Source organism: Peterkaempfera bronchialis (genome assembly GCF_003258605.2).
In the GTDB taxonomy this organism is placed as follows: Bacteria; Actinomycetota; Actinomycetes; order Streptomycetales; family Streptomycetaceae; genus Peterkaempfera; species Peterkaempfera bronchialis.
Map to the genome: position 1 here is coordinate 5,123,443 of NZ_CP031264.1, position 57,283 is coordinate 5,180,725.

The following is a 57,283-nucleotide window of genomic DNA, read 5'->3' on the forward strand; positions in this document are numbered from 1 at the left end:
CGCGGCCGACCTCGAAGACGCCCGCGCCTTCTTCTCCACCTACTACGCGCCCAACAACGCGGTGCTCTCGGTGGTCGGCGACATCGACCCCGAGGAGACACTGCGCTGGGTCGAGAAGTACTTCGGCACCATCCCCGCGCACGACGGCAAGCCCGAGCCGCGCGACGGCTCGCTGCCGCCCGTCATGGGGGAGGAGCTGCGGCTCACCGTCCGCGAGGAGGTCCCCTCCCGGGCCCTGATGGCCGCCTACCGGCTGCCCAACGACGGCACCCGCGAGGCCGACGCCGCCGACCTGGCGCTCACCGTGCTCGGCTCCGGCGAGTCCAGCCGCCTCTACAACCGGCTGGTGCGCCGCGACCGTACCGCCGTCGCCGCCGGCTTCGGCCTGCTGCGGCTGGCCGGGGCGCCCTCGCTCGGCTGGCTCGACGTCAAGACCTCCGGCGATGCCACCGTCGAGTCCATCGAGGCGGCCGTGGACGAGGAGTTGGCCCGCTTCGCCGCCGAGGGGCCCACCCCGGAGGAGCTGGAGCGGGCCCAGGCCCAGATCGAGCGCGAGTGGCTGGACCGGCTCCAGACCGTCTCCGGCCGCGCCGACGAGCTGTGCCGCTTCGCCGTCCTGTTCGGCGACCCCGGCCGGGCCAACACCGCGCTCTCCCGGGTCCTGGACGTCACCGCCGAGGAGGTCCGCGCCGTCGCCGCGCAGCGGCTGCGGCCCGACAACCGGGCCGTCCTGGTCTACGAACCCGTCCACCCCGAAACCACCGAAGCCGCGCCGGAGACTCCGGACGCATCCGAGATCTCCGCCGACTCCGCTGGTTCTTCCAACGCCTCCAACGCCTCCGACGCCACCGAGGGAGGCGCCGCATGACCGGCATCACGCCCACCATGACCTTCCACCCCCGCCCCGAGGCGGGCACCCCCACCCCGTGGGCGTTCCCCGCCCCCGACCGCTCCACGCTGGAGAACGGCCTCACCGTGCTCCAGTGCCACCGGCCCGGCCAGCAACTGGTCGCCGTAGAGGTGCTGCTCGACGCGCCGCTCGCCGCCGAGCCGCAGGGCCTGGACGGCGTGGCCACCATCCTCGCCCGGGCCTTCAGCGAGGGCACCGACACCCTCACCGCCGAGGAGTTCGCCGCCGAGCTGGAGCGGGCGGGCGCCACCATGGACGCCCACGCCGACCACCCCTGCGTACGGGTCTCCCTGGAGGTCCCCGCCTCCCGCCTGGAGCGCGGCCTCACCCTGCTCGCCGACGCGCTGCGCGCCCCCGCCCTGCCCCAGCACGAGATCGAGCGGCTGGTCGCCAACCGCCTGGACGAGATCGTCCACGAGCTGGCCAACCCCGCCCGCCGCGCCGCCTTCGCCCTCTACGGCGACCTCTTCGACGACGCCGACCGGCTGTCCCGGCCCCGGGCCGGTTCCGCCGAGACCGTCCAGGGCATCGACCGGGCCGCCGTACGGGACTTCTACACCGCACACGTCCGCCCGGCCACCGCCACCGCCGTCATCGTCGGTGACCTCGACGGCGTCGACCTGCCCGGCATCCTCGGCCGCACCCTGGGCGCCTGGACCGGCGACAAGGCCGAACCCAGCACCACCGCCCCGGTCACCGCCGACGACCACGCCCGCGTGATCATCGTGGACCGGCCGGGCTCGGTGCAGACCCAGCTGCTCATCGGCCGCGTCGGACCCGACCGCCACGACGACGTCTGGGCCGCCCAGGTGCTCGGCACCTACTGCCTCGGCGGCACCCTCACCTCCCGGCTGGACCGGGTGCTCCGCGAGGAGAAGGGCTACACCTACGGCGTCCGCGCCCTCAGCCAGCCGCTGCGCTCCGCGCCCGACGGCTCCGGCCGGGTCCTGCTCGCCATCACCGGCTCGGTGGACACCCCCTCCACCGCCCCGGCGCTGGCCGACACCTGGACCGTGCTGCGCACCCTCGCCGCCGACGGCCTCACCGACGCCGAACGCGACGTCGCCGTGCAGAACCTGGTCGGCGTGGCACCGCTGAAGTACGAGACCTCCGCCGCCGTCGCCGGCACCCTCACCGACCAGGTCGAGCAGGGACTGCCCGACGACTACCAGGCCCAGGTCTACCGGCGGCTCGCCGAGGTCACCACCGCCGAGGCGACCGCCGCCGTGGTCGCGGCGTTCCCGCCGGAGCGGCTGGTCACCGTGCTGGTCGGGGACGCCTCGGTGATCGCCGACCCGGTCAGGGAGCTCGGCATCGGCGACGTCACCGTCGTCCTGCCCTGACCCGTCCTGCCCTGACCCGTCCTGCCCTGATCCGTCCTGCCCTGACCCGTCACGCCGCACCCGGGACCGGCGGAGCACCCTCCGCCGGTCCCCGGGCCGCCGACCGCTCCGCCGACCGTCCCTTGGCCCACCCCTCGGCCCAGTCCTCCGGGCCGACCAGGAACGGTCTGCCCGGCCGGTCCGGCCGCCAGCCGCGCCCCAAGGCCAGCCGCACCGCCGCCGCCACCGTCGACGGCAGCACACTCAGCGACGGGCACCCGAGCCGGCTGTCCGGCCGGGCCGCCCCGACGTCCACCACCAGCACCGCGCCCGCGCCCGCCGCGTCGTCGCCGCCACCGCGCTCGACCCGTTCCACCGCGAACGCCAGCGCCGACCACCCCATCTCCTGGCAGTACGTCGGCCGGGGCCGCACCCGCCAGCGGTACTCGGCCCCGTCCACCACGATCAGCCGCGCACCTCTTCGCCCCAGCGCCATCCCGCCGTCCCCCCTCACGCTCCGCCGACCACCAGCCCGGCCCGCAGCTCCGGCCGCGTGGCCGTCGCACCGTACTCCTCCGCCGCGCGCCAGCGCACGATCCACGCCTCGTCGTTCTCGCCGCGCGCCCGCACCCGGCGCAGGCACTCCTCGCGCGAGGTGTGCACCCAGACCGTCAGGTCGTACCAGCGCTCCAACTCCGGCCGCGCCGTGTACACGCCCTCCACCAGCACCACCCCGCCCGGCCGCACCTCCTCCGCCCAGCCGCCCAGCGCGCCGGTGGCCCAGTCGTACCGGCGGTAGCGCGCCGGACGCCCCGCTCGCAGCGGCTCCAGGACCTCCTGGCGCAGCCGCTCCCAGTCGAAGTAGCGCCGGTAGCCCTGCTCCGGGCTCAGCCCGGCCCGCTCCTGCTCGTCCATCGGCCGGTAGAAGTCGTCGCCGTGCACCACCGCCGTCGCCGCCGCGCCGCCCGGCAGCCGCTCCGCGACCGCCGCCGCCAGGGTCGACTTGCCCGAACCGCCCGGCCCGTCCACCGCGACCAGCCGGGTGGCCGCCGCCCCTCCCGGGGCGCCCGACGTCAGCCGGGCGACCGCCTCCACCACCCGTTCGACGGACGGTCTGCCGCCCCCGTCCCAGCCCGTCGCCGCCACCACCTCCCGCGCCACCTCGGCGACCGTCCGCCCGTCCGTCGCCACCCGCACCACCCACGGCGGCGCCTGCTCGGCCAGCCGCCGCGCCGCCCGCTCGCTGCGCTCCAGGTGCTCCGCCAGCCCCGAACCGCGTTCCCGGCCCGCCAGCCGCTCGGCGGCCGTACCGTCCTCCGCCGTCAGCAGCACCCCCAGCACTCGGCCCTGCCCGCCCATGGCGCGCAGCAGCATCCCGCTCTCCAGCACGCTCACCGTGTTGGTGTAGAGCGCGCGGCGGTAGCCCAGCGCCGCGTAGTTCCGCCACAGCGCCGCCAGATTGGCCTCCGTCAGGGCGGTACGGCGCGGATCACCCGGCGGCGCCGGATACGCCGAGTCCAGGTTGTCGCCCTCGATCACGCAGTGCGCCACCCCGGACCCTTGCAGCAGCCGCGACACCTCCCAGGCCACCGTCGACTTGCCCACCCCCGACCGCCCGCCGATCAGCAGCACCTCGAACCCCGCCATGACCCTCCCCACCCTCGCCCCAACCGCCGCGCACGCTAACCCGCCACCCCCATCGGCGCACCCGCTTTTCCACCCGCCACCCACCGCCCCCGCGTCACGCCACCGCCCACCCCCCACCACTCCCTCCGGTCCTCACCACACCCCCACCGCGCCACCACTCCCTCCGCTCCCCGTGACCCCGCGCACCCCACCCCCACCGCGTCACGCCACCGCCCACCCCCCACCACTCCCTCCGCTCCTCACCACACCCCCACAGCCCCGCGTTCTTTCTCCTCCCCATCCCGAATGACCCCCGCCGCCCGGGGCACCCGACACCGCGTGCAGACCTTCCTGCCCTACCCCGACTTCGCCGCCAGCGCGGCCGTGCTGGACACCCGGCGGCTCGGCAAGCAGCGCGTCGAGGTTCTCCAGGTGGCGCGCGCCCTGGTCTGGCCCGTGTACGGCTGGAAGAACCACCCCGCCGTCGCCATGTGGCGCGGCTTCGTCCCCGCCCTCGCCGCCTACGGCCTGGCCGTCTGCCACCGCTGGCAGCAACTCGGCCACCGCGACACCGTCGCCGACCAACTCCGCGAGTACACCGGACCCGGCGGCCCCCGCCCGCAATGCGACCTCGCCGCAGCCGGGCTGCTCCCGCCCTGGCTCGGCGACGAAGCCGTCCACCTCAGCCACCGCTCCGCCCTGCTGCGCAAGGACCCCGCCCACTACCGCGCCGTCTTCGAACCCGGCCTCCCCGACGATCTCCCGTACACCTGGCCCGACCCGGCCTTCCCACACTGGCCCGTGCGGCGCGGCCACGACCGCCCGCTCACCCTGGAGCAGGCCGTACACACGCTGGGCATCGAACCACCGGACCGCCGCACCCGCGACGCCGTGGCGGCCGTCGCCACCGGCCACGACGCCGACCTGGCCGTACGCTCCCGCACCGCCGCCGGTACCGCCGCCCTGCTGGCCGGGCTCTGCACGCCCGGCACCACCGTCTGGACCACCCCCGGCGACCCCCTCCCCACCGCCGCCCCTGCTCCCCCGAAGCCCCCTCCTCCTCCACCACCACCAGTACCAGCACCACGGCCCGCCCACCGGACGCCGCCGCCCGAGCCGCGATGCGGACCGAGCAGACCGCCGATCCCGAATTCCGTTTCCTGAAACCCCATCAGCTGGCCGCCCCGCAGACCGGCCCACCCGGCCTGCTGATCCTCGACCACGTCACCGCCGCCCGCCCCGCCATCTGGCCAACCGTCCCCGTACTCCACCTCGACTTCCCGCCGCAGTAGAGCCACCACCCCTTCACCCCTCCAACGCCGCCCGCAGCCGGTCCGCCACCTCGGCCGCCTCCTCCTCGTCGCGGTAGCGACCCCGGGGCCAGAAGAATCCACGCAACCCATCCTTGGGATTCCGGGGCACCACATGCACATGGAGATGCGGCACCGACTGGCTGATCCGGTTGTTGGCCGCCACAAACGACCCCGCCGCGCCCAGCGCCCCCTCCATCGCCGCCGCCACCCGCTGCACCACCGAGAAGTACGGCTCCAGCAGTTCGGCGGGCAGCTCAGCCAGCGTCTCCACATGCCCGTACGGCACCACCAGCGTGTGCCCGGGAAAGAGCGGCCGACGGTCCAGGAACGCCACCGTCCACTCGTCCCGGTGGACCACATGCGCCGGAACCGACCCGGCGACCACGGCGCAGAAGACGCACTCCATCCCCCGATTGCAGCGCACCCCGGCCACCCCCGCACCCCGGCAGCGCCCCCGTCAAATCCCCTTGCGGGCCACCACCCCGCCGTGGGTAGATAGGGCCGCGCCCGACACCCGGGCCCGGGTCCGGCATCAGCACCGGCCCCCGCAACACACCGAAAGGAGGCGGACGTCATGCGGGTCGAACCACGACGCAAGCGCCAGCGTGCCTGCTGTTCCCCACGACTCCGCCTCACCCGGTCGTGTCGCCCGATGCGCTCCTGGCGCTAGCCACCCCGCGCATCCCGCAGCAGCACCCGGGGCCGCCTCCCACGGGGGAGCAGGCGGTCCCGTGGTGCGCAGACTTCCCGAGCCACGCCGGACGGATGCGTGGCGAATCCCGCCTCCCGCAGTGGAGCAACGGACCAGCAACCGACCTTGGAGGTCGTACCGACCATGGCGTACACCGCGGTGCCCGGCGTCCGGGTGCCGATCCGCATGTGGACCGACCCGGCCACCGTCGAGGGCCAGGCCATGCAGCAGCTGCGCAACATCTCCTCCCTGCCGTGGATCAGCGGCCTCGCCGTGATGCCCGACGTACACCTCGGCAAGGGCGCGACGGTCGGCTCCGTCATCGCCATGCAGGGCGCCGTCTGCCCGGCGGCGGTCGGCGTGGACATCGGCTGCGGCATGAGCGCGGTCAAGACCTCCCTCACCGCCCGCGACCTGCCCGACGACCTCTCCCGGCTGCGTTCCCGTATCGAGGAGGCCATCCCGGTCGGCCGCCACGGCCATGACGACCCGGTCGACCCACGCCGCCTGCACGGCCTGCCCACCGCCGGCTGGGACGACTTCTGGCAGCGGTTCGACGGACTGGCCGAGGCCGTGAAGTTCCGCCGGGAACGGGCCCACTCCCAGATGGGTTCGCTGGGCGGCGGCAACCACTTCATCGAGGTCTGCCTGGACACCGACGGCGCGGTGTGGCTGATGCTGCACTCCGGTTCCCGCAACATCGGCAAGGAACTGGCCGAGTACCACATCGGCATCGCCCGCTACCTGCCGCACAACCAGGGCCTGGTCGACCGCGACCTGGCGGTCTTCATCGCGGACACGCCGCAGATGGCGGCGTACCGGCAGGACCTCTTCTGGGCGCAGGAGTACGCCAAGCACAACCGCTCCCTGATGATGGCGCTCCTCCAGGACACCGTCCGCCGGGAGTTCCGCCGCACCAAGGTCGCCTTCGACCAGGTGATCTCCTGCCACCACAACTACGTGGCGGAGGAGCGGTACGACGGCCAGGACATGCTGGTCACCCGCAAGGGCGCCATCCGCGCCGGCTCCGGCGAGTACGGCATCATCCCCGGCTCCATGGGCACCGGCTCGTACATCGTCCGCGGCCTCGGCAACACCGCCGCCTTCAACTCCGCCTCCCACGGCGCCGGCCGCAAAATGAGCCGCAACGCCGCCAAGAAGCGCTTCACCGCCGACGACCTCGCCGCCCAGACCAAGGGCGTGGAGTGCCGCAAGGACAGCGGCGTCGTCGACGAGATCCCCGCCGCCTACAAGCCCATCGAAAAGGTCATCGACCAGCAGCGCGACCTGGTCGAGGTCGTCGCCCAACTCAAGCAGGTCGTCTGCGTCAAGGGCTGACGTCCCGGGCGCGTCCCACCAGCGACATCTGGCGCCCAGGGCTTCCCCTGTGCGTCCTCACCGGACGGCTGGCATCCGGCCGAAGCGCCAGTCATCGACCCGCTTCCGGATGCCGGCCACCATGGGCAGTCCATCGACCTCGGCCGGTGCGAACCAGCGGACTTCGTGGGACTCCTCCGAGACGGTGATCGTGCCGCTGACGGGGCGGGCGAGCAGGCAGATGGAGAACTCCTGGCGCACCTCGCCGTCGTCGTAGGCGAAGACATGCCCCGGATTGGTGTAGGTCCCCACGATGCCCGTGATCTCGACGGTCAGGCCGGTCTCCTCCAGGGTCTCCCGGATGGCGCACTCCGCCAGGGATTCGCCCAGGTTCATGGCCCCGCCGGGCAGGGCCCACATGCCGTTGTCCGTCCGACGCTGGAGCAGGATGCGCCCCAGCTCATCCACCACGACCGCCGATGCGGCCGGTACCAGACTGTTGGGCTCGGGGGCCTCGGGGTCGTCCTCGTAGTCACGCCTGGCCATCGGTGCTCCCCCAAACGGGTCGGCCTTGCGTCCACAACTCGTCCGTGTGGGCCGCAAAGCGGTCGAACATGCCGTCATCCTGGCTTCGGCGCAGGTGCAGCATCGGCGCGTCATGGCCTATCCGATGCGTCAGCAGCGGGGTGACGATCATGTCGTCATCGAACCGGAAGACGGACAGGTGGGTGTGGCCGCTGGAGAAGCGGGCCTGGATTCCCTTGGTGTCCTTGATCTTCTCCAACTCGGCGAGTGTCACCCTGATGCGAATGGAGAGCGTGAGAGGGACGTCCTCGTCACGCTCCCGTGCCCGGGTCGTCTCGCTGTCGGGTTCACCCAAGAGAAAGCGGACCCTGCACCCTTGCTCTGCCTTGCGCCGCAAGGCTCCGCCGAGGTTCGCCTGTTCCAGCCACAGGAAGTAGTTGGTGTACCCGGCGAAGGTCAGCTCATCGCTCGCCTTGGTGATCAGGCTGCGCCACAGCGACGTGGGGGCGGCGGAGCGGTACGGGTATACGGACACGACTTCCCGGTCTGGACCAGTCTTGATCGCTGCCCGGACGGTGGATGGCCAGAGCATGGATTCGTCAACTCCCAGGGCGTCGCTTGCGGCCCATCGGTGCCGAGCGTGTGGGACGCGGCTGGCGTCAGCGAGCCACCTGCCCACCGTTTTGGCATCGACACCGCACTTCTCGGCTAACTGCCGCTCGCCCATCCTGGCATCGGCCATAGCGCGCCTGAGCGAATCGTTCAAGGCTTTCCCCGAAGTGTCCCTGGGACGTCTGGTGCACTTCTCAGCGTAGGGGCAAAGTGCGCCAGATGTCCGTAGTAGGCGGTGTGAACGGCCTTACCGGCGCCGGAAGCTGACTGTGTGATCGAGACGACACGGGCGGTGCCTCGCGAATCCCAGCACGCCGACCTCCGGATGCAGACAGCGACACCGCTCTCAGCCGCCGCGCCCTTCATGCCCGAGCTGATCTTGCAGCGCCCGACGATGTATTTGCGGTGGCTGGGCTGCTCGGCGGACGATCCGGCTGCGGGTCGTCGCGTACGGGACTTCACAGCTCTGGTGGTGGCCGGCTGGGGACTGGGTGCGCTGGTGGAGACGGTGCAACTCTGCGCGTCTGAGCTGCTGGGGAACTGCGTGCAGCACGCACGGCCCGATGCCCGGACGGAAGGGGCCTGCGGGGCGTCGCGCGCGGGTGTCGCACTGAGGGCGTGGCCTGCCTGGCTGTTTCTGGAGGTGTCGGACGACGATTCGCGCCCGCCGATACTCCCCCGCGCTGAGGGGTTCGGCCCGGATTCGGAAGGCGATCCGGAGGCGTTGCTGGCTACTTCGGGGAGGGGGCTGCTGATCGTGCGCGAGTTGGCGGACGACGTGTGGTGGCGGCCCAAGGACGGCGGCGGCAAGACGGTGTTCGCCCGGTTCGCGCTGTCCGGGGGCGGTGCGCGATGAGCGTTCGCCTGGACCCCGAGGCTCTAGCTCTGGTCGTGTCCAACCACCCTCGCCCGCCGGGACGCCGGACCCGAGCAGACCCCCGCTGCGGTTCGTGTGGCCTGCCCGGAGGAGTCCGGCGCCGCCGCTGTGCTACTGATGGCTGCCTGCGGACTGCGTGCGGAGTGGTGCCATGGAGTTGCCGCAGACCCGATACGGCTGCACGCATGGGGTGCAGACGAAGAGTGGCGAATCGGTCGCCGAACCGGCGTCCACCGCCGCCTATACGCCCCTTCTATGCATCTCCGGAGGCTCCGATCAACGAGCACGCTGAGCCGGTTCTGTGGATCCGTGGAAAGGGTTGCGCGCTGGGCGACTACCGCAGTGACCTGGTGGAACAGTACTGGCGCTGGGAGCAGGACCCCAGGTCGCTGGTCGGCTACGGCCGACAGACGCCCGAGTCTTTGGAGGCCCGTACGGAGGGGATGGCGCACCAACTGCGAGACCTGGCCGACTTGCCCCGGTTCACGGTCTACGACACCAGCAGGGACGAGGCGGAGCCGGTCGGTACCACCGCGCTGATCATCGATCACGCCGTACGGACCGCCGAGTACATCATCATGCTCGCGCCGCACACTCGCAGCCGTGGCCTGGGCGCCGAGGCCACCAGGCTGACCCTGGACTACGCGTTCCACATCACCAATGTGCGCATGGTCTGGCTGAAGGTCCTGGCCCCAAACACCGGGGCTGTCACCGCCTATGAGCGAGCGGGCTTCCGGCACGCCGGACGCCTGAGGCAGTCCGGCTACTGGCTCGGCCAGGTCTGCGACGAACTGCTTATGGACGCCCTGGCCGAGGACTTCGACGGCCCCTCCGCCATCGCCAACTGATTCCCGCAACCCCGTCGCGACGACCGTGTTCGGACCACCCCCGCCTGCGCGCGGAACACGCCACCGCGATCCGCTCGGCCGTGACGGACGGCGGACCACCCCCGCCTGCGCGGGGAACACGCGGCGCGCTGCTCGTGCCGTCGGGACTGGTGCGGACCACCCCCGCCTGCGCGGGGAACACGTTGGCGATCCGCCGCACATCCGTGATCATCGCGGACCACCCCCGCCTGCGCGGGGAACACCTGGACGCCTAGGTGCGCCGGGTCCTGGAGCACGGACCACCCCCGCCTGCGCGGGGAACACTGAGGTCGCCGTCCCAGACCGCGCCGAGAGCCGGACCACCCCCGCCTGCGCGGGGAACACGCTTGTTGACCTGGGGCGCTAGAAGGGATCTGCTGCGTCCTGGTACTCCTCGGGTCGGAAGGCGATGAGAGTGAGCCCGTCGAAGTCGACGGGGATGCGGCGGCGTTCGCCTGCGGTGTGGAGTGCGAAGCCCTGTTCGTTGGCTTCGGGGTACATGAGGACGGCGGCGCCAGTGTCGATGGAGGCGCAGACGACGGACCAGAGTTCGTCGCGGACGCGGGCGGAGAGGGTGCCGACGTAGAGGCCCGGTGTCGGCTCGAGCATCCAGCGGGTGAGGGCGCCCCGGACGTGGTCGGGGACGGCGGTGGTGGCCAGGACGGTCATGGACGGCATGGGTTTCCGCCGCTCTGAGAGGTTGGCGGGCAGGTCACTCCGAGTCCGCCTGGGTGGCGTAGTTGACGCCGGCAGGGACGGAACCCGTCGCCGGGTCCCAGAGGTTGACCATGTCCACGGCCTTCCCGTCCGGCAGGGGGTCGGCCTCTCCGGGGGCGAGGAGGCTCTGGACGTCGGAGACGATTCGCGGCAGCAGCTTGAAGAGTCGGAGCCGTTCGCGGAACCGCCGCCGGGCCTCCCCCTCCGGCTGCGGCGAGTCATGAAGGGAGAACGCCAGCGGTACCGTCAGTTCGGCCTTGTAGAGATCCGCGATGTCGTACACGAAGGCGTGCTGCGCCCCTTGGTGGACGAAGCCCAGGGCAGGTGAGCAGCCGAGGGCGACGAGTGCGGCATGGACGATCCCGTAAAGGCAGGTGTTGGCCGAGGACAGCGCGAGGTTGACCGGATCCTGGTCGTCCCAGGATGCCGGGTCGTACGCGCGGCGGAAGCGGCCGACCCGGTGCTGCTGCGCGAGCAGCTTGTACAGGGCTTTCATCCGCTGCCCTTCCATGCCGCGCAGCTGATGCAACGTACTGGAGGCCGGGACCTGCACTTCGAACCGCATGAGGTACATCTGCCTGGCCACGGCCAGGCGCCGTTCCGGATCGCTCCACTGGTGGACCTGGTGTTCCAGCCAGCGCGTTGTGAGCGAGTCTGGTGTGGTTGCGGAGTAGCAGCGGACGCCGCCGGAGCCGGTGCACACCACGGTGGTGCCGTGTCGGGCGAAGGTGGCCAGAGCGGGTTGGGTGATCGAGGTGCCGGGGCCGAGCAGGATGCAGGAGAGTGCCGAGGTTGGCAGGTAGACGCGGGTGACTTCACCGTCGGCGGAGGTGGTCTCGGCGCAGACGCCGGTGTCGTCCTGGACGATGCGTACGACATCCGCGTACAGGAAGGACAGTGAGTCACCGACGCGGGGCAGCATCGCGAGCGTCGGTGCGGCGATCCTGCGCCGTGCGGAGGTCTTGCTGTGCGGAGTGGGGGTGGCCGGCATCGGCGTCTCACGCTCCGGAACCGCCGGGCGCGAGGCTGAGCAGCCCGCAACCGTACGACTTGCTGCGGCCGATGCCGTGGAGCAGGGCGTTGCGCAGGGCGTCGGGGTCCCGCACGGTGGCGGCTCCCTCGAAGCGGGTTGCCGAGTGGGCGACCCGGATGGCTTCGCCTTGCCGCTCGCGGCCTCTGACCGGACTCTGCGGGCCGCTGCCTCCGTCGCGCTGGTGCCAGGCCGTGAGGGCGTCGGCTGGCTCGGACAGGACGGTGTGGAGGTCCAGCCCGGCTGCCGCCGCGCGGGCGGCCCACCACTGGTCGGCATCGTCCCCGTGGAGCGGGATGACCTGCTTCCACTTGCCGACCGTGCTGTTGGGACCGCAGCGCCGAACCGCGTTGCCGAGAAGGCGGTACCGGACCGGTAGCCCGGGGCGCAGCGAGGTGAGCATGGTGCGCATGTCCCGGGTCTGTGCCTGTGCGTATCCGGCGGGCAGGCGGCCGGTGTCCGGCGCGACGCGGGTCTGGATGAGGAGGACGGGCGGGCCTGCCCCGTCGGTGTCGAGCCGGAAGAGGACGCCGGCGTGGGCGCGGGGACTGTCGCCGAGCCCGTCCGGTACCAGCTTCATGATGCGGCGGTGGAGATCGGCGGCGTCGCGGATGTCGTGCTGGACCTGCCGGTTGCCCGGGTTGAGGAGGAGCCGGGTCAGCCATGCCTGCTCCGTGGCCGCGTCCGAGGGGGCGGGCGCTGTGGTGGTCATGAGGCGTTTCCTTCGGGACGCGGGGGGTGCAGGTAGGCGTCGAGCGCATCGAGGTAGTCCGTGCCGTATCCGCCGCACAGAGCCGCCGGCAGCCGCCGGCTGGTGCTGTACACAGGGCGGGCGTGGTGCACGCGGTCGCGTGCAGTGAGGCGGACGGGCTCGTCGTTGAGCATGGTGACGGCGGCCCTGCCGGAGGGCGCGGTGCCCGTGTCGGAGGGGAAGGGCATGTCCGCCGTGAAACGGACCGTGACGGTGGGGTCGGGCTGTCCGCTTCCCGCTTCGGCGGCGGTCCGGGGCTTCGGACGGGCCAGGGGCACCCGGTCGAGTTCGGAGACCGGGTCGGGAACGTCGGCTCGGAGCAGGAGCAGCGCACCGGGTGGGCAGGAGCGGCGGCCCAGGTGCAGCGGCCAGTGCGGGGCGGCCAGTGCCTGGGCGCACTCGGCGAGCAGGGTGTCCTGGCCGGGCGCGGTGACCGCGATGGTGAAGACGGCGTCGCTCAGGTAGTGGCGGCGGGAGACGATGGTCGCGGTGTCGCCACTCCGTCGGCCGCCTTTGGCGGTGGGGACGGTCCGGTGCTGGGGGTATCCGCCGCCCACGGTGTGGAAATCGCCCAGCCGGACGCCGGGGCGGTCGGTCCGCACGGTGAAGCGCAGCCTGGTGAGCCGGGCGAAGAGCGAAGCTGCCGCTTCGGGGCCGGCGTCCCCGTCGGCGATTGCTTCGGCACGCGGAATGCCCAGGGCGGAGGCGATCATCCCGATCAGGCCGGACCGTGTGGGGTGCGCCACGGTGTCGCGGTCGGTGAAGGCACTGTGCTCGCCCCAGGACTGGAGCGGGGCGCCGAGTTGGAGGAGGAAGCCGGTCACGCCTGACCGGCCCCTTCTGCCGACCAGACGGCTGCGACGGCGCCGGCGACCAACTCCGGGTAGGAGGCGACCTGCTGACCCAGTCCGTCCCATGCCTTGTCGTCCACGGAGGCGTGGGCGCTGTGGACCACCCCGCTGTCGCCGAGCAGACGCTGGATGCGGGCGGCGTAGTCGCTGAGGGCCTCACGCGACTGCTGCCCCCACCCCTCCGACCGGGCCTGCACAGGCTTCTCGAAGGCTGCGGCCAGGGAGAGCGGGCGGTCGGAGCGGACCGAGACATGCACCAGGTCGGGGACGGTGTGCGGGGCCGTGGAGGTCTTCTTCGCGGACGGCAGTGTGCTGATGAACGCGGTGGCGAACGCGGCGGCGAGGCCACGGGCAGTGGCACGGTCGGGGACGTTCTCGCTGAGGTCACGCAGATCGAGCGTGGCGTAGCGGTAGAAGACGCCGCTGCTGTACTCGCCGGTGTTCATGTGGGCGCTGCCCGCGTCCTCGGCCCACTCTCCCGCGTCGTCGACGGCCGTGAAGAAGTCCGCCTGGACGGACGTGCTGTGGGTGGTGAACGCGTGGGCGACCTGGACGGCGCCGTCCACGCCGGCACCGGGGATCTCGGCGAGCATGCGGCCGAAGAGCGCGATGGAGCCGTTGCGGGAGCGCAGGATCTTGTGGATGGCGTCCTTGGGCAGCAGCGCCTTGGACGCGGCGGCTTTGCTGCCGAGAGCCTTCTCCAGTGCCTCGCGGTGCTGCTCCGCGATGTCGGCGAGTGCGGCTGCCGCAGTGTCGGGAAGAAAGAGCAAGGAGGCGGTGGTCCGGTCACCCTTCTCCAACGCCAGCTTGGACTCGCTGGAGCGGATGATCTGCGCACCGGCAAGTTCGGCGAGGTCGGCGGGCCATCCGCGCTGCTCCACCAACTCCCCGGCGACCTGCTGAGGCAGCCGCCGGGTCCGCACGGCCTGCTCGCCGATCTGCTCCTCGACGGCGAGCCGGGTGGGCCTCTTCCACGCCTGGCTGGAGACACGGGTACGGGTGGTGCCACCGAAGGTGACCGTCTTGGGCGAACCGAGGTCGTCCCGGTTGACGTTGCTGTAGGGCAGCGTCTGGGTGATGTGGAAGTCCAGGAAACGGGGCTTGCCGGACGTCCTGTCGGCGGGGTCGGTCATCGCGCGGATCCTTTTCCGTGAGCTGAGGAGTGAAAGCGGAGGGAGTGCGGACGGCAGTGCGGCGTGTGGCTCACTCGGCGGACGGGCCGGGGTCGGAGCCCTTGTCGGTGTCTGCGGTGGGGGAGCCGCGTCGGGCTGCGGCTGCCCGCTCGCGGCGGAGGGTGCGGTAGTAGTGCTCCAACCACCGGGTCGCCACCGAATCGCGGTAGCGGTCCCATGCGGTCAGGTCGCGCAGCAGGCAGCCGTAGTCTGCGGCGATCCCGGCCGAACCCAACTGGCGCAGTACGCCGGGCAGCATGCGATGGATACCGTCCACGTCCTGGCGGACCATCAGGTGGAGCCGGGATTCCACCCCCTCCTCCTTGACGCCGTCCGGCCCTTGGCGGACCACGGCCAGAGCCAGGCTCTCCCCGAGACTCGTGCCTCCGGGTGCTCCGGCCCTGGTGGAACCGGAGCCGTCTACCGTGTCGGCGTCGGCGTCGGCGTCGGTATCGGTGCCAGTGGCTGCGTCGGCGTCGGCCAGGCGCTGGGCCCGGGGGCGCGCCGCGATCAGGGCCGCCACGGCGTAGTAGGCCCGCCTCCGGGAACCCCTCACATCGTCAGGGACCAGTCCGCCGCGCAGCAGCGCCGCGTGTGTACGGGCGGGTACCTCGTCCACCGGCTTGGCCAGTCCGCGACGCAGGGCCTGCTGGGTGCCCGGGTCGCCGCAGGCGGCGCGGACGCCGGTCACAAAGACGTCGTACGGCTCCAGGGAAGCGTGGCGGGGCCCGGGAGGGGTGCCACCGTGTGGGGGATGCTTGGTTGTCGTAGTCATACCGATGTCTTCTCCTTCTCGGTCACTTGCTGCACCGCTGCGCCGCTGCGTCGCTGAGGGGAAGCGGGGCTACGAAGTGCTCCGGTCGAGCAGGCTGCGTACCAGGCCCCGCGCGCCTTCGCGGGCCTTCGCACCGCGAGGGGTGCTCGCGACCGGCCTGGTCACCTCGTCGTAGATCTCCAGGGCAAGGCGGCCGAACGAGCTGAGTGCGTGCGTGAAGTCGCCCGAGTCCAGGGAGTCCCAGAAGCGCTCCTCCGCTGCCGGCCAGTACGCCGCCAGTGCCACGCCCGGCCACGGGCCGCCACCCTTGCCGTTCCGGCCCGGCTTGTCGTCGCTGAACGGGGTGGTGTACGAGCGCCATGCGCTGCGGAGCGCGAACTCCATGCGCTGCGCGGCCTTCTCCGCAGCCTCCCGGCCCTCCTTCACTCCCAGCGCCAGGACGTTGTCACCCGCCTCCTCCGAAGTCTCAAGCAGCGCGAAGAGCGGCGGCGTGGAGGCGCTGAAGTAGGTGCGGTCCCGGGTCTGGCCGTCCTGGTCGAAGCCGTATGCGGAGACGCGCAGCGACCGGAAGGCAGCCTCCGGAATCTGCCCGCCCACCAGGCCGTCCAGGATGAGCGGGCGTTTGCCGCTGTCGCCCCGGTTCATCAGGACGAGCGCATCCAGATCCCGCCACAGCGACCGTTCGGCTTCGGCGTCGCGTGCACGCAGCGTGCCGTCCTTGGCCTCGTCCCAGATCAGGAACGGGTCCGTGTGCGGCGGCCGGTTCTCGCGGAACGCCCAGGTGATCGTGGCGTCCACGACACTCTCCCGGTCCGGCCCGGGCTGGAGCAGGATCGCGTGCTGGTACTGCTCGGTGAGTGCCGACAGCGGGCCGACGGCGCCGGAGGGAGGGGCCAGCGGATCCGGTAGTTCCTCGCGTTCCCACGGGCATGAGTCCGCAGGGGCGGTGCCGACAGGTCCGGATCGGCCCGGCCGGGGCCATGTGCCGGGGGCGGGGATGCCGAGCAGCAGTGTCTCGAAGAGCGACCTCCCCGCCGGGTGGTACGACAGTGATCGGCGCAACGGACCGGCCACGGTGTTTCCGAACCGCTTGCCGGACACCGTGCGTGGTGTGCACTGGCCGGACGGCCCATAGTAGAGCTGCGCGATGAGATGCAGGGCGGCCTCGGCGGATGGCAGAGCCACCTGCTCGTCGTCCGTGAAGTGTCCGAAGAAGACCTGGTTGTTGCCGGCCGGCCGAGCCATGACCAGCTTGTTGACACCCGAGCGGTTGGGGGACTGGTCCACCAGTCGGGGGTCCTGGAGGAACGGCCGGATGGGGTCATGCAGGCGTAGGCGGCTGCCGTGCTCGCCGAGGTATGCGTCCACCGATGACGGATCGAAGCCCTCCGATGCCTCCAGCAGGTCGTAGCGGAGGTCCTGCCAGTCGTCGTTGTTCGACGCTGTGTGCAGAGTGGTGATCCGTGCGGCCATCGCGCACAGCACGCGCATCAGCCCCGAGGCGGCAGGCGGAAGCGCCACAGCCAGTCCGTCGATGCGGTGCGCGTCGAGGAAGAGGTCGCGCAGACCGATGCTGGATGCACCCTCCTTGGTCCTGACGGGGATCCACGGTCGGGTGCGGAGGTCGAAGTGGTCGTCAGGAGGCTCAGCAGTCATGGCGGGCGGTGCACCTCGATAGGTGAAGGAATCGTGCTACCCGGCGTACCTGACCTGCGCGGTGACGTAGCTTTGGGGGGCTCCGCGCAGGTGGAGGTGGGCCGACGCTCGGTGGTGTGAGTGGGCTCCGGAGGACACACCCCTCCCCGCGCAGGCGGGGGTCAGGGGGTGCCCCGGCTGGATGCCGGGGCACCCCGGTCCGGACGCTTCAAACCGTAGCGGGGTGCCTGGCGCCGTGTCAGGAGAATGAAAGAAGACGCTAGGTGGCGTTAGCTATGACTTCTGCGCCCTGCTGATGACCAGCCCGAGCGAGTGCGTGAGCGTCAGGGTGTAGTCGCCCAGGACCGCCCCCGCCAACCCATCGCCGGCGACGATCCGATGCGGCAGCAGGACGAGTCGGGCCAGTCGCGGCTCCCTGCGCCAGGATGCCGGGGGATCGTTCGCCTCAGCGCATGCCTGACGCCATGGGCCATGAGCGAGCGGCACCACATGGCCGAGGAGAGCGCGGATCTCGACGCGGGTGAAGCGCCCGTCGTTCCGGCTCCCGCGCTCGGGGAACGGGATCGTGCATGCTTCGTCCAGCCACCGCTTCCCCTCGCTGTCGTAGAAGACCGGCAGCAACTGGACGGTCTCGGCTCCCAACCGGGTGGCGACGAGGTCCTCGTCCGCATCGCTGGTGGTGAGCTGGTGCAGGGAGCCGACCATCGCGGGCGGGGGAAGCATGACCATCCCGGCAAGGCCGCGACGCGCCATGTCGTCGGTGAGGCGCTTGATATCCCGCTTCATCAGCGCGTCGGGGTCGGTGGAGGTGAACTCCGGGGCGTAGACCTCATCGATCAGCTGCTGTACGTCCTCCGGTACCCGCACGGGGTCGCTCTTCCTGCGCTCCATCAGTTCCAGCGTGCGCTGGAGCAGCGAAGGAGCGTACACATCGCCCCAGGCGGCCGGTACCGACAGCCGCCCGTCGTCCCCGACCGGCGCGAGGACCGCGAGTCGGGGTTCCCTGCACCACGCGGGGCGCGACGGGCCGGGTTCGGAGTGCCGCCAGACCCGGCCGGCCCGCTGCAACAGCAGCGCCATCGGCGCGAGGTCGGACACGATCAGGTCGAAATCAAGATCGAGCGATTGTTCGATTACCTGGGTGGAGACGAGCACAGTGCCACGCGGAGGCTCCGGGCGCCGTATGCCTTCCTTGTCGATCCGTCCGAACCAGCTCTCAGCCTCCGCCGTGATCGCAGCCCTGCGCCGCGCGGGGAAGCGGGCGTGGAGCAGCCGCAGCCGGGGACCGGCCTCGGCGTCCTGCCTTGCCGCGTCGTCAGTCGAACGGTCGTCCCAGCCCGCGTAGGCGGGTCCGTAGTGCTCCCGGTAGTGGTCGCGAAGTGCCTCGTACGTCCTCTGGGCCTCGGCCACGGTCGTGCAGATCACCGCAGCGCAGCCGCCCTCGGCTGTCACACCGTGGAGTTCCCTGATCAGAGCGGCCAGGCGCCCGTCAGGCGCGGTGGCGTCGTACGTGTGGGTGACCGGTAGGACATCCACGGAGAGCCTCCGTGCCCGCACGCTGCCCACCGGCTCCTCGGGCGCGGTCAGGGATCCGCTGCGTGCGTCGGCATAAAGCCAGCCCGGGTACGCAGGTGGGGGAAGTCTGTAGGACCCGGGCTCACGGCCGGCTCCGGACAGATACGCCTCAACCAGACCGGCGGCGGTCTCGCCGGTGAGCGTCGCGGAGAGCAGCACCACCGGCACACCCATCGCGCCCAGCCAGACCAGCAGTCGGAGCAGCAGCGCATGCGTGTACGCGTCGTAGGCGTGGGCCTCGTCCACCACGACCGTCTTGCCGGACAGCCCCAGATGGCGCAGGGCGTTCCGCTTCAGGGGGAGGACGCCCATCAGCGCCTGATCGACGGTTCCGACGGCGATGGGAGCCAGAATGCCGCGCCCCCGCAACCGCAGCCATCGACTGGCCACGACGGATACCTCGGCCGACTCGCGGAGGCCGCCGTCGTGGTCGGACAGCACACGAGGCTCGACCCCGTCGTCGTTCGGAGAGGGCTCGGCATAGCGCTCGTTGAGGTCCGCTGAGCCGTGCAGCAGGGTCACCTGCGCCGAATCCAGCAGATTCCTCCTGGCGAAGCCCACTACGCGGTCGTACATCTGGTTGGCCGTCGCCTGGGTCGGCAGGGCAAAGAACAGGCCGCCACTGCCGCAGGCTGCACCCATCACCGTTGCGGCATACAGAGCGGCCTCCGTCTTCCCCTCTCCGGGAGGAGCGGTCACCAGCAGTACGCCCGGCCCGGACACCGCACCTGGAAGCCCCGCTTCAATGCTCACCTGCAACGGGTGGGGCCGAGCGATCTCCGGAAACAGCCCGGCGAACCCGTGGCGGCGAAAGGACGCACGGCCCAGCCCGGCGTCCCGGACAAGCGCGGGAGCCGCCTCCGAGGCGCGCTTCGCGTGCGCGAGCAGCGACTGAGGGGTACGGAGACCGCCGATCTCATCCGCTGCTGCCTGCTGGGCCGAGACAACATGGTCCTGGCTCGCCAGCCAGTCGGAGACGATCACCACTCCCGCGACGACCACCGCCAGTTCCACCGGCATCGCCCGCGCGACGGGCGCCTCAGGCCGGCCGAGCACCCCGTGCAGAGCGGCCACATGCTCGCGCCGCTGATCCGCCCAGCCGCCGATCCCCAACTCCGGCAGGCGGCGCAGCGGATCACGCAGATCCTGCGGCTCTACGCCCAAGGGATACCGACCGTGGTGACCGCCGAGCAACTGGGCGACCTGCGTCAGCAGCAGCCGGGCAGGCCGTCCCGCCGTTGGGTACCCGAGCGCAGCCAACAACTGCGGCAGCGCCCGGCTCGTGGCGCACTCATGACGGATCTTCTCGGCCTGGCTGTCGCGCTCCCGGTCATGCGCGTACGTCTCCTCGCTGAGGAACGCGCAGTGTGCGGGCCTGTCCTGGGCAGCCATGTCCTGGAACCGGGGAAGGATCTTGCCGATGTCATGCAGGCCCGCCCAGAACATCACCAGCCGTCTCGCCTCGGCCATCGCAACACCCAGCGCCTCGGCCACCGCCGCGTGCTGCACCACCGTCAAAGCCCCATCCCACACGGCTCCGGCGACCATCGCCGTGTCCACGAGATGACCCATCAGCGGGTACGGCTTCTCAAGCCCGGCGGACTTCCCCCACAGCCGTGTATCGATCACGCCGCCCCCTCCTGAGCGCTCCCCTACTCCAGCCCCGCGTACTTCATCACACGCCTCTGACACCATGGGATGGTGATGAGAATCCGCTATGGTCAAGAAATGGCAAAGCGCCTCTGAAGCCGCAGGTCGCGAAGTGTTCTCCCCGCGCAGGCGGGGGTGGTCCGGCGGGTTTCCGCGCCGATCAGGCGATCACCGCAGTGCTCCCCGCGCAGGCGGGGGTGGTCCGGCGATCACGGCCAGGGCGGAGGCGAGGGCGACGTGCTCCCCGCGCAGGCGGGGGTGGTCCGGCCTGCGCGCCGTCCTAGCCCACCACATCATCGTGCTCCCCGCGCAGGCGGGGGTGGTCCGTTGGACTTGGCCACTCTCCGCGACTCTCGGCGGTGCTCCCCGCGCAGGCGGGGGTGGTCCGCATGGTGAGGTCGTACGGGGCGTTCATGATGAGTGCTCCCCGCGCAGGCGGGGGTGGTCCGCTGGAGGAGGGAGCCACCCAGCGAGAGCTGGCGTGCTCCCCGCGCAGGCGGGGGTGGTCCGCCACGCACGTCGGTGGATGGGACACTGACCGGGTGCTCCCCGCGCAGGCGGGGGTGGTCCGTAGGCCGCCGCCGGCGCCCGCGCCCTCGACCGGTGCTCCCCGCGCAGGCGGGGGTGGTCCGAGGTCGACGGTGGCGGGCCAGGCCCATGCTCGGTGCTCCCCGCGCAGGCGGGGGTGGTCCGCACCGATCATGGCGGGCCGCAGCTAGGGGCGGGTGCTCCCCGCGCAGGCGGGGGTGGTCCGCTGTACGCCAACATCCGGCCGCAGCTCAACGAGTGCTCCCCGCGCAGGCGGGGGTGGTCCGACCGCCAGGCCGACCGCGCCGACCGTCGTGAAGTGCTCTCCGCGCAGGCGGGGGTGGTCCGTCGGCCACCGCAGGCGACGGCGCGCCCTCCGAGTGCTCCCCGCGCAGGCGGGGGTGGTCCGCGCTGAAGCGGGCCCGCTGGCCCCTGCCGACGGTGCTCCCCGCGCAGGCGGGGGTGGTCCGACCTTCCGGTCCGGCCGCCCGTAGATCGGGTCGTGCTCCCCGCGCAGGCGGGGGTGGTCCGCTCCTCGGCGATGCCTTGAACACGCTGGGTGTGTGCTCCCCGCGCAGGCGGGGGTGGTCCGCTCGGCCCGTTGCCCATGGGCATATGGGTCCTGTGCTCCCTGCGCAGGCGGGGGTGGTCCGGCCTGGCGGCGGATGATCACCCACGTGGCCCCGTGCTCCCCGCGCAGGCGGGGGTGGTCCGCGCAGCGCGGCGCCGAGCGGGCCCGCGACCGAGTGCTCCCCGCGCAGGCGGGGGTGGTCCGGTCACCGAACGGCAGCGCCATTTCGGTGCGGCGTGCTCCCCGGGTGGGCGGGGTGGTCGGGCCCGGGGGTCAGTCGGTGGGGAGGTCTTCGAGGCCGGATTGGACGAGGTGGGCGAGGCGGTCGAGGGCGGGGGTGGCGTTGGGGGCGTCGGAGGTGAGGACGACGGGGTCGCCGCCTCGGGCGCCGAGGGAGAGGACGGCGAGCATGGAGGCGGCGTTGACCGGGGTGCCGTCGGGCTTGGCGATGGAGACGGGGATGCCGATGGCGGTGGCCGCCCGGACGAAGATCGAGGCGGGGCGGGCGTGCAGCCCTTCGGCCCATCCGACGGTGACGCGGCGCTCGGCCATGCGGGGTGCCTTCCGGGAGTGCCTCGTTGTCTAGACCAGTGTGGCATGGTCGGCCGCCCCCGTACGCGGCGCAGCCGACCTGCGGCCTCCCCGGTTAGCCTGGCCGGGTGGACGACACCCCGGCACACGGCGATCCGGAGCAGGCCGAGCGGGCTCAGCAAGCCAAGCACGCCGAGCACGCCGAGCGGGCCTACCCGCAGCACTGGGAGGCCGACGTCCTGCTGCGCGACGGCGGTACCGCCCGGATCCGCCCGATCACGCCCGACGACGCCGACCGCCTGGTGGAGTTCTACAGCGAGGTGTCCGACCAGTCGAAGTACTTCCGCTTCTTCGCCCCCTACCCCCGCCTCTCCGACCGCGACGTCCGCCGCTTCACCCACCACGACTACGTCAACCGGGTCGGCCTGGCGGCCGTGGTCCGCGACCGGTTCATCGCCACGGTCCGCTATGACCGCATCGACCCCGCCGGCCGCCCCGCCGACGCGGCGACCGGCGCCGCCGAGGCGGAGGTCGCCTTCCTGGTGCAGGACGCGCATCAGGGCCGGGGCGTGGCGTCGGCGCTGCTGGAGCACATTGCCGCGGTGGCCCGGGAGCGCGGCATCCGCCGCTTCGCCGCCGAGGTGCTGCCCGAGAACCGCAAGATGATCAAGGTGTTCACCGACGCCGGCTACACCCAGCGGCGCAGCTTCGCCGACGGTGTGGTGCACCTGGAATTCGACCTGGAGCCCACCGAGGCGTCCCTCGCCGTGATGCGCGCCCGCGAGCACCGCGCCGAGGCCCGCTCCGTTCAGCGGCTGCTCGCTCCCCGCTCGGTCGCCGTCGTCGGCGCCTCCCGCGACCCCGCCGCCGTCGGCCGCACCCTGCTGCGCGACCTGCTGGCGTCCGGCTTCCCCGGGCCGGTGTACGCGGTGAACAGCGCCGCCCCGCCCGGTACCGAGGTCGACGGGCTGCCCGTGCACCGCTCGGTGCGGGAGGTGCCCGGCCCGGTCGACCTGGCCGTGATCGCGGTCCCCGCCTCCGCCGTGCCCGACACGGTCGCCGACTGCGGCGCGCACGGGGTGCAGGGCCTGGTGGTGGTCACCGCCGGGTACGCCGAGACCGGGCTGGACGGCCGCGAGCAGCAGCGGGCGCTGGTCCGCCGGGCGCGGGCGGCCGGGATGCGGGTGGTCGGTCCCAACGCCTTCGGCCTGATCAACACCGCAGCCGAGGCGCCGCTCAACGCCTCCCTCGCCCCGCTGCTCCCCGGTGCCGGCGGCTTCGGCCTCTTCAGCCAGTCCGGCGCGATCGGCGCGGCCCTGCTGGAGAGCGTCCACCACCGCGCGATCGGCGTCTCCACCTTCGCCTCCGTCGGCAACCGCGCCGACGTCTCCGGCAACGACCTGCTCCAGTACTGGGAGGAGGACCCGGCCACCCGCATTGTGCTGCTCTACCTGGAGTCGTTCGGCAACCCGCGCAAGTTCACCCGGATCGCCCGCCGGATCGCCGCCGCCAAGCCGGTGGTGGTGATCAAGGGCGGCCGCCACACCGGCAGCGTCCCGCCCGGCCACGCGGTGCCCGCCACCGCCACGGCGCTGCGCGACGCCACCGTGGACACCCTCTTCCAACAGGCCGGCGTGGTCCGGGTGGACACCATCACCGAGCTGTTCGACACCGGCGAACTCCTGGCGTACCAGCCGCTGCCGCCCGGCGACCGGATCGCCATCATCGGCAACTCCGATTCGCTGGGCCTGCTCACCCATGACGCCTGCCTCTCCGCCGGGCTGCGCCCCCGTACGCCGGTGGACCTCACCACCGCCGCCACCGGCGACCACTTCCGGATCGCCCTGGCGACCGCCCTGGACGACCCGGCGGTGGACGCGGTGATCACCGTGGCGATCCCGCCCATCGGCACCCCCGGCTTCCCCGGTTCGACGCTCTTCGGCTCCACCGAGGGCGACCCGGAGCTGACCTCCGACGCCCCGGCCATCGCGGAGGCCCTGAGCGAGGCCACCGACCGGGCCGCCGCAGCGGGCAAGCCGCTGCTCCTGGCCCACCTGGCCCTCGCCGACCTGCCCGACCGGCTGCGCCGCCGGGACGCGGCCGGTATCGCGCAGCCCGGCACCGTCCCCGCCTACCCGGCGCCGGAGCGGGCGGTGCGCGCCCTCACGCACGCCGTTCACTACGCCGCCTGGCGCCGCGCCGCCGAGGCCGCCGAGACCTCCGCCCGGGTCCCCGAGCTGGACCGGATCGACGAGGCCGCCGCCCGCGCCCGGGTGGAGGCGGCCCTGGCCACCCGGACCGCAGCCGCTGCCCAGACCCAGTCCGGCGCCCGGATCACCCTGGACGACGACGCAGCCGCCGCGCTGCTCGCCGACTACGGCATCGACGTGGTCCGCGCGCTGCCCGCCCCCGACGAGGACACCGCCGTCCGCGCCGCCGCCGAACTCGGCTACCCGGTCGCCCTCAAGGCCACCGCCGGACATCTGCGGCACCGCCCCGACCTGGGCAGCGTCCGGCTGGACCTCACCGGCGAGGCCGAGCTGCGCCGCGCCCACCGGGAGATGGCCGCGCTGCTGGGCGGCCACGCCCAGTCCCGGCCGGTGGTGCAGCCGATGGCGGCGCGCGGCGTGGACACCGTGGTCTCCGCCAGCGTGGACCCGGCGGTCGGCGCGATCCTCTCCTTCGGCCTCTCCGGCGCCCCCGCCGAACTGCTCGGCGACGTCGCCCACCGGCTGCTGCCCGCCACCGACCGGGACGCCGCCGAACTGGTGCGGGAGGTCCGCGCCGCGCCGCTGCTCTTCGGCTGGCGCGGCGCCGACCCGGTCGACACCGACGCCCTGGAGGAGCTGCTGCTGCGGGTCTCCCGCCTGGTGGACGACCTGCCCGAGGTGGCCTCTGTGGAGCTGGAGCCGGTGGTGGTCGCCCCCCGCGGCCTGACCGTGCTGGCGGCCAGGGTCAGGGTGGCGCCGCTGCCCGCCCGCAGCGATCTGGGACCGCGTTCCATGTCCACCCTGTAACCTTCCTGGGCGGCGCACGTCGGTGCCCGCAGCCCCCGACGCCCGGACGATCCGGACCGTGCGCTCCCAGCGCGGCCCGGATCCATGCCCGGGCATGCCAGGATGGAGACATGGCGAAGACCGGTACGACCACCACGCAGGGCCTGCGCACTGCGATCGAGCGCAGCGGCTACTACCCCGCCCTCGTCTCCGAGGCCGTGGAGTCCGCGGTGGGCACCGAGCCCATCAGCTCGTACCTGGTCCACCAGGAGACCACCTTCGACGCCAACGAGGTACGGCGCCACGTGACGGTGCTGGTCCTCACCGCGGGCCGGTTCATCGTCAGCCACACCGACGAGCAGGGGGCCGACGACACCTCCCCGGTGCCGTATGCGACCACCTCCACCGAGAGCGTGCGCCTGGACCGGATCTCCTCGGTGGTGCTCAGCCGCGTGGTGGCCAACCCCGAGACGTACACCCCCGGCACGCTGCCCCGCGAGGTGGTGCTGACCATCGGCTGGGGCGCGGTGCAGCGCATCGACCTGGAGCCGGCCGGCTGCTCCGACCCCAACTGCGACGCCGACCACGGCTACACCGGCTCCGCGACCGCCGACGACCTGTCGCTGCGGGTCAGCGAGGCCGGGGACGGCCCGGAGACGGTCGCGCAGGCGCTGCTCTTCGCGCAGGCGCTGTCCGACGCCACCGTCGCCCAGGGCGCCTGAGGCCGGACCGCACCCTTCGATGACCAGTTCCCTGCCGCTGCCGCCCCCGCCCGGCCCGTACGGTTCCCATGATCCCTATGGGCCGGACGACCCCTACGCGCTGCTGGACCCCGCCGCCGCGCCCGCGCCCGCCTATGGCACCGCCGCGCTCGCCGACCTGCTGCCCTCGGTGGCGGCCGGCCTCGGCGTGCCGCCGTACGACGCCGAGGCCGCCCCGGGCCTGGTGCTGGAGCCCGCCGACCGGGTCTGCGTCTTCCTGGTGGACGGCCTGGGATGGGAGCTGCTGCGCGCCCACCCCGAGTACGCGCCCTTCCTGACCTCGCTGCTGGGCAGCTCGCTGGGCGGCACCGGCCGCCCGCTGACCGCCGGCTTCCCCGCCACCACGGCCACCAGCCTGGCCTCGGTCGGCACCGGCCTGCCGCCGGGGGTGCACGGCCTGGCCGGGTACACGGTGGCGATCCCCGGCGAGGACCAGCTGATGAACCAGCTGCGCTGGCAGCCGCCGGTCGACCCGCGGAGCTGGCAGCCGTACCCGACGGTCTTCCAGCGGGTCCAGGCCGCCGGGGTGGAGACCTGCCAGGTGAGCTCGCCGCTCTTTGCGCAGACCCCGCTCACGCAGGTGGCGCTCTCCGGCGGGACCTTCTTCGGCCGGTTCACCGGCGAGGAGCGGATGGACCTGGCCGCCGAACGGCTCGGCGACTCCGACCGGGCGCTGGTCTACACCTATGTCAGCGAGCTGGACTCGATGGGGCACCGGCACGGCGTCGACTCCGACGAGTGGCGGATGATGCTCAACACCGTCGACCGGCTGGTGCAGCGGCTCGCCGAGCGGCTGCCGCCGCGCTCCGCGCTCTATGTCACCGCCGACCACGGCATGATCGACATCGCCCCGGAGGACCGGATCGACTTCGACGAGGACTGGGAGCTCGGCGCCGGAGTCGCCCTGCTGGGCGGCGAGGGCCGGGCCCGGCACGTCTACGCGGTGCCCGGCGCCGCAGCGGATGTGCACGCGGTCTGGAGCGAGGTGCTGGGCGACCGGATGTGGGTCGCCACCCGGGACCAGGCGATCGAGGCGGGCTGGTTCGGCCCGGTGGTCGAGGAGCGGGTGTACCGGCGGATCGGCGATGTGGTGGCCGCCGCCTGTGCCGATGTCGCGGTGACCGCCTCGCGCGGCGAGCCGCACGAGTCGGCGATGGTCGGCCTGCATGGATCGATGACGCCGGTCGAGCAGTTCGTCCCGCTCATCGAGGTCCGTGGCTGAGCCCCGCCCCTGCCTGGGCTGCCCCCCATGGGCCGCCCCTTCACGACGAAAGGTTTCCGCACCGCCGATGGCCGAGCTGGTGTTCTTCTCGGGGACGATGGACTGCGGCAAGTCGACCCTTGCCCTCCAGATGGACCACAACCACGCGGCCCGTGGCCGGCAGGGGATCATCTTCACCCGCAACGACCGCGCGGGCGCCGCCACCCTCTCCAGCCGACTGGGCCTGGCCACCGGCGCCGTGGAGGTCACCGACGACCTGGACTTCCACGCCCATGTGGTGCAGCTCCTCTCCGGCGGCGGCCGAGCCGACTATCTGATCTGCGATGAGGCCCAGTTCTTCGCCACCCACCAGATCGACCAGTTGGCCCGGGTCGTCGACGAGTTGGACATCGACGTCTACACCTTCGGCATCACCACCGACTTCCGCACCCGGCTCTTCCCCGGCTCCCAGCGGCTGATCGAACTCTCCGACCGGGTCGAGGTGCTCCAGGTCGAGGCGCTCTGCTGGTGCGGCTCCCGCGCCACCCACAACGCCCGCACCGTCGGCGGCGTCATGGTGGTCGAGGGCGCCCAGGTGGTCATCGGGGACGTCGCCGTCAGCAGCGACGAGGTGGGCTACGAGGTGCTCTGCCGCCGCCACCACCGGCGGCGGATGACCGCCGCCACCGCCCGCGCCGCCGCCCTCTCCCCGGATGTGCTGCCCTTCGGGTCGGGCGACCGCGATCCGGCTCCGCAGAACGCCTCCTGACGTCCCGTCAGGACGTACCTCAGCGCTGGACCACCGAGAACCGGCCGCCCTCCGGGTCGCTCAACCGAGCCACCCGGCCGTGCGGCGACTCCTGGGGCTCCACCAGCAGCCGGCCGCCCAGCTCCACCGCCCGCCGCGCCGCCCGGTCCGCGTCGGCGACCGCGAAGTAGATCCGCCACCGAGGCGGCCCGCCGCGCAGCGCCGCTGCCCCCCGGATGCCCGCGACCGCCCGCCCCTCCACGCGCAGCACGGCATCGTCCCCCGACCGCTCCACGGCCGGACCGAACACCGACCCGTAGAAGGCCGCGGCCGCATCGCCGTCCGAGGTCACCAGCTCCGTCCAGGCCGGAGCGCCCGGCACCCCCACCGTCTGCCAGCCCTGGTGCTCCTGACCCTCCCACACCCCGAACACCGCCCCCGACACATCGGAGGCGATCACCAATCGGCCCGACTCGTCCGCCTGGAGCGGGCCCACCGCGACGGTGCCGCCGCACTCCCGGATCCGCTGGGCGGTCCCATCGGTGCTGTCCGCCGCGAAGTACGTGGTCCACTCCACCGGGAACCCGAGGTCCGCCGGGGCGACCCCGAGCCCCGCCACCGGGGCGCCGTTCAGCGTGGCCCGCACATAGCGGCCCAGCCGCACCGGCCCGGACTCGAACTCCCAGCCCAGCAGGGCTCCGTAGAACGTCTCGGCGGTGCCCAGATCACGGGCCATCAGGCTGACCCAGCAGGGCGTACCCTGCGCGCACTGCACTCGGACAGCGGTCATCGGCGGTTCCTCCAGGGCATCCCGGCCGGCATGGGTCGACCCAGGACGGATGGTGCCACCCTCCGCCCCGTCATACCCGGGCCGCGCAGGACATGGCGGGCAAAGAGCGTGAAAAGAAGCGGCGTCCACGCAGGGTCACCGTACCGGAGCACAATGGCGTCATGGACAGCCACCACACTCCCTACCCGCTGATCACGGTCGGGGAACTCACCGAAGCCCTCCAAGGTCCCCGCCCGCCCGCGCTGCTGGACGTCCGCTGGCAGCTCGGCGGCCCGCCGGGGGAGAAGGAGTACCGCGCCGGACACCTCCCCGGCGCCCACTACCTCGACCTCGATCGCGACCTCGCCGCCCCGGCCGGACCGGCCGGGCGCCACCCGCTGCCCGATCTCGCGGTGCTCACGGCGGCGCTGCGCCGCGCCGGGGTGTACGCCGACCGCGACGCGGTGGTGTACGACGCGGGGCCCGCCCTCTCCGCCGCCCGCGCCTGGTGGCTGCTGCGCTGGGCCGGGCACACCCGGGTCCGGGTGCTGGACGGGGGGTTGGCCGCCTGGACCGCCGCCGGGCAGCCGCTCTCCACCGAGACCCCGGCGGACGGCGGCGGCACCTTCACCCCCGTCCCCGGCGGGATGCCGGTCCTCGACGCGGACGGCGCCGCCCGGCTGGCCCGCACCGGGCTGCTGCTGGATGCCCGTGCGGGGGAGCGCTACCGGGGCGAGACCGAGCCGATCGACCCCCGGGCCGGGCACATCCCCGGCGCGGTGTCGGCGCCCACCGCCGACAACCTGGGCGCGGACGGCCGGTTCCGGCCCGCCGCTGAACTCGCCGCCCGCTTCCGCGACCTGGGCGCGGCCACCGCCGAGACCGGGGTGTACTGCGGCTCGGGTGTCACCGCCGCCCACCAGGTGCTCGCCCTGGAGGCGGCCGGCCTGCGCGCCGCCCTCTACCCGGGCTCCTGGAGCGAGTGGTCCGCCGACCCCGCCCGCCCCGCCGCCACCGGCCCCCACCCCGGCTGACCCCCGCCGGGGCGGGCCTTGGCGGGGCTGGTTCCCCGCTCGGGCCGGCACTCGACACACCACGTGCCAGGCCCGACTTCCTCCAACCGACCTGACTTCCAATCGGCTTGGCCGACAATCAGGCCGGTCCGCCCGGAAAACAGTGCGGGCCGGCCGTTCCCCCTGCGGGGAGCGGTCGGCCCGTCAGGGGCTGTCGGGCTGTCTGGGCGTCAGTCCTGCTTCTTGCGGCGGCTGCCGAAGACGATCTCGTCCCAGCTGGGCACCGTAGCGCGCCGCCCGGGGCGTACGCCGTCCGCCTCCGCCTGCCGGTCGGTGGTACCGACCAGCCGGTCGCGGTGCGGCGAGACCGCCCGCGGCATCAGGATGTCCGCGTAGGCGGCACCCGCGCCCGCGCTGGCCGCCGGGGCGGCTGCGGCGGACTCGTCCGCCTCCTCCTGCGCGGCGGGCTCCTCCGGGGGCCCCACCACCAGGTCGCCCCGGAAGTTGGGCACCACGTCCAGCAGGCTGGTGAGCGAGTCGCGAGCCTCGGCCACCGGGCGTTCCAGGATCCGGTCGGGTGAGGGCCGCTCCAGCGCCGGTCGGGCCGTACGCTCCTGCGGCAGCCGGGCGATCCGCGGCACGAACGGGAAGACCGGGTCCTCGCCGCCGCGCTCCGGGGTCTCGCCGATCAGCGCCCGCGCCTCGTCGTCGGTGGGCTGCACCAGGCGGCGCGGCGGGTCGTAGGTCCAGCCGGCACTGCGGGTCTCACCGTCGGCCCGGTACTGGAGCACCACGTCCCAGGTGCCGTCGTCGCGCCGCCAGGAGTCCCACTGCTCGCTGTCCTTCTCGGCGCCGTGCAGGATCAGACGCTCCATCACGGCGTCGCCGAGCTGCGGCCCGGTCGACTCACCGTGCCGCCGGATGGGCGTCTTGCGCGCCCGCTCCGCCATGAACGCCCGCTCGGCCAGCACCGGCCCCTCGAAGCGGCGGACCCGGTCCACCGAGATACCGGCCAGCTGTGCGACCTCCTCGGCGGAGGCACCGGCACGTATCCGCGCCTGGATGTCGCGGGGGCGGAGATGGCTCTCCACCTCGATCTCGATCTGGCCCAGCCGGGGGCGGTCGCCACGGATCGCGGCACGCAGCCGCTCGTCGATCGGGAGGGTGTACTCCGTGCTGTCGGCAGCCTTGAGCACCAGCCGTGTGCCGTCATTGCTGACAGCCACGACACGCAGTTCGGGCACGGTTACCTCCCGGGTGGTGCCTGCCGACGTCACCTGCGTCGCTGCTCCCGTAACGAGTGTGGCCTGCCGACGGGCGGCTGGCCACAACATTGCAGACTTCTCCGGCGTGTCGGGGCTTGGCCTCGGCACGCCGCTGTGGCACGGTTACCTCTTTGCGGCACCGCCGGTCGGCGCCGCGCTCATCGATCCGGCCTTCATCGATCCCGGCTCTCCTCCGACCCGGGCCGAGCGCCGGAAGCCGGCGGCCCCGGGACGAGTGCCGCCCTCCACCTCCTCGTCGCCCGGCCTCACCGTCCGGGTGACGGCAGGTCGAGCAGCCTGCGGGCCAGGCTCCATGAACAGTACTCCATTCGAGGCGCCCCGAGGCTCGGCTCGCCGCTCAAGTCTCCCGCGAATCCAGGGAATCTCAAGGGCTGCCACTCCGATGGCCGACCGCCGACCGATGGACGGTGATCATCTTCACATCTTTCGGCCATCCGGAGTGCAGTATTCGCCACTACTTCCCTTCTTTGTGGACAGACTGCATATGGAATCGGTCAGGCCCCCAGGACGCGCCGCAGATAGCCGTTCCCGAACCGGCGTTCAGGGTCCACCCGGTCGCGCAGCGCGGTGAAGTCGCCCAGCCTCGGATAGACCGAGGCGAGGTACTCGGCGTCCCGGGTGTGCAGCTTTCCCCAGTGCGGTCGGCCCTGGTGCGCCGTCATGATCCGCTCCACCTCGGCGAAGTAGCCCCGGTCGGCCGTCCCCCGGTACAGGTGCACCGCGATGTAGCAGGTGTCACGGCCGCTCGCGGTGGAGAGCCAGAGGTCGTCCGCCGGTGCGGTCCGCACCTCCACCGGGAAGCTGATCCGCCAGTCGGAGCGCTCCACCAGCGCCCGCAGTTCGCGCAGCACCTCGGTCGCCGCAGCCCGGGGCACCGCGTACTCCATCTCCACGAAGCGCACCCGGCGCGGGCTGGTGAAGACCTTGTACGCCACGTCGGTGTAGCCGCGCTCGGACCAGGCGCGGCTGGAGACCTGAGCGATGGCGGGAATGGCGGAGGGGAAGCGCCGACCGACCCGGCAGGCGCCCTCCCAGACGGTGTTGGACAGGAACTCGTCGTCCAGCCACTCCCTGAAACGCGGCAGCGGAGTGGCCGGGCCCTGGCTGCGGTTGTTCCGCTTGGTGCTGCACCGGTCGGTGTGCGGGAACCAGTAGAACTCGAAGTGCTCGTTGGCCTCGGTCAGCCGGTCGAAGTCGGCCAGCACCTCGTCCAGCCGCATCGGCTTCTCATGCGCCGTCAGCAGGAAGAGCGGCTCCACCCCGAAGGTGATCGCACTGACCACGCCCAGCGCCCCGAGGCCCAGCCGGGCGCCCTGGAAGAGGTCGGCGTTCTCGGTGGCGGAGCAGGTGGCGACCGTACCGTCCGCCAGCACGATCTCCAGCTCGCGGATCTGGGCCGACAGCGAGGCGGAGTCCCGGCCGGTGCCATGGGTGCCGGTGCCGGTCGCCCCGGCGACGGTCTGCACCATCACATCGCCCATGTTGGTCAGCGACAGGCCCGCCGCCTCCAGCAGCCGGTTGAGCCGCTCCAGCGGCAGCCCGGACTCCACCGTGACGGTGCCCGCCTCGCGGTCGATCCGTCGCACCGCGGTGAGCCGGTCCGGGCGGACCAGCACCCCGCCGTCGGCGGAGGCTATGGAGGTGAAGGAGTGCCCGGACCCCACCGCCTTGACCGCCAGCCCGTCGGCGGCGGCCCGCCGTACCGCCTCCGCCAGCTCCTCGGCGGAGGCCGGCGCCACCACCCGGACGGGACGGGCGCTCTGGTTCCCCGCCCAGTTGGACCAGCGGCTCGGCTCAAGGGTGGTGCTGCGGCTGCCGCTCGTCGCCTTCGACACGCTCTGCCTCCTGCTCCGGCGCCGACCGCAGCCGACGCGCCCCGAGGAACGCCGTGACCGCGGCCAGCGAGCCCGCCACGACCGGCACCCAGTACCCGGTCGAGGCCCCCGCGCGGTCCACCGTCCACCCGCCGACCGAGGAGCCCACCGCCACACCCACGGCCAGCCCGGTGGTCGTCCAGGTCATCCCCTCGTTGAGCTTGGTGGCCGGCACCAGCCGCTCCACCATGCCCATCGTGGTGACCATGGTCGGGGAGATCGACAGCCCGGCGACGAACAGGGCCACCGCCAGAGCCACGAGGTTTCCTACCAGTAGGAGCGGGAGCATACTCACCGCCATCAGCGACACGCCCAGCAGGAACCGGCGGGACATCGGGCCCTTGGGCTTGAACACCCCGAAGACGGCACCGGCCAGGCACGACCCCAGCGCATAGACCGCCAGCACCGCGCTGGAGAGCGCCGTGTGACCCTGCTCCTGCGCGAACGCCACCGTCACCACCTCCACCGCGCCGAAGATCGCACCGGTGGCGACAAAGGTCAGCACCAGCACCTGGAGCGCCTTGGACCGGATCGCGGAGCCGGGGGAGTGCTGCTCACGCGGATGCACCGGGGGCTCGGTACGCCGCTGCGCGCTGAACAGGGCCACCCCCACGGTCAGGAAGACCCCGGCCAGCAGCACGCCCGCCTCCGGGAAGACCGAGGTGGCCAGCCCGATGGCGAGGATCGGCCCGACGATGAAGCAGATCTCGTCCATCACCGCCTCGAAGGAGTAGGCGGTGTGCAGCAGCGCCGGGTCGCTGCGGTAGAGATGCGCCCAGCGGGCCCGCACCATCGACCCCACGCTGGGCATCGCCCCCATACCGGCGGCCCCCAGGAAGAGCGTCCAGTCGGGCGCCTCCAGCCGGGCGCAGAGCAGCAGCGCCGTCGCCGACACCATGGTCAGCACGGTCGCCGGCAGCGCCACCCGCCGCTGACCGTACCGGTCCACCAGCCGCGACACCTGCGGACCGAGCACTGCGGCGGCCAGCGCCAGCGTGGCGGTGACCGCACCCGCCAGACCGTAGGCCCCGCGCAGCTGGGAGAGCATGGTGACGATGCCGATGCCGGTCATCGAGATGGGCAGCCGGGACAGCAGACCCGTGGTGGAGAAGGCCAGGCTGCCGGGGGCGGCGAAGATCTGGCGGTAGGTCGACAGCATGGAGGGCACAGAGGCTCCGCGAGGCACCGGTAAGGAACGTGGTTGGTGCACACAGCTTACAAACCGGTGCAAACGGTTTACCGCCGGAAGCCCTCCCGGCCGCTGCGCGCGGCTGCGGCCCCGCAGCGGAGCCGCGCAGTGGCAGGATCGGTGTCATGTCCGACTCGCGCACTCCCGGCGGCGCCGCGACCGGCGGCCCCGCGCAGGCCGCCCCCGACGCCGCGCCGTACGACGCCCTGCTGCTGCTCTCCTTCGGCGGGCCCGAGGGCCCGGACGATGTGGTGCCGTTCCTGGAGAACGTGACCCATGGCCGGGGCATCCCCAAGGAACGGTTGGCCGAGGTCGGGCAGCACTACTTCCGCTTCGGCGGGGTCAGCCCGATCAACGAGCAGAACCGCGAGCTGCTGGCGGCCCTGCGCAAGGACTTCGCCGAGCACGGCCTGGACCTGCCGGTGCACTGGGGCAACCGCAACTGGTCCCCGTACCTGGTGGACACCCTCCGGGAGATGGCCGAGGCCGGGCACCGCCGCATCCTGACCCTGGCCACCAGCGCCTACGCCGGCTACTCCGGCTGCCGCCAGTACCGGGAGAACCTCGCCGACGCGCTGGCGCTGCTGAGCGAGGAGGGCGTGCCCGAGCTGCGGGTCGACAAGCTGCGGCACTACTACAACCACCCCGGCTTCGTCGGCCCGATGGTGGAGAGCACCCTGGTCGCCCTCGCCGAGCTGCCCGAGGAGGTGCGCGACACCGCCCACCTCGTCTTCACCACCCACTCCATCCCCACCGCCATGGCCGAGACCTCCGGCGCCCCGGACGACCCCGCCCGGGGCCGGCCCGGCGGCGTCTATGTCGCCCAGCACCTGGATGTGGCCCGGCTGGTCGCCGGGGCGGTCGCGGAGGCCACCGGGATCATCGGCCGCCACTGGGAACTCGTCTACCAGAGCCGCAGCGGCGCCCCGCACATCCCCTGGCTGGAGCCGGACGTCTGCGACCACCTGGAGGCGCTGCACCGGGAAGGCGCCCCGGCGGCGGTGATGGTACCGATCGGCTTTGTCTCCGACCACATGGAGGTCAAGTACGACCTCGACACCGAGGCCCGCGCCAAGGCGGCGGAACTCGGCCTCCCGGTGGCGCGCGCCGCCACCGTGGGCGCCGACGCGCGGTTTGTCGCGGCGGTGCGTGAGCTGGTGCTGGAGCGCGCGGCGACCGAGCGGGGCGCGCAGCCGGTCCGCTGTGCCTTCGGGTCGCTGGGCGCCGGCCGCGACGTCTGCCCGGTCGACTGCTGCCCCAACCCCCGCGCGCCGCGCCCCGCCGTCGGCCAGGGCTGATCCGCCTGACCCGCCCGCCTGCCCGATCCCACCCGCCTGCCTGATCCCGCCCGCCTGCCCGATCCCGCCCGCCTGCCTGATCCCACCCGCCTGCCCGCCCGACCTGCCGGAGGACCCGCCATGACCGAGCCCGATCCGCACCTCGCCGCCGAACTGCTCGACCTCGCCCTGGAGGCGGCTCGGCAGGCCGGCGCGCTGCTGCGGGACGGCCGCCCGGCCGATCTGGGCGTCGCCGCCACCAAGAGCAGCCCGGTCGATGTGGTCACCGAGATGGACACCGCCTGCGAGAAGCTGATCGTGGAGCTGATCTCGGCCCGCCGCCCGGACGACGGCTTCCTCGGCGAGGAGGGTGCCAGCAGCCCCGGCACCAGCGGGGTCCGCTGGGTGGTGGACCCGCTGGACGGCACCGTCAACTACCTCTACGGTCTGCCGACCTGGGCGGTCTCCATCGCGGCCGAGGTCGATGGGCGGGCGGTGGTCGGAGTGGTGGCCGTACCGGAGCGCGGCGAGACCTTCCACGCCGTCGCGGGCGGCGGCGCGTACCTCGATGGGGAGCGCATCGGCTGCCGCCCCGCGCCCGCTCCGGGCCAGGCACTGGTGTGCACCGGCTTCAACTACGTCCGGGAGGTCCGGGAGCACCAGGCGGAGGTGGTCCGGGCGCTGATCGCGGAGGTGCGCGACATCCGGCGCGGCGGCAGCGCCGCAGTGGACCTCTGCGATGTCGCCTGCGGTCGGCTGGACGGCTACTACGAGCGCGGGCTGCACCCCTGGGACATGGCCGCCGGGGTGCTGATCGCCCGCGAGGCCGGGGCGCTGTCCGGCGGGCGGCCCGGCGAGGAGCCGTCCGGCGAACTGGTGGTCACCGCCGTGCCCGGGGTCTTCGAGCCGCTCCAGGCGCGGCTGGAGGAGCTGGGTGCCTGGCACGACTGACCCAGGCCGGGGGCCGGACATGCGAGAGCCCCGGAGGCCGCTGGTGCGTCCGGGGCCCTTCGCCGCACGGCTGGGCGCGACGGGTCAGGCGCTCTTGGGCAGCGCTTCCTCCGCCACTTTGACCCCGTGCTCGGCGGCCAGGCGGCGCAGGTCGTCGAGCTCGGACTGCTCCACCTCGGCCAGGAAGTCGTCTCCGGACTCAAGGGCGCGGTTCAGGTCCTGCTCGGTCTTCCTTATGCGCTGCAGGATGCCGGCGGTGAAGGCGTCCATCGGCAGACCCCCTATGGGATGTCGGGCGACCCCGGGCTTCGGGATACGGCATGGAAGCGGGGAGTGGATCCACCAGGTGGCGGCTCCCGGCACGGCCTCGACCGAAGAAGGCCGCGACCGCGAACGTTCTGTTTCCCGGACCCGGCGCGGTGTGCCGCACGGCGGGTGGGTGCGATGCGCCGCCGAGCGGCGCCATCGCGAGTTGCAGTCGTCCTCCCCGCCCGGAAGCTCAGGGAAACCTCAACTTCGGGGCAAATGCCGAAAGCACCTGCCGCATCGGCCGGGCCGACCGCACTCGCTGAGGTCGCTGCGCCCGATGGAGTGCCCGCTTACCACTGCTTTACACCTCGAAGGGGCAGGATGGAGGCACCGTCGGTGCCGTCCGCCCGGCCGAGGCGGGACCCCCCGGGTCCCGTTCCACCCCGGGTGCCGGCCTGCGTGTGTGCGCAGGCCCGCACGGTCGGCCACCGGCGGCCCAGGCATGGGTACGACCGGGACCGCCCGGACGTGCCGACCGGCCCGGACCCCCGGACCCCCGGACCCCCGGACCCCCGGACCCCGGGCCGGCGGGTCGCCGGACCGGCCGGACAACTGGACAAGCAGACATTCGGACCGCGCGCAGAGCGCAGCCGGGCGGACGGCGGCCACAGGCCCGCCGCCCCCGGCCAGAGGGAAGGAAGGCCGCCTTGCGGGTACTCGTCGTCGAGGACGAGCAGTTGCTCGCCGAAGCCGTCGCCACCGGCCTGCGCCGCGAGGCGATGGCCGTGGACGTGGTGTACGACGGGGAGGCGGCCCTGGAACGGGTCGGCGTCAACGACTACGACGTGGTCGTCCTGGACCGCGACCTGCCGCTGGTACACGGCGACGACGTCTGCCGGGCCGTGGTCGACTCCGGGCTGCCGACCCGGGTGATCATGCTGACGGCGGCCGGTGACATCAGCGACCGGGTCGAGGGTCTGGAGCTGGGCGCGGACGACTACCTCCCCAAGCCGTTCGCCTTCAGCGAACTCGTCGCCCGGGTGCGGGCCCTCGGCCGCCGCACCACCACGGCGCTGCCGCCCGTCCTGGAGCGCGCCGGGATCTCGCTGGACCCCGGCCGCCGGGAGGTGACCCGCGACGGCCACCCGGTCCAGCTGGCGCCCAAGGAGTTCGCCGTGCTGGAGGTGCTGCTGCGCTCCAACGGCGGCGTGGTCTCCGCCGAGCAGCTGCTGGAGAAGGCGTGGGACGAGAACACCGACCCGTTCACCAATGTGGTCCGGGTGACCGTGATGACGCTGCGCCGCAAGCTCGGGGAGCCCGCTGTGATCGTCACGGTGCCGGGCTCCGGATACCGGATCTGACAGGGGACGATCATGGCCACCCCACCCCCCGCCCCGACCGGCGGGCCCACCGCCGCGCCGGGCCGCGGCGCGGGTCCGACGCCGCCGCGCCCCACCCGCCCGCCGCGCGCCCCCGCCGCGCCCGGCCCACCGGCCGCCCCGCCGCCCTACGCCCCCGGCGCCGGGCTGCGCTGGCTGCCGTTCCGGCCCACCATCCGGATCAGGCTCACCCTGCTGTACGGCGGGATGTTCCTGATGGCCGGGGTGCTGCTGGTGCTGGTGATCTACATGCTGGCCAGACAGGCACTCCAGGTCGGCGCCCAGCTGCCGATGACCACCATCCCCGAGAACACGGTGGTGGTGAACCCGCAGACCAACCAGACCTGGACCCCGCACCAGTTCCAGGAGCAGATCTCCGCCTGGCAGGCCCACGCCCAGCATGTGGCCCTGGAGTCGCTGCTGCGCAGGTCGATCACCGTGCTGGTCGGGCTGGCGGTGGCCGCCTTCGCCTTCGGCTACGCGGTGGCCGGCCGGGTGCTCAGCCCGCTCGGCAAGATCACCCGTACCGCCCGCGAGGTGGCCGGATCCGATCTGCACCGCCGGATCGAACTGGACGGCCCCGACGACGAGCTCAAGGAACTGGCCGACACCTTCGACGAGATGCTCGACCGGCTGGACCGCTCCTTCGACTCGCAGCGCAAGTTCGTCGCCAATGCCTCGCATGAGCTGCGCACCCCGCTGGCGATCAACCGCACCCTGCTGGAGGTGCAGCTCTCCGACCCCGGCGCCTCGCCGGACCTGCAACAGCTCGGCAAGACCCTGCTCGCCACCAATGAGCGCAGCGAGCAGCTGGTGGAGGGCCTGCTGCTGCTCGCCCGGAGCGACAACGAGCTGGTCGACCGGCGCCCGGTCGAACTCTCCGAGGTGGCCTCCCAGGCGCTGGAGCAGACCCGCACCGAGGCGGCCGGCCGCCAGGTGGAGCTGCGCACCACGCTGGGCGAGGCCACCGTCTCCGGCAATGGCGTGCTGCTGGAGCGCATCGCCCTCAACCTGATCCAGAACGCGGTGCGCTACAACGTCCCGGACGGCTGGGTGGAGGTCTCCACCGCCTCGGTGCCCGGCGGCGACGGCGAACTGGTGGTGTCCAACACGGGCCCGGTGATCCCCGGGTACGAGATGGAGCACATCTTCGAGCCGTTCCGGCGGGTCAAGAGCACCGAGCGGACCCGCAGCGACCGGGGCGTGGGTCTGGGCCTCTCCATCGTCCGCTCGGTGGTACGGGCGCACGGCGGGTCCATAGAGGCCATTCCCCGCCCCGGAGGCGGCCTGCTGATGCGGGTGCGCATCCCCGGCGCCTGACCGCCCCGCAGGCCCCGCACAACCCCGTACACGCCCCTGGAAGCGCCGCCCCGCTTCCGGGGGCGCTGTCGTGTCGGCGGGGTGCGCCCCGGCGAGGTGTCCCGGGCCCGGTGGTGGCCGCTTGTCATTTGCGGGCGCGACAACTTACGGTGGCGTAACCTACGGATCCGTAGGTGTGCCGTGCCACTGCAGGAGCAGCCGCTGTGACCATCGCCCCCGCCCACCGGAGCGGATCGACCGCCTGGACCGACGCCCGGCTGCTGCATGCCCTGGAAGAGGTGGTGGAGCAGGAGCTCAACCGCCACCTCAAGGTCGCCAAGGAGTGGATGCCGCACGAGTACGTGCCCTGGAGCCAGGGCCGCGACTTCGACGGCGTGCTGGGCGGCGAGGCATGGTCGCCCGAGCAGTCCGGGCTCACCGAGGTCGGCAAGGTCTCCCTGGTGGTCAACCTGCTCACCGAGGACAACCTCCCGAGCTACCACCACGAGATCGCGACCATGTTCGGCCGCGACGGCGCCTGGGGCACCTGGGTGCACCGCTGGACCGCCGAGGAGGGCCGGCACGGCATCGCCCTCCGCGACTACCTGCTGACCACCCGCGCCGTGGACCCGGTCGCCCTGGAGCGCGCCCGCATGGACCACATGTCGGCCGGCTTCGAGTCCGACAACCGGCACAGCATGCTGCGCTCGGTGGCCTACGTGGCCTTCCAGGAGCTCGCCACCCGCATCTCGCACCGCAACACCGGCGCCCACTCCGGCGACCCGATCTGCGAGCGCATGCTGGCCCGCATCGCCACCGACGAGAACCTGCACATGGTCTTCTACCGGAACCTGCTGCTGGCCGCCCTGGAACTGGCCCCCGACGAGGCGATGTGCGCCATCGCCGAGGTGGTGACCGAGTTCCGGATGCCCGGCCACGGCATGCCGGGCTTCGAGCGCGCGGCGGCCCAGATCGCCATCGGCGGTGTCTACAATCTGCGGATTCACCACGACGACGTGCTCCAGCCCGTGCTGCGGCATCTGAAGGTCATGGAGCGCGGCGGTCTCGGCCCCGAGGGGCTGCGGGCGCAGGAGGAGCTGGGCGTCTTCCTCGACGGTCTGGACACCCAGGCGACCCGGTTCGACGAGCGCCGCGCCGCGCTGCTGGCCCGCCGGGCGGCCCGCGCCCAGGGGTGATTTCTCGCCTTTTGTCCGGACAGGACAGGCCCAGATCGCGCCGGTGACCAAGCTCACAGTCGATGGCGCAGTGTAGTCTCCCGAATGCACCGCGCATCCGGCCCTGTTCGGGACCGCATCACCCAACGTGACCGGGGCGTCCCGGCCGCCTCGCCACGGCGCGCGGCGGCCGGGACGCCCCGGCCAAGGGATTGGGCGCTTTCGCGGGGGTTTCGGCTGAGACGTTTCCCCGTGCCGCGTTCACGGTAAGTGCACAGTGGTCCCTGTGGAGCGGCACCCCCGCATCCCCCCGCGACCCTCCGCCGACACCGGACACGATCACCTCTTCGGGGGTGCGTTTGGGTGTCGATTGAGTAACGGGCCTTGAAGTAAGGCAAAATCTCCGCCTCGGGTCGGGCACAAGTCCGGCCCCCCATGCGTTACGTGCGCTGGAGATACCGCAGACACCCGGAGGGGGAGAGCGATATGGCAACCGACTACGACACCCCACGCAAGACAGATGACGACCTCAACGAGGACAGCATTGAGGAACTGAAGGCACGGAGGAACGAGAAGTCGTCGAGCTCTGTCGACGTCGACGAGTTCGAGCAGGCGGAGGGACTGGAGCTGCCCGGCGCAGACCTCTCCAACGAGGAGCTGTCCGTCAGGGTGCTGCCGCGCCAGGCCGACGAGTTCACCTGCATGAGCTGCTTCCTGGTCCACCACCGGAGCCAGCTGGCATCGGAGAAGAACGGCAACCCCATCTGCAGGGACTGCGCCGCCTGATCGGCGGGTAACCGGAGAGTCATGGCACGCATCCGGAGACTCAGCAGCGCCGGCCGGTTCCGGAAACCCGGGCCGGAGGCAGGTGAGGCCGCCGATCGGGCGGCCGACGAAGCGGCGGAAGAGATCGCATCGATCGCCGCGGAGATGGAGCACTGGGACGGAACCGCTGAAGCGGAGCCGTCCCACCGTCGCGAGCGAGGCCGGCAGCGTCTGGCCTCGCTCGCCGGCGTTCTGGCCCGAGGCGTCGGGCGCGGCGGACGCACCGCCGCCCATGGCACCCGCCTCGGCATCCGCGCCCTCAGCGACCGGCTGCTCGACGCGGCCCCCCGCATCCCCGTGCGCGACCTGGCCACGCTGCGCGCCCAGCACCCGGGGGTGACCGACCCGGAGGAACTGGCCGACCGGCTCACCGCAGGCGCCGTCAAGGCGTCCGGAGCCGTCGGAGCCGGCGTCGGAGCGGCGGCCATGATGCCCACACCCCCGGCCATGCCGATGGAGGTCGCCGCCGAGACCCTCGCGGTCGCCGCCATAGAGATCAAGCTCATCGCCGAACTCCACGAGGTCTACGGCAGACGCGCCCCCGGCGGCATCACCGACCGCGCCGGCGCCTACGTCCAGGCATGGACCAACCGCCGGGGCATCGACCTCACCACCCGGCCCATGGGCATGGCCGCGCTGCGCCTCAGCGGCGGCCTCAAGCAGCAGCTGCGCCGCCGGCTCACCCGCTCCACCCTGCGCAAGGTCCCCACCCTGACCCCGCTGCTGATCGGCGCCGGGATCGGCGCCACCATCAACAGCCGCGACACCCGCAGGCTCGCCCACCAGATCCGCGCCGACCTGCGCAAGAGCCACCCCATCGACCCCGGCTACTGGACCCGTGGCGGGCCCCCCGGAGCCTCGGCCCAGGGCTGAGCGGACTCAGCCGCGCGGCTGCTCGGCGCGTGCGGCCTCCAGCGCCGCAGCCAGCCGCTCCGGCGAACGCGTCGACAGATACAGATACGGCGTCGGGTCCTCCGGGTCGCTGACCTCCACCCGCAGCGCCGTCGGCACATAGCTGCGCAGCAGCATGAAGGCGCGCGGGTCGGCCTTCGCGGTGCGCCATGCCAGCGTCTCCGCGCGGTCCAGCGGCCATGCCTCGCCCAGCGCATCCACCGGGATCCGGGCGTCACCGGCGACCAGCGACCCCTGCACCACCCGGAGGCGGGCCGAGCCGTAGCCGCTCAGCGCCGCAGCGCCGAGCACCACCCCGGCCACCAGTCCGACCACCGCCGGTACCGGGCCGAAGCGCAGCATGATCAGTGCCAGGGAGAGCCCGGCCAGGACGGGCAGCAGCCACCAGGATCGCGGCGCGGAGAGGCGTTCGTCGTACATGGCTCCATTGTGGGCATCCCGGGCCGCTGCCCCGTCCTCGCCCCTCTGCGGCCCGCCCGCCTTCCCGTCCGTGCCGCCTCGGCCGCGCTGCCTGGGCGCCCTGCCTGGCCGTGCTGCCTGGCCGCGCTGCTGCGCGGGGTGCCGCGCGTGGGTGAAGCCTCTCGCCGGTGCGGAGGTAGGGTCAACGCCTGTGACCGGACCAACTGCACCCCAGGCGGCGGAGCCCCCGGCCGCCGACCGGGCCGGAGCACGGCCCGCGACCGCGCCGCCCCCCGACGCCCAGCCGCCCGTGCGCCACCCCGAGGCCCCGGCCCCGGGCACTTCGCTGGGCTCCCACTACGAGCACTGCTTCGGCTGCGGCCCGCAGCAGGCGCACGGTCTGCAACTGGAGACCCGGGCCGGCGAGGGCGTGGAGGTCACCGCCGAGTTCACGGTGAAGCCGGTCCATCAGGGCGGTCCCGGACTCGCCCACGGCGGCGTACTGGTCAGCGCGATGGACGAGGCCCTGGGCGCCCTGAGCTGGCTGCTGCACACCCCCGCCGTGACCGGTCGGCTGGAGACCGACTTCGTCCGCCCCGTCCCGGTGGACACGGTGCTGCACATCCACGCGCGGGTGACCGGGGTGCATGGACGCAAGATCTACAGCACCGCCGAGGGCCGGATCGGCGGCCCCGGCGGCCCGGTCGCCATCCGGGCCCAGGCGCTCTTCGTCCAGGTCCGGCTGGAGCACTTCACCACCCATGGCCGGCCCGAGGACATCAAGGCCGCCCTGGACGACCCCGACCTGATCAAGCGCGCCCGAGCCTTCGAGGTGAACCCGTGAGTTCCGCCCACGTCCGCCCGCCCGTGGACATCCTGGTCCGCCGCCTGGACCCCGAGCTGCCGCTCCCCGCGTACGCGCACCCCGGCGACGCCGGCGCCGACCTGCTCACCACCGTGGACGCGGAGCTGGCACCCGGTGAGCGGGCCGTCCTGCCCACCGGTCTGGCCATCGCCCTCCCCGACGGTTACGCCGCCTTCGTGCATCCGAGGTCCGGACTCGCGGCACGCTGCGGAGTCGCGCTCGTCAACTCCCCGGGAACGGTGGATGCCGGGTACCGTGGTGAGATCAAGGTGATCGTCGTGAATCTCGACCCGCACGAGCGGGTCGGCTTCCGCCGCGGGGACCGCATCGCCCAGCTGGTCATCCAGCAGGTCGAGAAGGCACGTTTCCACGAGGTGGCCGAGCTGCCCGGATCGGCCCGCGCCGATGGGGGCTTCGGGTCGACTGGCGGCCATGCCGCGGTTAGCATGCCCGCGGCCGGGCAGGTATTCACTTCGGCCCCCGACCGGGAAGGACAGTGACCGTGTTCCGTCGTCGCCACAAGAGCGAGGACGCTGTCGAGCAGCTCGCAGAGGACGCCATTGGCGCCGATGAGTATGTTGACGACGTCGATGGTGCTTCCGATGCCGAGAGCGAAGCGGAGAAGGACCCGACAGACCGGGTCGGCCTGCCGCCCGCACCGCGCCCGGAAGGCCCCTGGGACGTCTCCGAGCTGGAGAACCCCGAAGAGGGCCGGGTGGACCTCGGCGGTCTGCTGATCCCGGGCGTCGAGGGGATGGAGCTCCGGGTGGAGGTCGCCGGTGACGCGATCGTCGCCGCGACCCTGGTGCTCGGCAACAGCGCCATCCAGCTCCAGGCTTTCGCCGCGCCGAAGTCCGAGGGCATCTGGGGTGAGGTCCGGGACGAGATCGCCGGCGGCATCACCCAGCAGGGCGGCATCGTGGACGAGGAGGAAGGTCCCCTCGGCTGGCACCTCCGCGCCCAGGTACCGGTGCAGCTCCCCGACGGCACCCACGGGGTGCAGCTGGTGCGCTTCGTCGGCTGCGACGGCCCGCGCTGGTTCCTGCGCGGCGTGATCTCCGGCCAGGCTGCCGTGCAGCCTGAGACCGCCGGTGTGCTGGAGCAGGTCTTCCGGGAGACCGTGGTGGTCCGTGGTGAGTCGCCGATGGCGCCCCGCGACCCGATCGTGCTCAAGCTCCCCGAGGACGCCCAGATGGTCGCCGACACCGGTGCCGCCCCGGAGGAGGGCGACTCCCGCTTCGGCGGCGCCGCGAGCCTCAACCCCTTTGAGCGGGGCCCGGAGATCACCGAGGTCCGCTGAGACCTGTACGTACGTCAGAGAGGCCCCGGGACCGCCGCAGCAGGCGTCCCGGGGCCGATTTGCTTCCGGCGCCGCCGTAGTCGTACAGTTCCGTGGTCGCTGAACGGGGAGACCTTCCCGGAGCGGCCACCTCCCGGACACCTGAACGTGAGAGAGCCATGCTCTTTCGCACCCGGTGACCGGAATTCGACTCCCAGCGAGATCTGCTAGAGTCGGAAAGCGCCGAAAGGCCGAAAGCAAGAATGCAGTGCCTCGCCAGCGGGGGTCAGGGAAGCGGAAAGCGGATCTGATAAGCTGGAGACACGAAGAAGGGAAGCGCCCGGAGAAACCTGAAGGGGTTTCGATGGAAGCGTCCGTTCCTTGAGAACTCAACAGCGTGCCAAAAGTCAACGCCAGATATTTGAACCCTTTGGGTTCCTTTGAATGAAGTGCAGCGAGGACGCTGTGCGCGGGTCCGGCTTATTCCGCCGGATGCCGTGCCGCTCTTCCGCGAATGAGACATTCACGGAGAGTTTGATCCTGGCTCAGGACGAACGCTGGCGGCGTGCTTAACACATGCAAGTCGAACGGTGAAGCCCTTCGGGGTGGATCAGTGGCGAACGGGTGAGTAACACGTGGGCAATCTGCCCTGCACTCTGGGACAACACCGGGAAACCGGTGCTAATACCGGATACGACGTACCTCCGCATGGGGTGTGCGTGGAAAGCTCCGGCGGTGCAGGATGAGCCCGCGGCCTATCAGCTTGTTGGTGGGGTGATGGCCTACCAAGGCGACGACGGGTAGCCGGCCTGAGAGGGCGACCGGCCACACTGGGACTGAGACACGGCCCAGACTCCTACGGGAGGCAGCAGTGGGGAATATTGCACAATGGGCGAAAGCCTGATGCAGCGACGCCGCGTGAGGGATGACGGCCTTCGGGTTGTAAACCTCTTTCAGCAGGGAAGAAGCGCAAGTGACGGTACCTGCAGAAGAAGCACCGGCTAACTACGTGCCAGCAGCCGCGGTAATACGTAGGGTGCGAGCGTTGTCCGGAATTATTGGGCGTAAAGAGCTCGTAGGCGGCCTGTCGCGTCGGATGTGAAAGCCCGGGGCTTAACCCCGGGTCTGCATTCGATACGGGCAGGCTAGAGTTCGGTAGGGGAGATCGGAATTCCTGGTGTAGCGGTGAAATGCGCAGATATCAGGAGGAACACCGGTGGCGAAGGCGGATCTCTGGGCCGATACTGACGCTGAGGAGCGAAAGCGTGGGGAGCGAACAGGATTAGATACCCTGGTAGTCCACGCCGTAAACGTTGGGAACTAGGTGTGGGCGACATTCCACGTCGTCCGTGCCGCAGCTAACGCATTAAGTTCCCCGCCTGGGGAGTACGGCCGCAAGGCTAAAACTCAAAGGAATTGACGGGGGCCCGCACAAGCGGCGGAGCATGTGGCTTAATTCGACGCAACGCGAAGAACCTTACCAAGGCTTGACATACACCGGAAACTGGCAGAGATGTCAGCCCCCTTGTGGTCGGTGTACAGGTGGTGCATGGTTGTCGTCAGCTCGTGTCGTGAGATGTTGGGTTAAGTCCCGCAACGAGCGCAACCCTTGTTCTGTGTTGCCAGCGAGTAATGTCGGGGACTCACAGGAGACTGCCGGGGTCAACTCGGAGGAAGGTGGGGACGACGTCAAATCATCATGCCCCTTATGTCTTGGGCTGCACACGTGCTACAATGGTCGGTACAATGGGCTGCGATACCGCGAGGTGGAGCGAATCCCAAAAAGCCGGCCTCAGTTCGGATTGGGGTCTGCAACTCGACCCCATGAAGTCGGAGTCGCTAGTAATCGCAGATCAGCATGCTGCGGTGAATACGTTCCCGGGCCTTGTACACACCGCCCGTCACGTCACGAAAGTCGGTAACACCCGAAGCCGGTGGCCCAACCCTCTGGGAGGGAGCCGTCGAAGGTGGGACCAGCGATTGGGACGAAGTCGTAACAAGGTAGCCGTACCGGAAGGTGCGGCTGGATCACCTCCTTTCTAAGGAGCATTGGCCGGCTTCGAGCGAGTGTCTCGGAGCGGTTGCTCATGGGTGGAACGTTGACTATTCGGCAGGTCCCGGGTCCCCGGGTTCGTTAGTACTGCGCCTTTGGCGTGTGGAAGGCGGGTCGGGGGTGTGGGGGTTGTCGGGCGCGCTGTTGGGTCCTGAGGGAACGGTTGGTTGTTTCCTCTGGTTGTGCCGGTCCCATGCTTGTTCTGGGTGGGTGGCTGGTCGTTGTTTGAGAACTGCACAGTGGACGCGAGCATCTGTGGCCAAGTTTTTAAGGGCGCACGGTGGATGCCTTGGCACCAGGAACCGATGAAGGACGTGGGAGGCCGCGATAGGCCCCGGGGAGCTGTCAACCGAGCTTTGATCCGGGGGTGTCCGAATGGGGAAACCCGGCAGTCGTCATGGGCTGTCACCCGCTGCTGAACACATAGGCAGTGTGGAGGGAACGCGGGAAGTGAAACATCTCAGTACCCGCAGGAAGAGAAAACAACCGTGATTCCGGGAGTAGTGGCGAGCGAAACCGGATGAGGCTAAACCGTATGTGTGTGATACCCGGCAGGGGTTGCGCGTGCGGGGTTGTGGGAGCGTACTTCAGTCGTCTGCCGGCGGCTGGGCGAGTCAGAAACCGTACAGGTAGTCGAAGGGCATGCGAAAGGCCCGGCGTAGAGGGTAAGACCCCCGTAGACGAAATCTGTGCGGCTTGCTTGTGCGTTTCCCAAGTAGCACGGGGCCCGAGAAATCCCGTGTGAATCTGGCGGGACCACCCGCTAAGCCTAAATATTCCCTGGTGACCGATAGCGGATAGTACCGTGAGGGAATGGTGAAAAGTACCGCGGGAGCGGAGTGAAATAGTACCTGAAACCGTGTGCCTACAAGCCGTGGGAGCGTCGTCGTGGTTTTCGGACTGCGGCCGTGACTGCGTGCCTTTTGAAGAATGAGCCTGCGAGTTTGCGGTGTGTGGCGAGGTTAACCCGTGTGGGGTAGCCGTAGCGAAAGCGAGTCCGAATAGGGCGTTCTTAGTCGCATGCCCAAGACCCGAAGCGGAGTGATCTAGCCATGGGCAGGGTGAAGCGCGGGTAAGACCGTGTGGAGGCCCGAACCCACCAGGGTTGAAAACCTGGGGGATGACCTGTGGTTAGGGGTGAAAGGCCAATCAAACTCCGTGATAGCTGGTTCTCCCCGAAATGCATTTAGGTGCAGCGTCGTGTGTTTCTTGCCGGAGGTAGAGCACTGGATAGGCGATGGGCCTCACCGGGTTACTGACCTTAGCCAAACTCCGAATGCCGGTAAGTGAGAGCACGGCAGTGAGACTGCGGGGGATAAGCTCCGTGGTCGAGAGGGAAACAGCCCAGAACACCGGCTAAGGCCCCTAAGCGTGTGCTAAGTGGGAAAGGATGTGGAGTCGCAGAGACAACCAGGAGGTTGGCTTAGAAGCAGCCACCCTTGAAAGAGTGCGTAATAGCTCACTGGTCAAGTGATTCCGCGCCGACAATGTAGCGGGGCTCAAGTACACCGCCGAAGCCGTGTCACTCACACAAATAGCCTTAACGGGTGTGTGGGTGGGTAGGGGAGCGTCGTGTGCCGGGTGAAGCGGCGGCGGGAGCCAGTCGTGGACGGTATACGAGTGAGAATGCAGGCATGAGTAGCGATACAAGAGTGGGAAACTCTTGCGCCGATTGACCAAGGGTTCCTGGGTCAAGCTGATCTGCCCAGGGTAAGTCGGGACCTAAGGCGAGGCCGACAGGCGTAGTCGATGGACAACGGGTTGATATTCCCGTACCCGCTGTAGAGCGTCAACGCTGAACCTCTGAATGCTAAGGCCGTGAAGCCGCCCCGGAGTCTTCGGACAAAGGGGAGTGGTGGAGCCGCCGGTCCAACAGGGTAGTAGGTGAGCGATGGGGTGACGCAGGAAGGTAGTCCAGCCCGGGCGGTGGTTGTCCCGGGGTAAGGGTGTAGGACGTGGGGTAGGCAAATCCGCCCTGCATATAGTCTGAGACCTGATGCCGAGCCGATTGTGGTGAAGTGGATGATCCTATGCTGTCGAGAAAAGCCTCTAGCGAGTTCTATGGCGGCCCGTACCCCAAACCGACTCAGGTGGTCAGGTAGAGAATACCGAGGCGTTCGGGTGAACCGTGGTTAAGGAACTCGGCAAAATGCCCCCGTAACTTCGGGAGAAGGGGGGCCATTGCTGGTGATGGGTCTTGCACTCTGAGCTGGTGGTGGCCGCAGAGACCAGCGAGAAGCGACTGTTTACTAAAAACACAGGTCCGTGCGAAGCCGTAAGGCGATGTATACGGACTGACGCCTGCCCGGTGCTGGAACGTTAAGGGGACCGGTTAGTCATGATTCGTCGTGGCGAAGCTGAGAACTTAAGCGCCAGTAAACGGCGGTGGTAACTATAACCATCCTAAGGTAGCGAAATTCCTTGTCGGGTAAGTTCCGACCTGCACGAATGGCGTAACGACTTCTCGACTGTCTCAACCACGGGCCCGGTGAAATTGCATTACGAGTAAAGATGCTCGTTTCGCGCAGCAGGACGGAAAGACCCCGGGACCTTTACTATAGCTTGATATTGGTGTTCGGTTCGGCTTGTGTAGGATAGGTGGGAGACTGTGAAGCTGTGACGCCAGTCATGGTGGAGTCATCGTTGAAATACCACTCTGGTCGTGCTGGATGTCTAACCTGGGTCCGTGATCCGGATCAGGGACAGTGTCTGGTGGGTAGTTTAACTGGGGCGGTTGCCTCCTAAAGGGTAACGGAGGCGCCCAAAGGTTCCCTCAGCCTGGTTGGCAATCAGGTGTTGAGTGTAAGTGCACAAGGGAGCTTGACTGTGAGACCGACGGGTCGAGCAGGTGCGAAAGCAGGGACTAGTGATCCGGCGGTGGCTTGTGGAAGCGCCGTCGCTCAACGGATAAAAGGTACCCCGGGGATAACAGGCTGATCTTCCCCAAGAGTCCATATCGACGGGATGGTTTGGCACCTCGATGTCGGCTCGTCGCATCCTGGGGCTGGAGTAGGTCCCAAGGGTTGGGCTGTTCGCCCATTAAAGCGGTACGCGAGCTGGGTTTAGAACGTCGTGAGACAGTTCGGTCCCTATCCGCTGTGCGCGTAGGAGTCTTGAGAAGGGCTGTCCCTAGTACGAGAGGACCGGGACGGACGGACCTCTGGTGTGCCAGTTGTTCTGCCAAGGGCATGGCTGGTTGGCTACGTTCGGGAGGGATAACCGCTGAAAGCATCTAAGCGGGAAGCCTGCTTCGAGATGAGGGCTCCCACCACCTTGAGTGGGTAAGGCTCCCAGTAGACGACTGGGTTGATAGGCCGGGTGTGGAAGCCTCGTGAGGGGTGGAGCTGACCGGTACTAATAGGCCGAGGGCTTGTCCATAGTTGCTCCGCGTCCACTGTGTTGTTCTGAAGCAATGATCCGTGCCTGTTTCCGGGTCAACTTCATAGTGTTTCGGTGGTCATAGCGTGAGGGAAACGCCCGGTTACATTCCGAACCCGGAAGCTAAGCCTTACAGCGCCGATGGTACTGCAGGGGGGACCCTGTGGGAGAGTAGGACGCCGCCGAACAATCTTTGACGGGAGGGCCCCGTAGCCGGAAGGCTACGGGGCCCTTTCGCATGCCCGCACACCGGTCCGCCCACCGGGTCGACCCCGTCAAGAACGCGCTAATTCTGTCGGAGCCCGGCTGCGGGGCGCCTATTCTCGGTCTGCGGAGGGTCCCCGTCCGGGCGTCGGGTTGCGCGGGCCGCCGCGGCAAGGGAGAACGGAGCCATGGCGCGCGGCAAGCTCAGGATCTACCTCGGGGCCGCCCCCGGCGTCGGCAAGACCTTTGCGATGCTCTCCGAAGCGCATCGGCGTCTCCAGCGTGGCACCGATGTGGTGGTCGGGCTGGTCGAGCATCACGGGCGGATGCGTACCGAGGAGTTGCTGGCCGGTCTGGAGGTGCTGCCGCGCAGACGGCTGGTCCACCGGGGCGCGGTCTTCACCGAGCTGGACGTGGACGCGGTGCTCGCACGCCGTCCGGCCGTGGCGCTGGTGGACGAGCTGGCCCACACCAATGTGCCAGGGTGCCGCAATGCCAAGCGCTGGCAGGACGTCGAGGAGCTGCTGACCGCCGGTATCGACGTGGTGACCACCGTCAATGTCCAGCACCTGGAGTCGCTGGGCGATGTGGTGGAGGGCATCACGGGGGTGCGCCAGCGGGAGACGGTGCCGGACGAGGTGGTCCGCCGGGCCGATCAGCTGGAGCTGGTCGACATGTCGCCGGAGGCGCTGCGGCGCCGACTGGCGCACGGCAATGTGTACGCCCCGGACAAGGTCGACGCGGCGCTCTCCCACTACTTCCGGCCGGGCAATCTCACCGCACTGCGGGAACTGGCGCTGCTGTGGACCGCCGACCGGGTCGACGAGTACCTCCAGCGCTACCGGGCCGAGCACCATATCGCCGCGACCTGGCAGGCCCGGGAGCGCATCGTGGTGGGGCTGACCGGCGGCCCGGAGGGCCGCACGCTGATCCGGCGGGCGGCCAGGATCGCGGCCAAGGGCTCCGGCAGTGAGCTGCTGGCCGTGTACATCTCCCGCTCCGACGGGTTGACGGCCGCCTCCCCGCAGGAACTGGTGGAGGAGCGACGCCTGGTGGAGGACCTGGGCGGCAGCTTCCACATGGTGCTGGGCGACGATGTGCCCAGCGCCCTGCTGGACTTCGCCCGGGGCGTCAACGCCACCCAGATCGTGCTGGGCTCCAGCCGCCGCCGGGCCTGGCAGTACGTCTTCGGGCCGGGCGTGGGGGCCACGGTCGCCCGGGAGTCCGGGGACATCGATGTGCATATCGTCACCCATGAGCATGCGGCGGCGGGTCGGCCGGCGCTGCCGGGGCGGCTGCCCACCGCGCTGGGCCCGCACCGGGCGGTGGCCGGCTGGCTGGTGGGCTGTGCGGGGCCGGTCCTGCTGACGCTGCTGCTGGCGGGGCCGCTGGAGCAGCCGGGGCTGCCCACCGACATGCTGCTCTTCCTCACGCTGACGGTGGGTGCGGCGCTGATCGGCGGGCTGTATCCGGCGCTGGCGTCGGCGGTGGTGGGTTCGCTGCTGCTCAACTACTGGTTCACGCCGCCCCTCCATACCTTCACCATCGCCAACCCGGAGAACATCCTCGGGTTGGCGATCTTCGCCGCCGTGGCGGTGTCGGTGGCCTCGGTGGTGGACATCGCCGCCCGGCGTACCCAGCAGGCCGCGCGCAGCCGGGCCGAGGCGGACACGCTCAGCCATCTGGCGGGGAGTGTGCTGCGTGGCGAGGACAGCCTGGCGGCGCTGCTGGACCAGGTGCGGGAGACCTTCCAGACCGAGTCGGTGGCGCTGCTGGAGCGCGGTCAGGAGTACGGGCAGTGGAGCTGCGCCGGTGCGGTGGGGCCCCGGCCGGCGGCCCGGCCGGAGGACGCGGATGTGGACGTCCCCGCCGGTGACCGCTTTGCGCTGGCGCTGACCGGGCGGGTGCTGCCCGCTGCGGACCGCCGGGTGCTGGGGGCCTTCGCCGCGCAGGCGGCGGTGGTGCTGGAGCGTCGGCGGCTCTCCGAGGAGGCCGCGGCGGCGCGGCGGCTGGCCGAGGGGAACCGGATTCGCACCGCCCTGCTGGCGGCGGTCTCCCATGATCTGCGGACGCCGCTGGCCGGTATCAAGGCGGCCGTCTCCTCGCTGCGGTCCGAGGATGTGGAGTGGGGGCCGGAGGACGAGGCGGAGCTGCTGGCCGGTATCGAGGCGGGGGCCGACCGGCTGGACCACCTGATCAACAATCTGCTGGATATGAGCCGCCTCCAGACGGGTACGGTGACGCCGCTGCTCCAGGAGGTGGACCTGGACGAGGTCGTCCCGGCGGCGCTGGGCGGGGTGCCGCCGGACCGGGTGCAGCTGGACATCCCGGAGACGCTGCCGATGGTCCCGGCCGATCCGGGGCTGCTGGAGCGGGCGGTGGCCAATGTGGTGGAGAACGCCGTCAAGTACAGCGGGGACGGCCATCCGGTGCTGGTCGCGGCCAGTGTGCTGCGCCTCGCGGACGGCGGTGACCGGGTGGAGCTGCGGATCGCCGACCGGGGTCCGGGCGTGCCGGACGAGGCCAAGGACCGGATCTTCGAGCCCTTCCAGCGGTACGGCGACGCCCCGCGCGGGACCGGGGTGGGCCTCGGCCTCGCCGTCGCGCGCGGGTTCGTGGAAGCCATGGGAGGCAGCATCACCGCCGAGGACACGCCCGGCGGTGGGCTGACCATGGTGCTGACCCTGCCGTCGGCGGCGGCGCACCGGGACATCCCGCAGCCGCCGCCGTCGGCGCTGACCGCATGAGGCCCCCCAACCCCTGCTCTCGGAGAGGCGGCGCAACGTATGACCCGGGTCCTCGTCGTGGACGACGAACCGCAGATCGTCCGTGCCCTGGTGATCAACCTTCGGGCGCGCGGCTATGAGGTGGACGCCGCGCACGACGGCGCCGGCGCGCTGGAGCTGGCCGTCGCCCGCCACCCGGATGTGGTGGTGCTCGACCTGGGCCTGCCCGATATGGACGGCGCGGAGGTGATCAAGGGGCTGCGCGGCTGGACCAGGGTGCCGATCATCGTGCTCTCCGCCCGGCAGTCCTCCGACGAGAAGGTCGAGGCGCTGGACGCGGGCGCCGACGACTATGTCACCAAGCCCTTCGGCATGGACGAGCTGCTGGCCCGGCTGCGCGCCGCCGTGCGGCGGGCCGAGCCGGTCGCCGGGTCGGGCGAGGACGCGGTGGTCGTCACCGACTCCTTCACCGTCGACCTCGCCGCCAAGAGGGTGAACCGGGGCGGGGCCGACATCCGCCTCACCCCCACCGAGTGGCATCTGCTGGAGGTGCTGGTCCGCAACGCCGGCCGACTGGTCAGCCAGAAGCAGCTGCTCCAGGAGGTGTGGGGCCCGGCGTACCGGACGGAGACCAACTATCTGCGGGTGTACATGGCCCAGTTGCGCCGCAAGCTGGAGGCGGATCCGTCCCGTCCCCGGCACTTCATCACCGAGCCGGGCATGGGGTACCGCTTCGAGCGGTGAGCCGGGTGCGGACGGTGCGCGCCCCCCGTACGGCGGGGCGGAAACGGGTACCCTTCCCGCATGAGTGGTGACATCCGCAGCGACCGGCAGCCCGGACGCTTCCGCCGCATGCTCGATCGCCTGACCAGCTCCCCGGAGGAGCTCCAGGCGGAGGAGCTGCGCCAGGACGCGCAGGAGGCGGGTTGCACGCCCATCTCCCGCTGCGACGACCGCGAGCTGGTCACCGTCACCGGCACCCTGCGCACCGTCACGCTCCGCCCCCGCGCGGGCGTACCCGCCCTGGAAGCCGAGCTGTTCGACGGCTCCGACGCGCTGGACGTGGTGTGGCTGGGGCGCCGGTCGATCGCGGGCATAGAACCCGGCCGGAGGCTGATCGCCAGCGGGCGGATCAGCCATGCACACGGCCGCCGAGTGCTCTTCAACCCGCGCTACGAGCTGCGTCCGGTCGGACATGGGAGCGAATGACGTGAGCAACCTGCCCGGCGGCGACGCCGCCGCCACTGCGAGGGACGAGACCCCCGAGGAGGCGGCAGCCCGGCACGAGGCGGCCTCCAAGGAGGCCGCCGACTCCGTGATGAAGGCTTTCGGCGGGGTACGCGGCATGATCGACATGACGCTGCCCGGCCTGGTGTTCATCGTCACCTTCAACCTGACCCACCAGGTCTCCGCCGCGGCGTGGGCCGCGCTCGGCCTGTCCGGGGTCTTCGCCGTGGTGCGGCTGCTGCGTCGGGAGACCGTGCAGCATGCCTTCAGCGGCGTCTTCGGCGTCGCCATCGGCGCGTACATCGCGATGAAGTCGGGCAAGGCCGAGGACTTCTACCTGCCCGGCCTGCTCTACAGCGTGGCCTACTGCACCGGTCTGGCGCTCTCGGCGCTGGTGCGCTGGCCGCTGATCGGGGTGATGCTCGGCCCGATCACCGGCGAGCTGTTCACCTGGCGGAAGCAGAACCCCGGCCGGCTCGCCGCGTACACCCGGGCGACCTGGGTCTGGTTCATCTGCATGGCGGTCAAGCCGGTGGTGCTCTTCCCGCTCTACTTCGCGCACAACGCCAATCTGCTGGGGTGGATGAAGGTCGCCCTCGGCATTCCGCCGATGCTGGTCGCGATGTACTTCACCTGGCAGATCCTGCTCAAGGCGCCGCCGCCGATCAAGGCGGTGCTGGATGATGACGACGAGGAGGACGGCGGTGGCCCGGAGGCCGCCGTCACGCCCGCTCCGGCCACCCCGCACCGGGCCCGGCACGCCGCGCCCAGCTCGGAGTACTGAGCCGCAACGCAGACTGAGCCGCAGCGCAGACCGAGCCGCAGCGCAAGGGGAGGGCCGCCCGACGCCGGGCAGCCCTCCCCTTCGCCATGACCGGGCTCAGTCCTGCGGCTGCTCCATCTCGGCGGAGAGCAGGTCCTCCAGCTGCCCCTCGCGGTCCTGCGCGGCCACGAAGAGCAGCTCGTCGCCGCCCTCCAGGGTGTCGTCCTTGCTGGGCACCAGCACCCGGCTCTCCCGGATGATGGTCACCAGCGCGGTGTCCTCCGGCCAGGCCACGTCGCCGACCCGGGTACCGACCAGCTCGGCGTCCCCCGGAAGGGTGAGTTCCACCAGGTTGGCGTCGCCCTGGCTGAACCGCATCAGGCGGACCAGGTCGCCGACGCTGACCGCCTCCTCCACCAGCGCCGACATCAGGCGCGGCGTGGAGACCGCGACGTCCACGCCCCAGGACTCATTGAAGAGCCACTCGTTCTTGGGGTTGTTGACCCGGGCCACCACGCGCGGCACCCCGTACTCGGTCTTGGCCAGCAGCGAGACCACCAGGTTGACCTTGTCGTCGCCGGTCGCGGCGATGACCACATGGCAGCGTTGCAGCGCCGCCTCGTCCAGCGAGGTGATCTCGCAGGCGTCGGCCAGCAGCCACTCCGCCTGCGGCACCCGCTCCACCGAGATGGAGCCGGGGTTCTTGTCGATCAGCAGTACCTCATGGCCGTTCTCCAGCAGCTCGCCCGCGATGGAGCGGCCGACCGCGCCGGCTCCGGCGATTGCGACGCGCATCAGTGACCCTCCTCCGGACCCTTGGCGAACGCTGCCTCGACCGACTGGAGTGCGGAGATCCGCATCATCACATGGACCAGGTCGCCTTCCTGAAGCACCGAATCGGCTCCGGGCAGGGTGCCCTCGCCGAGCCGGGTGACAAAGGCCACCCGTACATCGGCGGCGGCCTCCAGCTCGCTCAGCCGGTGGCCGACCCACGCCGGGGAGACGGGGACCTCGGCGAGCTGCACGGAGCCGCTCGGGTCCTGCCAGAGCGGCTCAGCGCCGCTGGGCAGCAGCCGGCGCAGCATCTGGTCGGCGGTCCAGCGCACGGTGGCCACGGTCGGGATGCCGAGCCGCTGGTAGACCTCGGCCCGGCGAGGGTCGTAGATGCGGGCTGCGACATTCTCGACACCGAAGGTCTCGCGGGCCACCCGCGCGGCGATGATGTTGGAGTTGTCGCCGCTGCTCACCGCCGCGAACGCGCCGGCCTCCTCGATGCCGGCCTCCTTGAGGGTGTCCTGGTCGAAGCCGACCCCGGTCACCCGCCTGCCCCCGAAGCCCGAACCGAGACGGCGGAACGCCGTCGGGTCCTGGTCGACCACGGCGACCGAGTGACCCTGTTTCTCCAGGGTGCGCGCGAGAGCTGAGCCCACGCGCCCGCAACCCATGATGACGATGTGCACGACCGTCCTTCCGGAGTGATGTCTCGGCCCGATCCTGGCACCGGTCGGCGCCAGGCAGTACACCAGGGTCGCACCGCGCGTCCCTGTACACACACGCGGTACCCGCCGACGGTGGTCGGCCACACCTGCGCGGTGGAGCCGATCCGCCGCGCGGCCCCGGCCGGTCCCGGACCGGCGGCCATCCTGCCGCGCCGAACGTCCGTTCGGGAAGGCTTCGGCGGCAGGTGGGTGCCGGGTGCACCCCCGTACGGCTTACGATCCTCATCGTGTCCAAGCTGACCGACGTACCCAAACGCATCCTCATCGGGCGCGCTCTGCGGAGCGACAAGCTCGGTGAGACGTTGCTGCCCAAGCGGATCGCCCTGCCCGTCTTCGCCTCCGACGCGCTCTCGTCGGTCGCGTACGCCCCCGAGGAGATCCTGCTCACCCTCTCGGTGGCAGGCGTGTCGGCGATCCACTTCTCCTGGCAGATCGGCGTGGTGGTCGCCATCGTGATGCTGGCGGTGGTGGCGTCGTACCGGCAGAACGTGCACGCCTATCCGAGCGGCGGCGGGGACTACGAGGTCGCCACGGTCAACCACGGGCCCAACTCGGGCCTGATCGTGGCCAGCGCCCTGATGGTCGACTACGTCCTCACCGTGGCGGTCTCCACCACCTCGGGCGTGGCCAATGTGGTCTCGGCCGTCCCGGCGCTGCGCGGGCACGAGGTGGGGCTGTCGATCCTGGTCGTCCTGATCCTCATGAGCATGAACCTGCGCGGGGTGCGCGAATCCGGCACCGCCTTCGCCATCCCCACCTATGCCTTCATGGCCGGCGTCTTCTCCATGACCCTCTGGGGACTCTTCCGGCACCTGGCGCTGGGCGCGGACATCCATGCCGAGAGCGCCGCCTACCACCTCCAGGCCGAGCCCGGCGAGACCGGTCTGGCCGGATTCGCCCTGATCTTCCTGCTGCTGCGGGCGTTCTCCTCCGGCTGCGCCGCGCTGACCGGTGTCGAGGCGATCAGCAACGGCGTACCGGCCTTCCGCAAGCCCAAGAGCAGGAACGCGGCCAACACGCTGCTGCTGATGGGCACCATCGCCGTGACGATGTTCATGGGCATCATCTACCTGGCCAGCCTGACCGGGGTGCGGATGGCCGACGACCCGGCCACCCAGCT

At 71.2% G+C, this 57,283-nt stretch carries 48 protein-coding genes, 3 rRNA genes, 1 pseudogene and 2 CRISPR repeat arrays (2 of these 54 running past the window's edge); of the genes and pseudogenes, 29 read left to right on the plus strand and 23 right to left on the minus strand.

Annotated elements, in window-relative coordinates; translation table 11 throughout:
* Both C7M71_RS22750 and C7M71_RS22755 read left to right on the plus strand, forming a co-directional pair.
* Nucleotides 1-868 carry the 3' portion of a M16 family metallopeptidase gene (locus tag C7M71_RS22750; RefSeq protein ID WP_111493031.1) on the plus strand. 542 nt of this gene lie to the left of the window's left edge, so 868 of the gene's 1,410 nt are visible here — the last part of the coding sequence; its start codon lies off the left edge, out of view; its stop codon occupies nt 866-868.
* Nucleotides 865-2,253 carry a M16 family metallopeptidase gene (locus C7M71_RS22755; protein WP_111493032.1) on the plus strand — a complete coding sequence of 463 codons (1,389 nt, stop codon included), beginning with the start codon at nt 865-867 and terminating at the stop codon, nt 2,251-2,253. The genes C7M71_RS22750 and C7M71_RS22755 overlap by 4 nt, the downstream gene beginning before the upstream one ends.
* Nucleotides 2,254-2,302: 49 nt before the next feature.
* Here C7M71_RS22755 and C7M71_RS22760 read toward each other — a convergent pair whose 3' ends face one another.
* The 3 genes and pseudogenes from C7M71_RS22760 to C7M71_RS32735 form a co-directional block, all read right to left on the minus strand.
* Nucleotides 2,303-2,728, minus strand: a complete 426-nt coding sequence (locus C7M71_RS22760; protein ID WP_114914511.1) for a hypothetical protein — start codon at nt 2,726-2,728, stop codon at nt 2,303-2,305.
* A 14-nt stretch (nt 2,729-2,742) separates the two neighbouring features.
* Nucleotides 2,743-3,381, minus strand: a complete 639-nt coding sequence (locus C7M71_RS32045; protein WP_265737701.1) for a uridine kinase family protein — start codon at nt 3,379-3,381, stop codon at nt 2,743-2,745.
* Nucleotides 3,361-3,879 (minus strand): annotated as a pseudogene (locus C7M71_RS32735) (adenylyl-sulfate kinase); the annotation flags it as partial. The gene C7M71_RS32045 and the pseudogene C7M71_RS32735, both read right to left, overlap by 21 nt.
* A 318-nt stretch (nt 3,880-4,197) precedes the next feature.
* Between C7M71_RS32735 and C7M71_RS32980 the strand changes: the two are divergent.
* Complete coding sequence (locus C7M71_RS32980) at nt 4,198-5,022, plus strand: MSMEG_6728 family protein (protein WP_322975189.1); 825 nt, start codon at nt 4,198-4,200, stop codon at nt 5,020-5,022.
* Between the two features lie 141 nt (nt 5,023-5,163).
* Here the strand turns inward: C7M71_RS32980 and C7M71_RS22775 are convergent, their stop codons facing one another.
* Nucleotides 5,164-5,577 carry an HIT family protein gene (locus C7M71_RS22775; RefSeq protein ID WP_111491412.1) on the minus strand — a complete coding sequence of 138 codons (414 nt, stop codon included), beginning with the start codon at nt 5,575-5,577 and terminating at the stop codon, nt 5,164-5,166.
* Nucleotides 5,578-6,006: 429 nt separating this feature from the next.
* On the opposite strand from C7M71_RS22775, the gene C7M71_RS22780 reads away from it, so the two are divergent.
* On the plus strand, nt 6,007-7,200 hold the full coding sequence (locus C7M71_RS22780; protein ID WP_111491411.1) for an RtcB family protein: 1,194 nt from the start codon (nt 6,007-6,009) through the stop codon (nt 7,198-7,200).
* 57 nt (nt 7,201-7,257) lie between these two features.
* On the opposite strand, the gene C7M71_RS22785 is transcribed toward C7M71_RS22780, so the two are convergent.
* Nucleotides 7,258-7,725, minus strand: coding sequence for an NUDIX domain-containing protein (locus C7M71_RS22785; RefSeq protein ID WP_111491410.1), 468 nt, complete (start codon nt 7,723-7,725; stop codon nt 7,258-7,260).
* The gene (locus C7M71_RS22790) at nt 7,712-8,446 is read right to left on the minus strand and encodes a DUF5919 domain-containing protein (RefSeq protein WP_322975190.1); all 735 of its coding nucleotides are present in this window, start codon (nt 8,444-8,446) and stop codon (nt 7,712-7,714) included. The genes C7M71_RS22785 and C7M71_RS22790 overlap by 14 nt, the downstream gene beginning before the upstream one ends.
* Before the next feature lie 141 nt (nt 8,447-8,587).
* Here C7M71_RS22790 and C7M71_RS22795 point away from each other — a divergent pair, with 141 nt between their 5' ends.
* A complete protein-coding gene (locus C7M71_RS22795; protein WP_111491407.1) occupies nt 8,588-9,172 on the plus strand; it encodes an ATP-binding protein in 585 nt (194 codons plus the stop codon).
* Nucleotides 9,173-9,543: 371 nt separating this feature from the next.
* On the plus strand, nt 9,544-10,041 hold the full coding sequence (locus tag C7M71_RS22805) for a GNAT family N-acetyltransferase (protein ID WP_111491406.1): 498 nt from the start codon (nt 9,544-9,546) through the stop codon (nt 10,039-10,041).
* Nucleotides 10,042-10,071: 30 nt separating this feature from the next.
* Nucleotides 10,072-10,404: a CRISPR direct-repeat array (repeat unit 29 nt; unit sequence CGGACCACCCCCGCCTGCGCGGGGAACAC).
* Between the two features lie 18 nt (nt 10,405-10,422).
* On the opposite strand, the gene cas2e is transcribed toward C7M71_RS22805, so the two are convergent.
* The 9 genes from cas2e to C7M71_RS22850 form a co-directional block, all read right to left on the minus strand.
* Nucleotides 10,423-10,737, minus strand: a complete 315-nt coding sequence (gene cas2e, locus C7M71_RS22810; RefSeq protein ID WP_111491404.1) for a type I-E CRISPR-associated endoribonuclease Cas2e — start codon at nt 10,735-10,737, stop codon at nt 10,423-10,425.
* Nucleotides 10,738-10,771: 34 nt separating this feature from the next.
* On the minus strand, nt 10,772-11,767 hold the full coding sequence (gene cas1e, locus C7M71_RS22815; RefSeq protein WP_229758863.1) for a type I-E CRISPR-associated endonuclease Cas1e: 996 nt from the start codon (nt 11,765-11,767) through the stop codon (nt 10,772-10,774).
* Between the two features lie 7 nt (nt 11,768-11,774).
* Nucleotides 11,775-12,518, minus strand: coding sequence for a type I-E CRISPR-associated protein Cas6/Cse3/CasE (gene cas6e / locus C7M71_RS22820; protein WP_111491402.1), 744 nt, complete (start codon nt 12,516-12,518; stop codon nt 11,775-11,777).
* A complete protein-coding gene (gene cas5e / locus C7M71_RS22825) occupies nt 12,515-13,381 on the minus strand; it encodes a type I-E CRISPR-associated protein Cas5/CasD (protein ID WP_111491401.1) in 867 nt (288 codons plus the stop codon). Before cas5e ends, cas6e begins: the two co-directional genes overlap by 4 nt.
* A complete protein-coding gene (cas7e, locus tag C7M71_RS22830; protein ID WP_111491400.1) occupies nt 13,378-14,541 on the minus strand; it encodes a type I-E CRISPR-associated protein Cas7/Cse4/CasC in 1,164 nt (387 codons plus the stop codon). Before cas7e ends, cas5e begins: the two co-directional genes overlap by 4 nt.
* Before the next feature lie 70 nt (nt 14,542-14,611).
* Nucleotides 14,612-15,355 (minus strand): type I-E CRISPR-associated protein Cse2/CasB, encoded by a 744-nt coding sequence (gene casB, locus C7M71_RS22835; RefSeq protein ID WP_111491398.1) that lies wholly within the window; start codon nt 15,353-15,355, stop codon nt 14,612-14,614.
* Between the two features lie 69 nt (nt 15,356-15,424).
* Nucleotides 15,425-17,011, minus strand: coding sequence for a type I-E CRISPR-associated protein Cse1/CasA (gene casA, locus C7M71_RS22840; RefSeq protein WP_111491397.1), 1,587 nt, complete (start codon nt 17,009-17,011; stop codon nt 15,425-15,427).
* A 273-nt stretch (nt 17,012-17,284) separates the two neighbouring features.
* Nucleotides 17,285-20,215: a CRISPR-associated helicase Cas3' gene (gene cas3 / locus C7M71_RS22845; protein ID WP_111491395.1), complete on the minus strand. Its 2,931-nt coding sequence runs from the start codon at nt 20,213-20,215 to the stop codon at nt 17,285-17,287.
* 135 nt (nt 20,216-20,350) lie between these two features.
* A CRISPR array of direct repeats spans nt 20,351-21,539; the repeat unit is 29 nt; unit sequence GTGCTCCCCGCGCAGGCGGGGGTGGTCCG.
* Between the two features lie 69 nt (nt 21,540-21,608).
* Complete coding sequence (locus C7M71_RS22850) at nt 21,609-21,887, minus strand: HPr family phosphocarrier protein (protein ID WP_111491394.1); 279 nt, start codon at nt 21,885-21,887, stop codon at nt 21,609-21,611.
* A 107-nt stretch (nt 21,888-21,994) separates the two neighbouring features.
* On the opposite strand from C7M71_RS22850, the gene C7M71_RS22855 reads away from it, so the two are divergent.
* From C7M71_RS22855 to C7M71_RS22870, 4 genes are all read left to right on the plus strand, one after another.
* Nucleotides 21,995-24,883, plus strand: coding sequence for a bifunctional acetate--CoA ligase family protein/GNAT family N-acetyltransferase (locus tag C7M71_RS22855; RefSeq protein WP_114914513.1), 2,889 nt, complete (start codon nt 21,995-21,997; stop codon nt 24,881-24,883).
* 110 nt (nt 24,884-24,993) lie between these two features.
* Nucleotides 24,994-25,584, plus strand: a complete 591-nt coding sequence (locus C7M71_RS22860; RefSeq protein ID WP_111492901.1) for a DUF5998 family protein — start codon at nt 24,994-24,996, stop codon at nt 25,582-25,584.
* 19 nt (nt 25,585-25,603) lie between these two features.
* Nucleotides 25,604-26,845 carry an alkaline phosphatase family protein gene (locus C7M71_RS22865; protein WP_111492900.1) on the plus strand — a complete coding sequence of 414 codons (1,242 nt, stop codon included), beginning with the start codon at nt 25,604-25,606 and terminating at the stop codon, nt 26,843-26,845.
* A 67-nt stretch (nt 26,846-26,912) separates the two neighbouring features.
* Nucleotides 26,913-27,593, plus strand: a complete 681-nt coding sequence (locus C7M71_RS22870; protein ID WP_111492899.1) for a thymidine kinase — start codon at nt 26,913-26,915, stop codon at nt 27,591-27,593.
* A gap of 19 nt (nt 27,594-27,612) precedes the next feature.
* On the opposite strand, the gene C7M71_RS22875 is transcribed toward C7M71_RS22870, so the two are convergent.
* Entirely contained in the window at nt 27,613-28,362 is a 750-nt protein-coding gene (locus tag C7M71_RS22875) for a VOC family protein (protein ID WP_111492898.1), read from the minus strand.
* A 161-nt stretch (nt 28,363-28,523) separates the two neighbouring features.
* Between C7M71_RS22875 and C7M71_RS22880 the strand changes: the two genes are divergently transcribed.
* Nucleotides 28,524-29,375, plus strand: a complete 852-nt coding sequence (locus C7M71_RS22880; RefSeq protein WP_111492897.1) for a sulfurtransferase — start codon at nt 28,524-28,526, stop codon at nt 29,373-29,375.
* Nucleotides 29,376-29,584: 209 nt separating this feature from the next.
* Here the strand turns inward: C7M71_RS22880 and sepH are convergent, their stop codons facing one another.
* The 3 genes from sepH to C7M71_RS22895 all read right to left on the minus strand — a co-directional run bounded on the left by sepH (nt 29,585) and on the right by C7M71_RS22895 (nt 33,673).
* Nucleotides 29,585-30,631, minus strand: a complete 1,047-nt coding sequence (sepH, locus tag C7M71_RS22885; RefSeq protein WP_111492896.1) for a septation protein SepH — start codon at nt 30,629-30,631, stop codon at nt 29,585-29,587.
* A gap of 503 nt (nt 30,632-31,134) precedes the next feature.
* Nucleotides 31,135-32,475: a D-arabinono-1,4-lactone oxidase gene (locus C7M71_RS22890; RefSeq protein ID WP_111492895.1), complete on the minus strand. Its 1,341-nt coding sequence runs from the start codon at nt 32,473-32,475 to the stop codon at nt 31,135-31,137.
* Nucleotides 32,435-33,673, minus strand: coding sequence for an MFS transporter (locus tag C7M71_RS22895; protein ID WP_111492894.1), 1,239 nt, complete (start codon nt 33,671-33,673; stop codon nt 32,435-32,437). Before C7M71_RS22895 ends, C7M71_RS22890 begins: the two co-directional genes overlap by 41 nt.
* 155 nt (nt 33,674-33,828) lie before the next feature.
* Here C7M71_RS22895 and C7M71_RS22900 point away from each other — a divergent pair, with 155 nt between their 5' ends.
* Both C7M71_RS22900 and C7M71_RS22905 read left to right on the plus strand, forming a co-directional pair.
* Entirely contained in the window at nt 33,829-35,001 is a 1,173-nt protein-coding gene (locus C7M71_RS22900) for a ferrochelatase (protein WP_114914514.1), read from the plus strand.
* Between the two features lie 120 nt (nt 35,002-35,121).
* On the plus strand, nt 35,122-35,931 hold the full coding sequence (locus tag C7M71_RS22905) for an inositol monophosphatase family protein (protein ID WP_111495348.1): 810 nt from the start codon (nt 35,122-35,124) through the stop codon (nt 35,929-35,931).
* A gap of 84 nt (nt 35,932-36,015) precedes the next feature.
* On the opposite strand, the gene C7M71_RS22910 is transcribed toward C7M71_RS22905, so the two are convergent.
* A complete protein-coding gene (locus tag C7M71_RS22910) occupies nt 36,016-36,201 on the minus strand; it encodes a hypothetical protein (protein ID WP_111495346.1) in 186 nt (61 codons plus the stop codon).
* A 686-nt stretch (nt 36,202-36,887) separates the two neighbouring features.
* Here C7M71_RS22910 and C7M71_RS22915 point away from each other — a divergent pair.
* The 5 genes from C7M71_RS22915 (at nt 36,888) to C7M71_RS22935 (ending at nt 41,731) form a co-directional block, all read left to right on the plus strand.
* Nucleotides 36,888-37,541, plus strand: coding sequence for a response regulator transcription factor (locus C7M71_RS22915; protein ID WP_111495344.1), 654 nt, complete (start codon nt 36,888-36,890; stop codon nt 37,539-37,541).
* A 12-nt stretch (nt 37,542-37,553) separates the two neighbouring features.
* Nucleotides 37,554-38,879: a sensor histidine kinase gene (locus C7M71_RS22920; RefSeq protein ID WP_114914515.1), complete on the plus strand. Its 1,326-nt coding sequence runs from the start codon at nt 37,554-37,556 to the stop codon at nt 38,877-38,879.
* Nucleotides 38,880-39,082: 203 nt separating this feature from the next.
* Entirely contained in the window at nt 39,083-40,054 is a 972-nt protein-coding gene (locus C7M71_RS22925; RefSeq protein WP_111493953.1) for an acyl-ACP desaturase, read from the plus strand.
* Nucleotides 40,055-40,519: 465 nt separating this feature from the next.
* Nucleotides 40,520-40,819, plus strand: coding sequence for a DUF4193 domain-containing protein (locus tag C7M71_RS22930; RefSeq protein WP_055585898.1), 300 nt, complete (start codon nt 40,520-40,522; stop codon nt 40,817-40,819).
* Nucleotides 40,820-40,963: 144 nt separating this feature from the next.
* Nucleotides 40,964-41,731, plus strand: coding sequence for a hypothetical protein (locus tag C7M71_RS22935; protein ID WP_111493965.1), 768 nt, complete (start codon nt 40,964-40,966; stop codon nt 41,729-41,731).
* 6 nt (nt 41,732-41,737) lie between these two features.
* On the opposite strand, the gene C7M71_RS22940 is transcribed toward C7M71_RS22935, so the two are convergent.
* Nucleotides 41,738-42,190 carry a DUF3093 domain-containing protein gene (locus C7M71_RS22940; protein ID WP_111493955.1) on the minus strand — a complete coding sequence of 151 codons (453 nt, stop codon included), beginning with the start codon at nt 42,188-42,190 and terminating at the stop codon, nt 41,738-41,740.
* A gap of 289 nt (nt 42,191-42,479) precedes the next feature.
* Here C7M71_RS22940 and C7M71_RS32055 point away from each other — a divergent pair, with 289 nt between their 5' ends.
* The 10 genes from C7M71_RS32055 (at nt 42,480) to C7M71_RS22990 (ending at nt 54,685) form a co-directional block, all read left to right on the plus strand.
* A complete protein-coding gene (locus C7M71_RS32055) occupies nt 42,480-43,013 on the plus strand; it encodes a PaaI family thioesterase (protein ID WP_229759207.1) in 534 nt (177 codons plus the stop codon).
* Nucleotides 43,010-43,534, plus strand: coding sequence for a dUTP diphosphatase (gene dut, locus C7M71_RS22950; protein WP_111493959.1), 525 nt, complete (start codon nt 43,010-43,012; stop codon nt 43,532-43,534). The genes C7M71_RS32055 and dut overlap by 4 nt, the downstream gene beginning before the upstream one ends.
* A gap of 2 nt (nt 43,535-43,536) precedes the next feature.
* Nucleotides 43,537-44,334 (plus strand): DUF3710 domain-containing protein, encoded by a 798-nt coding sequence (locus tag C7M71_RS22955; RefSeq protein ID WP_111493961.1) that lies wholly within the window; start codon nt 43,537-43,539, stop codon nt 44,332-44,334.
* A gap of 501 nt (nt 44,335-44,835) precedes the next feature.
* Nucleotides 44,836-46,352: ribosomal RNA gene (locus tag C7M71_RS22960) — 16S ribosomal RNA — on the plus strand.
* Between the two features lie 271 nt (nt 46,353-46,623).
* Nucleotides 46,624-49,744 (plus strand): 23S ribosomal RNA (locus C7M71_RS22965).
* Between the two features lie 71 nt (nt 49,745-49,815).
* Nucleotides 49,816-49,932 (plus strand): 5S ribosomal RNA (gene rrf / locus C7M71_RS22970).
* Together the 16S, 23S and 5S rRNA genes form the textbook arrangement of a ribosomal RNA operon.
* Nucleotides 49,933-50,136: 204 nt before the next feature.
* Entirely contained in the window at nt 50,137-52,695 is a 2,559-nt protein-coding gene (locus C7M71_RS22975) for a sensor histidine kinase (RefSeq protein WP_111491270.1), read from the plus strand.
* 39 nt (nt 52,696-52,734) lie between these two features.
* On the plus strand, nt 52,735-53,418 hold the full coding sequence (locus C7M71_RS22980; RefSeq protein ID WP_111491269.1) for a response regulator: 684 nt from the start codon (nt 52,735-52,737) through the stop codon (nt 53,416-53,418).
* A gap of 60 nt (nt 53,419-53,478) precedes the next feature.
* Nucleotides 53,479-53,883 carry an OB-fold nucleic acid binding domain-containing protein gene (locus C7M71_RS22985; RefSeq protein WP_111491268.1) on the plus strand — a complete coding sequence of 135 codons (405 nt, stop codon included), beginning with the start codon at nt 53,479-53,481 and terminating at the stop codon, nt 53,881-53,883.
* A 1-nt stretch (nt 53,884) separates the two neighbouring features.
* Nucleotides 53,885-54,685 carry a DUF3159 domain-containing protein gene (locus C7M71_RS22990; RefSeq protein WP_229758864.1) on the plus strand — a complete coding sequence of 267 codons (801 nt, stop codon included), beginning with the start codon at nt 53,885-53,887 and terminating at the stop codon, nt 54,683-54,685.
* 96 nt (nt 54,686-54,781) lie between these two features.
* Here C7M71_RS22990 and C7M71_RS22995 read toward each other — a convergent pair whose 3' ends face one another.
* Together C7M71_RS22995 and C7M71_RS23000 are read right to left on the minus strand one after the other, a co-directional pair.
* Entirely contained in the window at nt 54,782-55,459 is a 678-nt protein-coding gene (locus C7M71_RS22995; RefSeq protein ID WP_111491266.1) for a potassium channel family protein, read from the minus strand.
* Nucleotides 55,459-56,124, minus strand: a complete 666-nt coding sequence (locus tag C7M71_RS23000; protein WP_111491265.1) for a potassium channel family protein — start codon at nt 56,122-56,124, stop codon at nt 55,459-55,461. Before C7M71_RS23000 ends, C7M71_RS22995 begins: the two co-directional genes overlap by 1 nt.
* Before the next feature lie 266 nt (nt 56,125-56,390).
* Between C7M71_RS23000 and C7M71_RS23005 the strand changes: the two genes are divergently transcribed.
* A protein-coding gene (locus tag C7M71_RS23005) for an APC family permease (RefSeq protein WP_111491264.1) crosses the window boundary here: on the plus strand, nt 56,391-57,283 show its beginning. Its footprint extends 1,183 nt past the window's final position; 893 of the gene's 2,076 nt are visible here — the first part of the coding sequence; its start codon is at nt 56,391-56,393; its stop codon lies beyond the right edge, outside the window.

Bases quoted from the DNA above. Each gene is read 5' to 3' on its own strand.
- C7M71_RS22755 (WP_111493032.1), top strand. From the start codon at position 865: ATGACCGGCATCACGCCCACCATGACCTTCCACCCCCGCCCCGAGGCG.
- C7M71_RS22760 (WP_114914511.1), bottom strand. From the start codon at position 2,728: ATGGCGCTGGGGCGAAGAGGTGCGCGGCTGATCGTGGTGGACGGGGCC.
- C7M71_RS22775 (WP_111491412.1), bottom strand. From the start codon at position 5,577: ATGGAGTGCGTCTTCTGCGCCGTGGTCGCCGGGTCGGTTCCGGCGCAT.
- C7M71_RS22780 (WP_111491411.1), top strand. From the start codon at position 6,007: ATGGCGTACACCGCGGTGCCCGGCGTCCGGGTGCCGATCCGCATGTGG.
- C7M71_RS22785 (WP_111491410.1), bottom strand. From the start codon at position 7,725: ATGGCCAGGCGTGACTACGAGGACGACCCCGAGGCCCCCGAGCCCAAC.
- C7M71_RS22790 (WP_322975190.1), bottom strand. From the start codon at position 8,446: ATGGCCGATGCCAGGATGGGCGAGCGGCAGTTAGCCGAGAAGTGCGGT.
- cas2e (WP_111491404.1), bottom strand. From the start codon at position 10,737: ATGCCGTCCATGACCGTCCTGGCCACCACCGCCGTCCCCGACCACGTC.
- cas1e (WP_229758863.1), bottom strand. From the start codon at position 11,767: ATGCCGGCCACCCCCACTCCGCACAGCAAGACCTCCGCACGGCGCAGG.
- cas6e (WP_111491402.1), bottom strand. From the start codon at position 12,518: ATGACCACCACAGCGCCCGCCCCCTCGGACGCGGCCACGGAGCAGGCA.
- cas7e (WP_111491400.1), bottom strand. From the start codon at position 14,541: ATGACCGACCCCGCCGACAGGACGTCCGGCAAGCCCCGTTTCCTGGAC.
- casB (WP_111491398.1), bottom strand. From the start codon at position 15,355: ATGACTACGACAACCAAGCATCCCCCACACGGTGGCACCCCTCCCGGG.
- casA (WP_111491397.1), bottom strand. From the start codon at position 17,011: ATGACTGCTGAGCCTCCTGACGACCACTTCGACCTCCGCACCCGACCG.
- C7M71_RS22850 (WP_111491394.1), bottom strand. From the start codon at position 21,887: ATGGCCGAGCGCCGCGTCACCGTCGGATGGGCCGAAGGGCTGCACGCC.
- C7M71_RS22860 (WP_111492901.1), top strand. From the start codon at position 24,994: ATGGCGAAGACCGGTACGACCACCACGCAGGGCCTGCGCACTGCGATC.
- C7M71_RS22865 (WP_111492900.1), top strand. From the start codon at position 25,604: ATGACCAGTTCCCTGCCGCTGCCGCCCCCGCCCGGCCCGTACGGTTCC.
- C7M71_RS22870 (WP_111492899.1), top strand. From the start codon at position 26,913: ATGGCCGAGCTGGTGTTCTTCTCGGGGACGATGGACTGCGGCAAGTCG.
- C7M71_RS22875 (WP_111492898.1), bottom strand. From the start codon at position 28,362: ATGACCGCTGTCCGAGTGCAGTGCGCGCAGGGTACGCCCTGCTGGGTC.
- C7M71_RS22880 (WP_111492897.1), top strand. From the start codon at position 28,524: ATGGACAGCCACCACACTCCCTACCCGCTGATCACGGTCGGGGAACTC.
- C7M71_RS22895 (WP_111492894.1), bottom strand. From the start codon at position 33,673: ATGCTGTCGACCTACCGCCAGATCTTCGCCGCCCCCGGCAGCCTGGCC.
- C7M71_RS22900 (WP_114914514.1), top strand. From the start codon at position 33,829: ATGTCCGACTCGCGCACTCCCGGCGGCGCCGCGACCGGCGGCCCCGCG.
- C7M71_RS22905 (WP_111495348.1), top strand. From the start codon at position 35,122: ATGACCGAGCCCGATCCGCACCTCGCCGCCGAACTGCTCGACCTCGCC.
- C7M71_RS22910 (WP_111495346.1), bottom strand. From the start codon at position 36,201: ATGGACGCCTTCACCGCCGGCATCCTGCAGCGCATAAGGAAGACCGAG.
- C7M71_RS22920 (WP_114914515.1), top strand. From the start codon at position 37,554: ATGGCCACCCCACCCCCCGCCCCGACCGGCGGGCCCACCGCCGCGCCG.
- C7M71_RS22930 (WP_055585898.1), top strand. From the start codon at position 40,520: ATGGCAACCGACTACGACACCCCACGCAAGACAGATGACGACCTCAAC.
- C7M71_RS22935 (WP_111493965.1), top strand. From the start codon at position 40,964: ATGGAGCACTGGGACGGAACCGCTGAAGCGGAGCCGTCCCACCGTCGC.
- C7M71_RS22940 (WP_111493955.1), bottom strand. From the start codon at position 42,190: ATGTACGACGAACGCCTCTCCGCGCCGCGATCCTGGTGGCTGCTGCCC.
- C7M71_RS22975 (WP_111491270.1), top strand. From the start codon at position 50,137: ATGGCGCGCGGCAAGCTCAGGATCTACCTCGGGGCCGCCCCCGGCGTC.
- C7M71_RS22980 (WP_111491269.1), top strand. From the start codon at position 52,735: ATGACCCGGGTCCTCGTCGTGGACGACGAACCGCAGATCGTCCGTGCC.
- C7M71_RS22985 (WP_111491268.1), top strand. From the start codon at position 53,479: ATGAGTGGTGACATCCGCAGCGACCGGCAGCCCGGACGCTTCCGCCGC.
- C7M71_RS22995 (WP_111491266.1), bottom strand. From the start codon at position 55,459: ATGCGCGTCGCAATCGCCGGAGCCGGCGCGGTCGGCCGCTCCATCGCG.